The following is a 57531-nucleotide window of genomic DNA, read 5'->3' as shown; positions in this document are numbered from 1 at the left end:
GCTTTTATTTCAAGTTTCAAGTTTCAAATCTAAAATCTACAACAATTAAAAAAGTACTTTTTTCATTTTATAATTTATGATTTCTACTCCTTTTAAAATGTTTTTTTGTTCTGCTTTTACAATATAACCTTTCTTCTCAAAAAACGGTTTTGCAGTTATGCTTACATCAGAAGTTATAAATTTTGAATGATTTTTTTTAGCTTCGAATTCTAATTTGTTTATAATTTTATCTGCAATTGCTTGGCGTTGAAAGTCTTTATGAATAAACAATAGATCAATATAGTTTTCGTTTTTTAGAGTTCCAAACCCAACAATTTTATTGTCAATAATTGCCAATTCGATAAATTGTGTGTTAATTACATCGAGCCAACGTTCTTTGTTTTTTGCACCAGAAACCCAAACCTTAATTTGCTCTGAATTATAATCGCTTTTGCAAACAGATTGAATGGTTTCTGCAAATAATTTTTGCATTTCTTCTAGATCAGAAAGTAGAGCTTTTCTAAAAAACATTTTTTGAAATTTAAATTAATGTGCCGTTGTTTTAGAAAAAACATTGATCACAATAACACCAATTACAATTAATGCAAGACCTATAATTGCTGGCAAATCTGGAATTTCTTTAAAGAAAATAGCGCCAATAATCGTAATTAAAACAATGCCGACTCCAGACCAAATCGCGTAAGCAAAGCCAACAGGAATGGTTCTAATGGCAAAACTCAAACAATAAAATGCACCGCAATAGCCAATTATGGTAATAATACTTGGAAGCAGTTTGGTAAATTCTTCGGATTTTTTTAATGCTGAAGTAGCAATGATTTCGAAGATTATAGCGAGAAATAAAAATAGAAAATTCTTCATAGTTCACTTTTTTACAAAGGTAAATTTTAAAGCTGAAAATTATTTAAGATTATCTGTTTTAGAAGAAACACTTATTAGCTTGTATCCGTTTTCTGTTCTTAAAAATTCAAAATGATCTTGCCCGCGATCGGTTTTGTTTTTTGGATTGATAACAATATCCATTGTTGGATAAATCCAATCTTTAGATTCGTTACAATTATTGAAATAAATGTCGTATTCGTCCGATTCAAAAATAAACTGATTTAATCCGTCAGAAGAAATAAAATAATCTGTTTTTGGATTTTTAAGTTCCTGAAGTTTTAGTTTTAAATAAGTATAATTCTGATTGATAAATTTTGTTTTTGGGGCATGGATCCAGCCGTCTGGTTCTTTCCAATAGGTGATTTTATCGAAAGAATGGTTCTCTAAATTGACTTTAGATAAATCTTTAAGTAAAGTGTTTTCTAGCCAATGTTTAAACTCTTTTTCAAAATTTATAAAAGAATAGTATTGTCCGTCAACTCCAAGAAAGCTTTCTCTTGTTGCATCTTTGCTAGGTTCTTTTGATTTTTCTGCAGAATAGAAATTTAGATTATCATTATAGGCAAAATCTTCAATAAGAATTTTGTTGTTTATATCGATTAAAAACTCTTTCCCACCTTTCCAGAAAAAGTGTTCTCCATCTTGTTGCTTTTCGGCATCTTTTAAAGCACTAATCATTCCGTTTCTTACTTTGGTCAAATTACTGTATTGAGCTGAAATTACAATTTTTCCTTCGCTGTTAAAGACTCCCATTTTATCTGTTTTGCGGTCTTTAAATCTAATATATCCTTCATTTTCACAATCGGGTCCATTGTCAAAAACATACAAGCTGTCTACTCCAACAATTTTTCCCTGTTTGGTTAAATAATAGCTGTTCCATTTGCCGTTTACTTCTTCAGAAACGGCTATTATGTTTTCAAATTTTTGTGCGATTGTAAATCCAGTAAATTTTGGTTCTATTTTGACTACTCCGTTTTTGTCTTTAAATCCAGTAAGCGTGCTGTCTTTATTTGAGAATGCAGTCCAAATGTCATTACTTTGGGCGAATACTGAACAAGTAAAAAGGGCGAATATAAAAAGAGCAATAATCTTTTTCATGTGAAATGAATTTATCTAAGATGAACTTCTGCTTCGTTGTTTTTTGATTCTTCAAAACAGTCGGAGCAAAGCATTTTGAAATCGGCGAGAGATTGAAAAGTTTCTGTCCATTCTTCACCATTATCCAAAAGATATTGCTCGCAGGAACCGCACCAAGCAATTTGTGGAAGATCATCGTCGGCTTCTGAATAGAAAAATCCGACTTGATTTTTTGAATCTATTGCAGTTGCGATATGAATGCAGGTAAAAGACATTTCTTTTGAACCGTGAATGTCACAGGAAATTTTTTCGATCATTTTTTGAATTTAAAAGGCTTTAAGTTCAAATTTAAAGTTATAAACTAAAAAAACTGTAAATGTCTTGTTAATTTAAATGGTTCTTGGTTTACGTGTGCGTGAGGGATAGGAGCAAACTACCGAAGTAGTGCGGATAGCCCGACGGCATTGCGACAAGAGGGCGAATAAGCAGAAAGTATTTTTGCCCTCTTGTCGTGATGATGGCACGCCCAGATAATTTTTTTGTCTGAAGTGTCAGTTTGTTTAAAAAAACAAAACCTAAAGCTATATTTTTTTAAGGATTAAGGGATAAGCCCACGCTAAAAAAGAATCTCACTTTGTCGATGTTGTTGATCCATGAAGTATCAAAGTGGATTGGGCCTAAAATGGATTCGTAAGATATGGCCGCGCCTCCAGATATTACTAGGCTTGGTTCAATATTATCGTCCCAGTTGCCTTTTGGATTAAATGCATGGTTAATATAATTGTCAAAAGTACTGAAACCAACTGTAGCAATATTAAAATGGGGGGTTAGGTAAATTTTTCCGATAAGATTTATTTGAGATCCCAGTTTGAGCCCCATATATTGTGTAACATTGAGCTCGTCTTCGTGCAGGCCAGGCAATTGAAAGCGGTTACTTCCGGAGCTTGGAATTATTCCGCCTAAGAAATATTTTGAAGCATAACCAAATTCTGAAAATGAAATTTGATCTTCTTTAAGTTTATCCTGAAAAATAAAATAAGAATCAAACCCTATAATTCCTGTGATTTTCTTTTTTAAGAGTGCTCTTTTTTCAAAAGTAAAACCAAATTTAGTATAATTATTTGTCGCTCCAGAAATGTTTGTTAAGGCTGGATCGGAGAAAGTAGCGTTAATATCTGCTAGAAATGATCGTGCGAGATTTGATTTTATAATTGTTCCGTTTGTAGCAAAATATACCTTATCCATATCATTATAAGAATAATGCATGTTGAATTCAATGTTGTGAAAATTGTAATCGTTTATTGAAAGGGAATTCGGATTGTATTCTCGATCATATTTTGGTTTAACATGAGTGTAATGATAGTTTAGGCCAAAACCAAAATAGCTTTTCAGAGAGTTTAGATTTCTATTTATTTCATTGTTAAATTCAAAAGTATTATAAAGCATATTGTCTGAAGCCTTGCCATTAATGTAAATCTCTTGTCTTAATAAGGCGCCATAACCTTCAGTCATCCACCACCATTCTCGGTGTCCACCAAAATTTTTCTGATAATTGATTCTAGCTTTTGGTTGTTCTGCAATATCAGCGGTGATTAAAAGGCGAGAAGCGTCTGCTAGAACGTTTCTTCCGGTGTAGTTAAAAATGATTCCAACACCTCTATAAGTATCATAATGGATTGAGGTGTTCAGTTGGTTTTTAGCACGTTCAAATCCAAACAAAGTAATTCCGAGTTTGTCTTCGTCTTTTATAAAATAACTGTATGTTATCTCTTCAAAAAGATTAGTACCCATAGCCCTGTTAAGACCAGCAATCAAATCTTTTGTGGTATATTTTACATGTGTTTTAAGATTTGCTCTTCCAATTACCAAAGGAAGGTTTTCTGGACTTATTTTTTTGTAGACAATAGTGTCAAGAACAAACTCCTTGGGCATATCAGGCAATTTGTGAGTTCGTTGCGGAAATGCTTTTAACTTTTCAGATAAGGCAACTAAAGCAGGAAGGTTTTGATTTGTTGCTATTTTTCCATCCTTATAGATTTCATTGCTATCGGCAAAATCGGCTGTGGAGAAACGCAGATTGGGCAGATGATCAACTAAAATGGTACATAAATCACGGTTTGCAGGGTTTTTAATATTACTCGGAAACATGCTGGTTTGCATTAATACGGTCATAATATTGTTCAGCTTATCAACGGGCTCCATTCCGCCACCTACGTCACTACCAATAATAATGTCAGCACCCATTTGTTTGGCAACGTCAGTTGGGAAATTATTTAGTACTCCACCATCTACCAATACTGATTTTTCGTAAGGCATTGGTTTAAAAATAGCGGGTAAAGACATACTAGCTCTCATGGCATAAGCCAAACTACCTTTGCTTAAAATGACTTCTTTTCCTTCAGCAAGATCAGTGGCCATAGCCCTAAAAGGTATGGAGAGACTGTCGAAATCTTTAACATTATAAACAGGAAAGGTCAATTCAGAAAGATATTCTCTAAGATTTTGATCGTTTAATAAGGAACCAATACTATTAAGTTTTCCGTCTTTAATGCCTATTCCAACTAAATAGCGTTGAAATTCTCTTTTTTCTTCGGCACTTACAGATCGCAACGATTGACCTCCGCCAAGGAGTTTATCCCAGTTAATGTTTTTGGTCATTGTTTCGATGCTATCTCCAGAATAGCCCATTGCATACAAACCGCCAATGATGCTTCCCATACTATTTCCAACAATAAGATCTGGAACGATGTGGAGTGAATCTAATTTTTGCAAAAGAGGAATATGTGCAATTCCTTTTGCGCCGCCACCGCTTAGTACTAACACAACTTTAGGCTTTTTTTCCTGAGAAAAAATAATTTGTGGGAGACTTAGTAAAAATAAGAAGACGAGTAAATAAGATGTTTTTTTCAATTTTTTACTATTTAAGTATTTGATAAATAGATTCTTATTCTGGTTATTAAAAGTAAGCAGATATTTATAAAAGTACAATTTTTTGATAGAAATGTTTTGCCTGAAACATAAAAACAGAAAACCCGACAGGTTTTAAAAACCTGTCGGGTTTGAATATGTAATAAATCTAAGATCTACTCCCGATAACTATCGGGATTAAATCTAAAATAGATTAATATCTGTAGTACTCTGGTTTGAATGGTCCTTGAACTTCAACACCAATGTAAGCAGCTTGATCTTCTCTTAGAACTTCAAGTTCAACACCTAATTTAGCTAAGTGTAAAGCAGCAACTTTTTCATCTAAATGTTTTGGTAACATGTAAACTTCATTTTTGTAAGCTGCACTGTTATTCCATAATTCAATTTGAGCTAAAGTTTGGTTTGTAAATGAGTTACTCATTACAAAACTTGGGTGACCTGTAGCACAACCAAGGTTTACTAAACGACCTTCAGCCAAGATAATGATATCTTTTCCGTTGATGTTGTATTTGTCAACCTGAGGTTTTATTTCGATTTTAGAAGCACCGTGGTTTTTGTTTAACCAAGCCATATCAATTTCGTTGTCGAAGTGACCAATGTTACAAACAACAGTTTTGTCTTTCATTTGTTCGAAGTGCTCTCCAAGAACGATATCTTTGTTTCCTGTAGTTGTAATGATGATATCAGCATTAGCAATTACAGTGTTTAATTTTTTAACTTCATAACCGTCCATTGCAGCTTGTAAAGCACAAATTGGATCGATTTCAGTAACTGTTACAATAGAACCAGCACCTCTGAAAGAAGCAGCAGTTCCTTTTCCAACGTCACCGTATCCACAAACAATAACTCTTTTTCCAGCCAACATTAAGTCAGTTGCACGACGTACAGCATCTACAGCAGATTCTTTACATCCGTATTTGTTATCAAATTTAGATTTAGTAACAGAGTCGTTAATATTGATAGCAGGCATTGGTAAAGTTCCAGCTTTTACTCTTTCGTAAAGTCTGTGAACACCAGTTGTAGTTTCTTCAGAAAGACCTTTAATTCCAGGAACTAATTCTGGGTAACGATCAATAACCATATTAGTTAAATCTCCACCATCATCAAGAATCATGTTCAATGGTTTTCTTTCTTCACCAAAGAATAAAGTTTGCTCAATACACCAATCAAATGACTCTTCGTCAAGACCTTTCCAAGCGTAAACTGAAATTCCAGCAGCAGCAATAGCAGCAGCAGCTTGATCTTGAGTAGAGAAAATGTTACAAGAAGACCAAGTAACTTCTGCACCAAGAGCAATTAAAGTTTCGATCAAAACAGCAGTTTGAATCGTCATGTGTAAACATCCAGCAATACGAGCACCTTTTAATGGTTGTTCGTCTTTGTATTCAGCACGAAGTGCCATTAAACCTGGCATTTCAGCTTCAGCTAGTTCAATTTCTTTTCTCCCCCAAGCCGCTAGAGAAATGTCTTTTACTTTATAAGCCACATAAGGCGTAGTCGTTGTACTCATTTATAGTATATTTGTATTGTAAAATTTTTGCAAATTTAGGGAATAGCTTTTGAATTTTACTAATTTCTGTCAGATTTGTGAAATCTTTAATTTCTTAATCTTTAGAAAGTTAGTTGTAAAGGTTTTTAAAAGCTAATTATGCTATCTCCTGCATCTTTTATGCAGTGTCGATCGAGTAAGTACTTGTATTGCATATATAGAGAAAGAATAATTAATTAGATGAAATTTTTTAAATATATATTAATAGTTGTTTTTGTTTTGTTTTTAACAAAGGTGTGTAATAGACTTATTGAACCAGAGACAGTAATGATTGCAGGGGAAGAGGTGTCTTTGGAAAATCCGTGGAGAAAACCTACGGAGGCAGAGAATTTAATATTTAGTAAATTAGTGTTTAGTAAAGAATTAGATAAGTGTGAGGATCTTTTTTTGAAAGAAATTTATAAAAACACTTATATAGCAGCTTGTAAGAAAGCAAATAAAAAGTGGAATTTTTACTATGTAATGCCTTATGAAAATGATATTACAGGTTTAAGTTCAGAAGTAGAAGATGATATAACTCCTCCAAATTAAAAGTAATGCCATTATATAAAACCATACAATTTAACAAAACAACCAAGATCTTAATTTGGGAAATAACAGAATCTCTTGAAGAATTATTGAGTAAAGTGGTATTGAAAGAGAAAACGCAAAAGAGATTGGAAGGAATGAAGTCTCAAATGCATCAGCGTGCTTTTTTAAGTGTTCGAATGCTGATTCAGGAAATGGGTTTTACTGATAAAGATTTGCATTATGACGAGTTTGGGAAACCATATTTTGATTGTCATAACCATATATCAATTACGCATTCGTACCATTTTTCGGCAATTATTATAAGTGACGAAAAAGTTGGAATTGATATGGAATTGCAACGCGAAAAAATTCAGAGAATTGCAGATAAATTCACTGATTTTGAATGCAGTTATTTAAAACCAGAATTTGTAGAAGAATACATAAAAAAACTTACCGTGATTTGGGGAGCCAAAGAGGCAATCTTTAAAATTAGAAATGAAAAAGGTATCAGTTTTAAAGACCATATCAACGTTAATAATTTTTCTTTAAAGGAAAATCAAACCGTTTCTAGCCTCCATTTTGATGATTTGATAAAAGATTTTGATGTACATTATCAGGAAGTCAGATCGGATAATTTTGAAGGGATATTTACTTTGGTTTATGCCTTTGAAAAATAACTTTTAAGGCGCAGTATCAGGTTTCATAATTTGCGATGAGTTATTTAAACTTCACTTTCTTTTTGGCGATGCTGAAACATACTCATATATAAAAAAGTACTCATTTTTTGAGCGCGTCTTTTTAATGTATCGGCATTTTCACCTTCAAAATGTTCATCAATAGTTTGGAACCAATGATTAAGCCAGATTCCAAATTCGTTTGGTGTAATTTTTTCGTCAAAATGAGCATCAACCTCATTGTGAACCTCATGTGGATTTCCTTTGTATTTGCGAACGCCAAATAGGTTTGTTTCCCAAAAATCAGTCAGCTTTTCAAGATGTGCATCCCAATCAGAAATCATTTCATTAAAATAAAAGCCGATTTCTTGATCGGCTCTTATTTTATCATAAAATTGATGTACTAAAAAAGATACATCAGCTCTATTTTCTATTTGTTTTTTCATAGAATCAAACTATTTAAAAGTATAAAAAACAAGCTTAAAGTTGCGCTTAGCATAATAAGATTGAAAACTACTTTATGTTTCATTTGTGCCAATATAGATGTATTTGCAAAAACACAAGCTAAAACAATAATTCCTAATTGAATCATTTGCGGGATAGAAGTTCCGTTGGCTAAAACATACATAGCAGCAGCGCCTCCTAAACAGCTTTGTCCAATTACTGCCATTGCAGCAGAACCCATATAATTTCTATTGAAAATGTCGAATGTTGTTTGATATAGTGTCATGATATTCAGTTTTTTATATGAACAAAATTACGACGACAATAGTGTTGCATTTTATGACTTTAATCATAAAATGGGATTTTTTTTATCTGTATACTTTTCGGTTAATAATTTTCAATTCTCCTTTTTTCTCCAATGCTTTTATGGTTCTAATAACGGTTTCTACACGTAAACCAGTTAAATCTCCAATTTGCTGTCTGGTAAAATTGATAAGATAACCATTTTTATCTTTTTGAAAGTTGAAGTAAGCAATTCCGTGATCTATAAGTTTCAATACGCGATGTTCTGGCTCGTGTGTTGAGATTTCTGCGGCCATAATCGATTTATAATACAATCGCTGCGCAAGATTCTCAATTACTTTAATGCTTACTTTTGGATTTTCTTCTAAAAGTTTCATGAAGTTCTCTTTCGGAAGAATAAAAATTTCTGCATTTTCTACCGCAATTGCGTTTGCTGGATATTTTTGATTTAAGAATAAAGGAGGTTCGCCAAAAGATTGTCCATTGTAAAATATTCCTTGAATAAATTCACGTCCGTCATCATTGTAATTGCTCATTTTTATTTCGCCAGAAATAACTTGGTAATAATGTAATGGAAGATTTCCTTCTTCAAAAATAATATCATTTTTATCGAAAGATTTTTTAACTACACCGTATTTTTCTAGTAATTCTACTGTAATCATAATGCATTGTTTACGTTATCAAAAGACGTACAACAAATATAATTCATTCAAAATAGTTCTTCTGCACTAAAAATCTTTTACTTTTACACCTTGTATGCAAGAACAAATTCTCACTATAAGACAACAGATTTTAGAAGCTAAAAGCAATGGCCAAAAATTACTGGCAGTGCTTTTGGATCCTGATAAAATTGTATTGGAAAATGTTAATTATTTAATTGAAAAAATTAATGGTTCGCCTGCAACTCATATTTTTGTTGGAGGAAGTATTGTTCAGAATAACATTTTAGAAGAATTGATTTCGGAGTTAAAGCAAAAAACGAATCTTCCTGTTATTTTGTTTCCTGGAAATCCTTCTCAGATTTCGCCAAAAGCAGATGGTATCTTATTTTTATCGTTATTATCTGGTAGAAATCCAGATTATTTGATAGAGTACCAGGTTCAAGCCGCTCCAATTCTTAAAAAAACAAATCTGGAAGTCATTTCTACAGGTTATATTTTAATAGAAAGTGGTAACGAAACTGCTGTGGCGCGTGTAAGTAAAACAAAACCCTTAAGCAGAGAAAATCTTGAGTTGGTTTTGGCAACAGCGCAGGCAGGGGAAATGTTAGGAAACCAAATGATTTATTTAGAAGCGGGAAGCGGTGCAAAAGAGCCTGTTCCGACAGAAATGATTGAGATGATTTCTCAAAATATTGAAATTCCTGTTATTGTTGGTGGAGGAATTGTAGATTTGCAGGGAATTCAGAAAGCCTATAAGGCTGGTGCAGATTTGGTTGTTATTGGAACAGCTTTTGAAAACAACAGTCATTTTTTTGAACAATAAACGCCAAATACCACATCTCTAATGATAGATTTTTTTTTAGACAGTTATAAAAATGCACCGCTATGGCATATTGCTTTAGAGTTTTTAGTATTTGTTTGCGGAATTTTAAGTGTTTGGTTTGCTAAAAAAGAAAACATTTGGGTGTATCCAACAGGATTAATTGCAACTGTTATATCAGTTTATCTGCTTTATATTGCAGGTTATATAGGAGACATGATTATTAATGCTTATTTCTCAATAATGAGCATTTACGGCTGGTATGTGTGGGCAAAAGGCGGAACAGCCGAAGACAATTTGCCAATTACCCGTACAAATTTTAATGAAAAAATAATCGGAATCTTACTGTTTATTGTAACTGTTTTTGTAGTTTTCGGGATTTATAAATATTTTGATTATGAAATTCATAAAGACAATTATGTTGATATGATTTCGTCTGGAATATTTTTTGCTGGAATGTGGTACATGGCCAGAAAAAAAATAGAAAACTGGACACTTTGGATTATTGGTGATATTATTGTTGTGCCTCTTTATGCTTATCGCGGCTTAGGGATGTTGTCACTTCAGTATATAATTTTTACAATTTTGGCTATTTCAGCTTATTTAGAATGGAGAAAGATCTTAGACAGCAAAAAACAACCATCATAAAAATTGCTTTGTTTGGGCCTGAAAGTACAGGCAAAACAACCCTAGCAAAACAGCTTGCAGATTACTACGAAACAGAATGGGTTCCTGAATTTGCACGTGATTATTTGCAAGAAAAATGGGAAGAAAACCAGCATATTTGCGTAGCAGATGATATGATGCCAATTGCATATGGTCAGACTGCATTGGAAAATGAAAGATTAGCAAAAGCAAATAAATACTTGTTTTGTGATACCAATTTGATGGTAACCAAAGTGTTTTCTGAAATGTATTACGGTTTTTGTGATCCGCTTTTGAATGAAGCGGCACTAAAACACGAATACGATTTATTTTTCCTTACAGATATTGATGTTCCTTGGGAAAAAGACGATATTCGTGATACTCCTGAAGGTAGAGAAAGCGTATTTTCTGTTTTTAAACAGACTTTAATAGATACCAATAAACCTTTCATAATTTTATCTGGAGATAAAGAAACGAGATTAGCGAAAGCAATATCAATTATTGATAATTTGACTATTGCAAAAGAGCATAATTTCTTGCCAAGTGATTTTGTACAGATATACAATAGAGGAATTTCTTTTGATGCTATTTTAAAACAATTAGAGTTTTTTGAAAACGGAATTGTAAAGAGCAATTTAGTGAGTCCTGCTAAAATTGGTAATGGAATTCTAAGTTTATCAGAAAAAGATTTTGAAGAAAAAGCTGTTTTTTTTGATGACCAAAAAGAAAAATTAAAGATTAAAAAGTTTGTTCCGGCTTCTGGTGCGGCAACAAGAATGTTTAAGTTTTTGACGGCTTTTTTGAATGATTTTGATATTCAAAAAGAAACAATAAACGGTTATATCAATAGGAAAAAAGATAAAGAATTAGCCATTTTTATTATCGGAATGGATAAGTTTCCTTTTTTCAAGACGGTAGATCAAAAATTAAGAGAAATATATCCTGATTTTGAAACTCTCGAGAGAGATTATAAGAATTATTATTTTATAAAATTATTATTATCTCCAGACTATTTTGATTTTGCTAATAAGCCAAAAGCAGTATTGCCTTTTCATTTATATGAAACTCATATTGCAAATCCAATTGAAGAACATTTAAATGAATGCATACATTATGCAACTTCAAACAAGGTATCCAATTTGCATTTTACAGTTTCAGAAATTCACCAAAACTTATTTTATAAGGGAGTTGATGAGGTTATAGAAAAAATTGAAGAACCATCTGGTGTAAAAATCAATATCGGATACTCATATCAAAATAAAAGCACTGATTCTATTACTATCGACGAAGGAAACAAATTGGTAAAGGATAAAAATGGTAGTTTAATTTTTAGACCAGGCGGGCATGGAGCTTTGATTGAAAATTTAAATGATCTTGATGCTGATGTGATTTTCATTAAAAATATCGACAACGTAATTCAGAACCATATTGATAAAATTACATTGTACAAAAAAGCATTGGCAGGCGTTTTAATTGAAGTGCAGCAAAAGGTTTTTTCTTATTTACAATTAATTGACCAAAATAAGATTGAAGAAAATCATTTAGCAGATATTGTTCTATTTTTAAAAGAAGAGCTAAATGTTGAGATGAGCAATGATTTCAATAAATTTACTTTTGAGAATAAAATAAGTAAGATTAAAGAACTTCTAGATAGACCAATTCGTGTTTGCGGAATGGTAAAAAATGAAGGAGAACCTGGAGGTGGCCCGTTTTGGGTGATGAATGATAAAGGGGTGGCTTCTCTTCAAATTGTAGAAACATCTCAGGTAGATTTGACAAGTAAAAAACAGCAGTCAATTTTAACTGAATCAACGCATTTTAATCCAGTAGATTTAGTTTGCGGTATTAAAAATTATAAAAACGAAAAGTTTGATTTATTGCAGTTTGTAGATCAAAAAGCTGGTTTTATTGTAGAGAAAAGTGTTGACGGGAAAACGGTAAAAAGTTATGAATTGCCTGGTTTATGGAACGGATCAATGGCTAACTGGCTAACTATTTTTGTAGCTGTTCCATTAATTACTTTTAATCCTGTAAAAACAGTAAACGATTTATTGAAAGCGGCGCATCAGCCACAATAATATGGATAGAGAAAAAATCATTTCAGAATTAAACTTTAAAGCCGTTCGAAGCAGTGGAGCAGGAGGACAAAACGTAAATAAAGTTTCGTCTAAAGTAGTTTTGAGTTTTGATCTGAATGCTTCTCAAGCTTTATCTGATGAAGAAAAATTTCTTTTGCTAACTAATATTTCAGGGCGTTTAACTTCTGAAAAGACCCTGATTTTAAATTGCGATGAAGACAGAAGTCAGCTTAAAAATAAAGAAATTGTAACCAAACGATTTTTGGAAATTATCAAAAAGGGATTGTATGTTCCGAAAGTTAGAAAAGCTACAAAAGTTCCCAAAGCTGTAATTAAGAAAAGAATCAAGGATAAAAAGAATATTTCTGATCTAAAACAATCTAGAAGAAAACCGAATATAGAGTAAAATTTCAATTTATAAATTCCAAATTCCAACAACTAAGTTTAATGTCGGAATTTGGAATTTTAATTTCAATCTACTTGAATTTTTGGAATTTGAAATTTTCAATATTGGAATTTAACTTTTTAACATTACATTTGCACTGTCTCAAAGGGGTGCTCCAAATAACGAGCTGAGATCATACCCAAAGAACCTGAGCGAGTAATGTTGCTAAGGGAAAACGACACTATCGAGCGTGCACACTTTATTTTGTCGTGAAACACATTTATTAATTTAACAAAGAATAATTCCCCCTTTTATTCGTAATTCTTTACGAATGAAAACTGTTTTTTTAGGTGCTAAGGCACAGAGGTACAAAGGTTCACAGGCTCAAAATGTAGTCGGAGCCAAATTTGTTTTTTCTTCATTTTCTTTACTCTTTACTCTATTTTCTTTTGCACAACAACAGCAGAAAGATTCTACAAAAGTAAATTCTCTAGATGAGGTTTTGGTTTCTGCAGTTCGTGTTACCTCTAAGACTCCAGTGAGTTTTAGTAATATGGATAAAAAAGAAATTAAGTATAGAAATTTAGGTCAGGATATTCCTGTTCTGATGAATTATATGCCTTCAGTTGTAACGACTTCAGATGCTGGAAACGGTGTGGGTTACACAGGAATTCGCGTTCGTGGAAGTGATGCTACACGTGTAAACGTAACTATAAACGGAATTCCTTACAATGATGCAGAAAGCCAAGGAACATTTTGGGTTAATATGCCCGATTTTGCTTCTTCTGTAGAAAGTCTTCAGTTGCAACGCGGAGTTGGAACTTCTACAAATGGGGCAGGAGCATTTGGAGCAAGTTTAAATTTACTGACCGATAGTTATGCTAGAAAAGCGACAGGTGAAATCTCAAGTTCTGCAGGATCATTCAATACAATTAAAAATACTGTAAAGTTTAGTACAGGTTTATTAAATGATCATTTTGAGATTGCAGGACGTTTGTCTACAATAAAAACGCACGGATATATTGATCGCGGAAGCGCCGATTTAAAATCATATTTTTTGCAAGGAACTTACGTAGGCAAAACGACTTTGATAAAAGCTTTAGTCTTTGGTGGAACTGAAAAAACGTACCAATCTTGGAACGGAATCGATGCAGAGACTCTTAATACAAATCGTACTTTTAATTCTGCAGGAATGTACACAGACGATGCAGGAAATGTTCATTTTTATGATAACGAAACCGATAATTACAATCAGGATCATTATCAATTGCACTGGAGTGAATCTATTTCTGATAAATGGAGTACAAACCTAGCATTTCATTATACAAAAGGAAAAGGATATTACGAAAATTATAAAGAAGATGAACCTGTTGAAGGTTATGGACCAATTCAACCAACAAAAACAGTTGAAGATGATAACGGAAATTTAATTCCAGTAACCGATTTGATTCGTCAAAAATGGTTGGATAATGATTTCTACGGAACGACTTTTTCTGCTAAATATGTAACAGAAAAACTAAATGTTATTTTAGGCGGAGGTTGGAACAAATATGAAGGTGATCATTTTGGAAAAGTAATCTGGGCGCAATACTCAGATCAGTCAGCTTTAGGAGCTCATTATTACGATGATTATTCGTCAAAAACGGATGGTAATGTTTTCGCGAAAGCAAATTATCAATTCACAGAAAAATTAAGTTTCTACGGAGATTTGCAATACAGAAATGTGAAATATAAAGCAAATAGTAAAGAGACTGGTTTGGTAGACGATAATTTTAATTTCTTTAATCCGAAAGCTGGTTTGAATTATGCTTTCAATGAAAAAAACACTTTGTATTTCTCTTACGCACGAGCGAATCGTGAACCAAACAGAACAGATTACGAAGGTGGAAATGTAAAACCAGAAAAACTGAATGATTTTGAGTTAGGATGGAGATTCAATTCAGAGAAATTTCAATTGAATTCGAACCTATATTATATGGGATATAGAGATCAATTGATTTTAACGGGAAGATTAGACGATGTTGGAAACCCGATTCGTGCCAATACAGAGAAAAGCTACCGTTTAGGATTTGAGTTTGATGCGACGATTGCACTTTCTGAGAAATTTACTTTAAGACCAAACTTTACTTTAAGCAGCAACAAAAACGTAGATTTGGCTGTTGATGGAGAATTTTACGGAACTACAAAAATTGCCTATTCTCCAGAAGTAATTGCAGGAAACGTTATTGTGTATAAACCTATGGAGAGATTGTATCTTTCATTACTGCAAAAATATGTTGGAGAACAATACATGAACAATATTGAACTTCCGGCGGCAAAACTGGCAGATTATTTTGTAAACGATTTTAATGCATCATATGAAATAAAACCAAAAACAATTTTTCAATCGATAACAATTACTGCTTTGGTGAATAATATTTTCGATAAAAAATATGTTTCAAACGGAGCTATGTGGGACGTTTACCCATACTATTATCCGCAAGCAGGAACAAATTTCTTAATTGGTTTGAGTTTGAAATTCTAATTAAGCCTAAAAACAAAAAAAGCCTGAAATTATTTTCAGGCTTTTTTGTTTTTAATTGTATACGTGAATTACGGTTCCAGAAGATTCGACACGATATTGTTTCATCGGATATTCTTTTCCGCCAAGTCCTGTATATAAGTTATATTGCGTTTTATCGCAGGAGCAAACAGCGTAAATTCCGTCAATTGTCATAGCTGTGCAAGAAGTTAAAGCTTGGTTTGGGCAGGCCGCATCAAAAGCAGTATAAGTTCCTTCGCCAGTTTTCATGACTATAATCCCTTTTGCGCCATAATTGGCTACATAAACAGGATTACTTGGATATAATAATTTGTTATACGTTGGTAAATTAGTGTCAAGATATGCGTTTATAGAATAATTAGGAATGTAAGGATTGTTGCTACTTCTGTTGTTGTCGCTGCAAGAGAATAAAATAGCAGTAAAAGCGATAAAAAACCAGATTTTTTTCATTATTTGGATAAGAATTAGTTAAAACAAAAATAATTTATTTAGATTTGAAATCTATATGATTAACATATAATTATGTACTATTAAAAATTATAGTATATTTGTGGTAAGAAAATCCCGTCGCGATGGGATTTTTTGTATTTATATAAACGATGAAGTTATGAGTAAAGTATCTTATTATACAGCAGAAGGATTAAAAAAATTAAAAGATGAATTGGAGCATTTAAAAAGTGTAATGCGCCCAAAGGCATCTCAAGATATTGCAGATGCAAGAGATAAAGGTGACTTGTCTGAAAATGCGGAATATGATGCAGCAAAAGAAGCGCAAGGTTTGTTAGAAATGAGAATTTCTAAACTAGAAGAAGTATATGCAAATGCAAGATTAATTGACGAGTCTCAACTAGATGTTTCTAAAGTTTTGGTTTTATCGAATGTAAAAATCAAAAACCAAAGCAACGGAATGGAAATGAAATATACGCTTGTTGCTGAAAGCGAAGCAGATTTAAAAACAGGAAAAATCTCTGTAACTTCTCCTATCGGAAAAGGATTGCTGGGGAAATCTGTTGGAGAAGTAGCTGAAATTACAGTTCCAAATGGAGTTCTTAAATTTGAAATTCTAGAAATCTCAAGAGACTAAATTTAGTTTAACCGTTTAATCGTTAAATCGGTTAAACGATTAACCAAATAAACGAATAAACAATGAGTACAATATTCACTAAAATAGTAAACGGAGAAATTCCAGCTTACAAAATTGCAGAAGACGAAAACTATTTAGCATTTTTAGATGTAAATCCGAATGCTAAAGGACATACGCTTTGTATCCCGAAACAAGAAATCGATAAGATTTTTGATATGGATGAAGAGTTGTATTTAGGTTTAATGAAATTTTCTAAAAAAGTCGCTGCAGCTTTAGAAAAAACAGTTCCATGCAAAAGAATCGGAATAGCGGTTGTAGGACTTGAAGTGCCTCATGCACACGTACATTTGATTCCGTTAAACCACATGGACGAAATGCGTTTTATTGATAAAGTTTCACTTTCAAAAGAAGAATTTGAAGCTTTAGCAAAAGATATTCAATCAAATTTATAAGGTTTCGACTTCGCTCAACCTGACAATAAAGTGAAAGTGCAGTAAAATTTATTACTGCACTTTTTTATTTAATGAAATCTGAAAAGTAGTTCCTTTACCAATTTCAGAATGAAGAACTTTGATTTTACCGTTGTGATACTCCTCGACAATTCTTTTAGTTAAAGAAAGTCCAAGTCCCCAACCGCGTTTTTTGGTTGTAAAACCAGTTTCAAAAATGGTTTTAAATTGTTTTTTTGGAATTCCAGTTCCAGAATCTTTAATATTGATTTTTACCTGATGAGCATCTTGTTCAATTTGAAGATCAAGAGTTCCTTTTCCTTTCATAGCATCAATTGCATTTTTTACTAAATTTTCTATAGTCCAACTGTGTAATGTTGGATTTATCATTCCTAAAATAGGTTCATTTGGGGCCTGAAAAGAAAATGTAACTTGTTTAGAAAAACGAGATTGCAAATATTCATAAGCCGTTTTGGTTTCGTCGACAATATCGTGAAGTTCTAAAACTGGCACTGATCCAATTTTAGAAAAACGATCTGTAATAGTCTGAAGACGTTCTATATCTTTCTCAATTTCGATACTAATAGAAGGATCAATTTCTTCTGTTTTTAAAATTTCAACCCAGCCAATTAATGAAGAAAGCGGAGTGCCAATTTGGTGTGCCGTTTCTTTTGCCATTCCTGCCCAAAGCTTATTTTGAGTTGCCATTTTGGTGCTTTTATAGAAATTATAAATTAATGCAATGCAAAGGAAAATAATAAGAAGCAACGCAATTGGATAATATTTAAGTTTGTTTAGCAACGCAGAATTGCCATAATATAAAGTCTGGTATTTTCCTGGGGCGTATTCAAAAGTGATTGGTTCATTTTCATTTTTAAGCTTATTTAAGAAAGCCGTTCTTTTTTTCTTGTCATTAAGTATTTCATCAGGAACGTTTACAGAACTCACTACATTGTCATAAAGCATTATAATGCCCGGAATAGAAGTATTATTGCTAAAAATCTGAAGAGGCAATTCTACATCAGTGTTTTCATTAGCATTAACCAATGTGATTTGAGCATTTACAAAAAGGTTCATTTTTAAACGCTCCTCATTTTTAAAAATCTGGAAGAAAGTATAAGTATTCCAAAGAATTAGAGAAATGATTATAAAGCAAACCGAAATAATAATCCAGCGCGTAGTATTTGTTCTTTCAGAAAAAGACATATCAGTTATTTTGTGGTATAAATATAACGAAATATACACATTTTATATTTTGCCAATGCTGAAAGATTTTTCGTTTTTATCTGCAAAACTATTTCTTCTAATTAAACCATTTCAATACTTTTGTAGCTACTAAAATGAGATTCTTTCTAAATTTTAAAGTATGATCAGCGTTAACCCAAAAGAGATTCCAACGGCCAAATTGCAAGGCTATCTGCAGAGTTCAATCGGACCTAGACCTATTGCTTTTGCAAGCACAATTAGCGAAACTGGAGTTCCAAATTTATCTCCGTTTAGTTTCTTTAATGTGTTCAGTGCAAATCCTCCGATTTTGGTTTTTTCGCCCTCAAGACGTGTTCGCGATAATACAATTAAACACACTTTGATTAATGCCGAAGCGACTAAAGAAGTAGTAATAAATGTTGTAAATTACGATATCGTACAGCAAACTTCTTTAGCAAGCACAGAATACGGAGATGGCGTAAATGAATTTATCAAAGCAGGATTAACGCAAATTCCATCAGATTTAGTAAAGCCATATCGCGTAAAAGAATCTCCAGTTCAGTTTGAATGCAAGATTACGCAGATTATTCCGTTAGGAACAGAAGGTGGAGCGGGAAATTTGATTTTATGCGAAGTTGTTAAAATTCATATTGACGAATCGATTTTAGATGAAAACGGAGCAATAGACCAGCATAAAATTGACTTGGTTTCAAGACTTGGAAATAATTGGTATTCAAGATCAAATCAAGGACTTTTTGAAGTTGCAAAACCCTTAACAACACTAGGAGTAGGAGTAGATGCAATACCAAATTTTGTAAAAGAAAGCGATGTTTTTGATGGGAATGATTTAGGAAAATTAGGGAATATAGAAGCCTTGCCTACAACAGAAGAAGTTACTATATTTGTGAAAGCAAATTTTGCAGTCAAAGGAGTTTTAAGCTCAGACGATCAGAAAAAAGTGCACTTAGAAGCCAAAAAATATCTGGATAATGGCGATGTAGAATCGGCATGGAAAGTGCTTTTAGCGAAGAAATAAAAGAAATAGAAACAATAATTAAATAGACGAAGATGGAAGTTACAGGAAAAGTAAAAGTGGTTAACCCAGAGCAGCAAGTTAGTGCCTCATTCAAAAAAAGAGAGTTAGTTGTTACTACTGAGGAGCAGTATCCACAACATATTTTAATCGAATTTACACAAGATAAATGCGATTTGTTGAGTAGCTATAAACAAGGAGATGCAGTAAAAGTTTCTATCAATTTAAGAGGAAGAGAATGGGTTAACCCACAAGGAGAAACTAGATATTTCAATAGTATTCAAGGTTGGAGAATCGAAAGATTAGCTCCAGAAGGACCAGCGCAAGGAGCTCCAATGCCAGCTGCCGAAACTTTTGCACCAGCAACAAGTATAAACGAAGACGAACCAGACGATTTACCGTTCTAAGAGTTTAGAAATTACAATATTTTAAATTCCAAATTCCAATTCATTCACGTGAGTTTGGGATTTGGAATTTTGTTTTTGAATTAATACTTCTAAGTAGAATTTTATCATTGAAATTTAAATAATGTATTTCTTATTTGATAATTTATATTTTCCGCCCGTTTCAGAAGCCGATGAAGAAGGTATTCTGGCTGTTGGTGGTGATTTAAGTCCTGAGCGCTTAAAACTGGCATACAACAGAGGAATTTTTCCTTGGTTTAATGAAGGTGAGCCTATTCTTTGGTGGGCGCCAGATCCTCGTATGGTTTTGTTTTTAGACGAATTAGTTATTTCTAAAAGCATGCGGAATATTTTAAACAGAAAACAATTTACAGTTACCTTTAATGCCAACTTTAAAGAAGTAATTTCGAATTGCCAAAAAATACAACGTATTGGTCAGGACGGAACCTGGATTTCAGATGATATAGTAGAATCGTATTGCGAACTTAATCGGCAAGGAATTGCAAAATCGGTTGAGGTTTGGCAAGACGATGTTTTAGTTGGAGGTTTGTATGGCGTCGATTTGGGACATGTTTTTTGCGGAGAAAGTATGTTTTCTAAAGTATCAAATGCTTCAAAAGTGGCTTTTATATCCCTAGTAAAACATTTAGAAGAAGAAAATTATAAATTGCTTGATTGTCAAGTTTATAACCCGCATTTGGATAGTTTGGGTTGTCGCGAAATTGATCGAGAGGAATTTATGGCTATTTTAAAAAGTGAATAAAAATGAGTGCAGTCTATAGTGTAAAAGAAATTTATATTTATCCAATAAAAAGCTTGGCAGGCATTAGTCTAAAAAGTGCCAATGCTGAAGAAATGGGTTTTGAAAATGATCGAAGATGGATGCTGATTAATACAGAAAATGTTCACGTTACGCAAAGAGAATACCCAATAATGAGTCAGTTTTATCCTGAGATTTTGGGAGATAAAATTCAAATTACTTTTGAAGGAGAAACGCATGATTTTTCTATTAATGAACATTTAGAAAATGCAATAGAATCTCAAGTTTGGGACGATAAAAGTGAGGTTTTCGAAGTAAATAAAAACTCTTCAAAATGGTTTAGCGACAAACTAGGATTTGAGTGCAAATTGGTGAAAATCAATAATATTGGGGGTCGTAAACATGAAAGTTCCAGAACAAACGAAACCTATAATGTGAGTTTGGCTGATGGTTATCCTTATTTGCTAATTGGAACTGAAAGTCTTGATTTTTTAAATGAAAAATTAGAAGAAAAAATCACCATTAAAAGATTTCGTCCAAACATTGTTGTAAGTACGAAAAATGCTCATGAAGAAGATGATTTTAAGGATTTTAAAATTGGAGAAGTTCAGTTTAAAAACATAAAACCTTGCGGAAGATGTATTATGGTAAACAACGATCCGCAGAAAGGAATTGTAAAAAAAGAACCTCTAAAAACCTTGAGCAAATACAGAAATGTAGATAATTCAGTTTTATTCGGAACTAATCTTGTGAGTCTGAATTCAGGGATTATCAGTGTAGGCGATGAGGTCATTTTTTAGAAATTTAGCTTTGTAAAATTCCAATCGAGAGTATTAAAAAGTATCAATTCGTTATTTAAAGTTGGTAATTCTAGAATCAATTTCAATGTTTCGTGTGCCATCATATTGCCTATAAGTCCAGGCAATGTTCCTAAAACACCGTTTAAATTACAATTTGGAACATCTTTTGGATCTGGCATTTCTGGAAACAAATCGCGAAGATTTTTACTTCCGTTATGGTTGAAAACAGCAATTTGTCCTTCAAATTTTAAAATACTTCCATATACCAAAGGCTTTTTCAATTCGATGCAAGTATCATTGACTAAATAACGAGTTGAAAAATTATCAGACCCATCTACAACAATATCATATTGTTCAATTATTTTTGATGCATTTTCTGCTGTAATTTTTTCGTTAATTGCCACAGCTTCAATCAACGGATTTAATTTAGAAACCACTTCTTTTGCAACAATTGCTTTTTGTTGGCCAATCTCATTTTCAGTATATAAAATCTGTCTGTGGAGATTATGAATTTCAATAGTATCAAAATCCATAATTCCGATAAAACCAACTCCGGCAGTTGTAATATATTGTAAAATGGGACAGCCTAATCCACCTGCTCCAATTACTAAAACTCGTGCTTTTTTTAGTTTTTCCTGACCTTCGTCACCAATTTCAGGAAGAATAGTTTGTCTGTTATAACGAAGGAATTCTTGAATAATACTCATTTTTTAAGTCTTAAAGTTTTTAAAGTCGAAAGTCGAAAGTCAAAAGTCGAAAGTCAAAAGTCAAGAAAGTATTTATCTAAGTAAAAGACTTTATGACTTTCGGCTTTCCAACTTTATGACTAAATGATTTGTCCCAATCTTTCCAAACTGGTTCATAGCCTGCATTTTTTATGATTTTTGAAATTTCTTCGGCAGAACGTTCATCGCTAATTTCGAATTGTTCCAAAGATTGCGGATCAACTACATAGCCACCAGGATTTGTTTTAGAACCTGCGCTCATACTTGTAACTCCAATTGGAATAATGTTATTTCTAAATTTCTCATTTTCTCTCGTCGAAATCGAAATTTCTAAATCTTCATTCCATAATCTGTAGGCACAAATTAATTGTGTCAAATCTTTATCGTCCATAATGAAATTCGGTTCGATAATACCTTCAGCAGGTCGAAGACGCGGAAAAGAAACGGAATATTTAGTTTGCCAATATTTCTTCTGCAGATAATCTAAATGCAAAGCATTGAAAAAACTATCAGTTCGCCAATCTTCTAGACCTAATAAAACGCCCAAACCAATTTTATGAATTCCTGCAGTTCCAATTCGGTCGGGAGTTTCCAATCGATATTCGAAGTTAGATTTCTTGCCTTTGGTATGATATTTTTTGTAAACTTCCTGATGATATGTTTCCTGATAAACCAAAACCGAATAAACACCAGCTTCATGTAAACGCTCATAATCTTCTGTAGAAAGTGGCTGAACTTCAACAGAAATAATCGAAAAATCTTCTTTAATTAAGTTGATTGCATTTAGAAAATAATTGATGTTTACTGTATAATTCGCTTCGCCGGTAACCAATAAAACATGATCGAAACCAGCGTTTTTTAAAGCTTCGACTTCAAGTTTTATTTCAGCATCAGAAAGTGTTTTTCTTTTGATTTTATTGTCTAAACTAAATCCGCAATAGGTGCAAATGTTTTGGCATTCGTTACTCAAATAAAGTGGCGCATACATTTGAATCGTTTTTCCAAAGCGCTTTTTTGTGATTTCATGGCATTTTTGTGCCATTTGTTCTAAATAGTTTTGAGCAATAGGAGAAATTAAAATCAAAAAATCATCGAGATTGTATTTAGTTTTAGCCAAAGTTCTTTCGACATCTTTTGATGTGGTTTTATATATTCTGGATTGGATTTCATCCCAATTATATTGCTCGAAAATAGATTTGAAAGTATTCATGTGAATGTGTTTTTATTTCACGCAGATTTTGCAGATTTAAGCAGATTAAAAATTGATTTTTAATTTATCGATATGCGGTGTTCTTTATATTTTATTGGCAACTCTTTTAATATCATTTAAAATATTAAGCGTGTTAAAATTTACAAGTAAGCCTAATTTTTTATTAGCTAATCGAAGATAAGTTGCAATTTGTTTGTAATGTATTGGTGCTAATTCTTCAACAGATTTTAATTCAATTATTACTTTATTTTCGACTAGTAAATCCAGTCTAAAAGCTGCATCTAATATTATTTCTTCATAATTGATAATAACTTCTACTTGTTTTTTGACCTCTAGATTTAGTTTTTCTAATTCGTAAAACAAGGCACTCTCATAGACAGATTCGAATAGTCCTGGTCCTAAATTATTATATACTTTAAAAATTGCTCCTCGCACTAGATATGATATTTCATTTTCAGTCATTATTTTTGATTTTAATTAAAATTCAAAAATAAAGAATTTTCTTTCTTTTTTAGACGAATGGTTTTCGCGAAAATTTATAGATTAAGCAATAAATAAAATCAACTTTTAATCTGCTTAAATCTGCAAAATCTGCGTGAAACAAAATTTTTTATTCATAAAGAAAAGAAGTCAACGGACTAGAAGCCGAAGCATAACTCTGCTGATTGGCAACTTTAGCTTCAAAGGCTTTTCTACCTGCAATTACGGCTTCTTTAAAAGCTTCAGCCATTAATTTTGGATTTCCCGCAACGGCAATGGCGGTATTCACCAAAACGGCATCTGCACCAATTTCCATTGCTTTTGCAGCATCAGAAGGCGCTCCAATTCCTGCATCTACAATAACGGGAACAGTACTTTGCTCGATAATAATTTCTAGGAAATCGATCGTTTTTAAACCTTTATTACTTCCAATAGGTGAGCCTAAAGGCATGACAGCCGATGTCCCTACGCTTTCTAAATGTTTACACAAAACAGGATCGGCGTGAATGTACGGAAGTACAATAAAACCGAGTTTAGCCAATTCTTCTGTCGCTTTTAAAGTCTCAATCGGGTCGGGCATTAAATATTTTGGATCAGGATGAATTTCTAGTTTCACCCAATTAGTTTCTAAAGCTTCGCGAGCCAATTGTGCGGCAAAAACAGCTTCTTTGGCATTTCTTGCTCCTGAAGTGTTGGGTAATAAATTGATATTTGGATGTTTTAAATGTGATAAAATGGCATCTGTATCAGTTTCTAGATCAATGCGTTTTAAAGCAACCGTAACCAATTCGCTTTCCGAAGCTAAAATCGCCTGCTCCATTTCTTCATTCGAACCAAATTTTCCCGTTCCAAGAAACAAGCGAGATTTAAAGGCTTTATCTCCTATATTAAACAATGATGTTTGCATATAATTTTTCGTTTAGTTGTTGAATCAATTTTTCTTTTTCATCACTTTCGGTAATGATTCCAGAAATGGCAATTCCATGAATCCCAGTCTCCATTAACGGATTCACATCTCTTAATGTAATACCTCCGATAGCATAAACCGGAATTTCGAGTTTATCTTTTTTCAATTTTTGAAGAATATCAAAATAGCCCGATAATCCTAAAATCGGACTCAGTTTTTCTTTTGTATTCGTAAATCTAAAAGGGCCTAATCCAATATAATCACAACCATTTTTAACGTGATTTTCAATGTCTTCAAAAGTGTTTGCAGTACCTCCAATTACTTTTGAAGTGCCTAAAAAAGCCCTTGCTTCGTCGATTTTGGTATCGGTTAAGCCTAGATGAATACCGTCTGCGTCAATTTCTTTAGTAAGATGTAAATCGTCGTTTACAATAAAAGTGGCTGTGTACTTTTCGCATAAAGGTTTTACCGCTTCCGCTAAAGTGAAAGCATTTTTTTGTGTTTGGTTTTTAAAACGCATTTGCACCCAATTACATCCAGCGTCGAGTGCTTGATGAATATTATACAATTGTTTTTCGATAGTTTCGCCTTGCGAGATATATTGAAGTTTGCTATACATAATGATATCCGATTAAAGTTGATGTTGAACTCAAGTAATTTTCGATATAGATTTTAGCGCTTTCACAGGCTTCTTTTAATGTCTGATTTAAAGCTAAATTCGAAGCAATTGCAGAAGAAAGTACACAGCCTGAACCATGTTTTTTAAAGCATTTTTTTTCTGATGGAAGCAATTCTAATGCTTCCTTTTTTAGAAATAAAAAATCTGTTCCTAAGGCTTTTTCATTATGCCCACCTTTCAATAAAATGTTTGTTGAAAATCTATTTTCATTAGAAGGGAAATCTGGAAATAGAATCTCAGCTTCATGATAATTAGGCGTAATCAAATCGATTTTTGACAATATTTTATTTAAATCTAAACGATCTTCAATATTCATAAACTCAAATTTTGTGGTTGATTTTAAAACGGGATCCCAAACGATTTTTGTTGAAGAAGAAAGCATTTTTATAGTCGAAACAATTCGGTTTAAATCAGGTAAAGAAGACACAATTCCAATTTTCACAACGTTGATTTTATAATTTAAAAACAGCGTTTCGATAGAACGAATAACAAAACTCAAATCAGTCCACTGAATTTCATAAAATTGATTTTCAGTCTGAATTGTATTGGCTGTAGAAATCGCAAAACCAGTCACTTTATGTTGCTCAAATGTTTTGATATCGGCCAAAATTCCAGCTCCTCCAGAAGGATCTAAACCTGCGATTGTGAGTACGAAAGGGCGATTTTCTGACATAATTTAAATTGTTTTAACGGATTCTCATGGTTCCAAATACTTCCTAAAAGCGCAACATCATCAAAACCATTTTCAAGTGTTTTTTGAATGTTTTCAATATCAATTCCGCCTAAAGCAATCACTTTTGTTTTACTGTTTGTTTTTGATTTTAAAGCTTCAAATAGATCGATTTTTGGATGGTAATTTTCTTTAGATATACTTTTAAAAACAGGACTTAAGAATGCGTAATCAAAATCATTTTCTAACGAATTAAAATCTTCGACCGAATGTGTCGATGTTGATTTAGACCTACAAGGTTTTGAAAACCTTGCAGGATCATTAAGATTGCTTTTTCTCTCTTTCTCAGAAAAATGGAGTTTTTCAATACCAAAATCTTCTGCTAAATGATGATGATTGTGCAAAACCAGTTTATTTCTATATTCGGTTTTTATTTGGAGAATAAACTTCACCATTTCTAACTCAGAAAAATCAGGTTTCCGAATATGAAACAAAGACAATCCTTCTTCAAATAAAGATTGAACTATCTTCGTTTCATTTGCAACAACAAAAGGACTAGAAATTACAATCATATCTTTCTTCTTGTTTCTATTATCTTTCCACTTAAATATAAATCTCTTTCCCTTGTTCAATAAACTCTTCTGATTTCTCCTGCATTCCTTTTTCTGCCGCAGCGACATCTCTGATTTCTTGAGATATTTTCATAGAGCAGAATTTTGGCCCGCACATCGAACAAAAATGCGCCACTTTTGCGCCATCCGCAGGAAGTGTTTCGTCGTGGAATTCTCTCGCAGTATCTGGATCTAAGGCCAAATTAAATTGGTCTTCCCAACGAAATTCAAAACGGGCTTTGCTTAATGCGTTATCGCGATATTGTGCTCCGGGATGACCTTTTGCCAAATCGGCAGCATGAGCAGAAATTTTATAAGTAATCACGCCGTCTTTTACATCTTTTTTATTTGGTAAACCTAAATGTTCTTTTGGTGTTACATAACACAACATTGCACAGCCATACCAGCCAATCATTGCTGCCCCAATTGCCGAAGTAATATGATCGTAACCTGGCGCAATATCAGTAGTTAAAGGGCCTAAAGTGTAAAATGGCGCTTCATGACAATGTTCCAATTGTTTGTCCATGTTTTCTTTAATCATGTGCATTGGTACGTGTCCTGGGCCTTCAATAAAAACCTGAACATCATGTTTCCAAGCGATTTTTGTCAATTCGCCTAAAGTTTCTAGTTCCGCAAATTGAGCAGCATCATTCGCATCGGCAATGGAACCTGGACGTAAACCATCTCCAAGAGAAAAAGCAACATCATATTGTTTCATGATTTCGCAGATTTCTTCAAAATGTGTGTATAGGAAGTTTTCTTTATGATGAAATAAACACCATTTTGCCATTATTGATCCACCTCGCGAAACGATTCCTGTAACACGATTTGCTGTTAAATGAATGTAACGAAGCAAAACTCCAGCATGAATCGTGAAATAGGAAACACCTTGTTCTGCTTGTTCAATTAATGTATCGCGGAAAATTTCCCAAGTTAAATCTTCGGCGATTCCTTTTACTTTTTCCAGAGCTTGATAAATAGGAACAGTTCCAATTGGAACAGGAGAATTTCTAATAATCCATTCTCTGGTTTCATGAATATTTTTTCCTGTTGATAAATCCATAATCGTGTCAGCTCCCCAACGACAAGCCCAAACGGCTTTTTCAACTTCCTCTTCAATGCTCGAAGTCACAGCACTGTTTCCAATATTAGCATTGATTTTTACCAAGAAATTACGACCTACAATCATAGGTTCGCTTTCTGGATGATTGATGTTGTTTGGAATAATAGCTCTACCGCAAGCCACCTCAGAGCGAACGAATTCTGCAGTGATTTTGTTTTTTGGAGTGTTTGCACCAAAGCTATTTCCGCCATGCTGACATTGCATTGCTTTGGTTTGTTCGTTTAAAAGTTCTATTCGCTGATTTTCACGAATCGCGATATATTCCATTTCTGGAGTGATAATGCCTTGTTTGGCGTAATACAATTGTGTTACGTTTGCACCTTTTTTAGCTCGTTTTGGCTGATGTAAATATTCAAAACGAAGATGATTTAAACTTTCATCTTTCAATCGGCTTAAGCCATAATCTGAGGTTATTTCTTCTAGAATTTCAACATCATTTCGGTCTAGAATCCAACTTTCGCGTAAGCGTGGCAATCCTTTTCTAATATCAATTTCGATATTCGGATCTGTGTAAGCACCCGAAGTGTCGTAAACCGTTACTGGTGGGTTTTTCTCAATTCCGCCATTTGAAAGTTTGGTGTCGCTCAAAGTAATTTCACGCATTGCTACTTTTATAGGGTGAATTTCACCGTCGATATATACTTTTGTAGAATTCGGAAATGGGGTTCTGGATATTTGTTCTTCTTTCATTTTTGTTGATTTTGTTTCAGGTTTCAGGTTTAAAGTTGATTCTGATTGTGTTTATTTCGTAATGTTATTTGTAGAGACGCACTGCAGTGCGTTTATGTCCAGTATATAATTGGAATTTGTTTTTCTGAATTGGAATTTCAAAAATTAACCTCCTTGAGTTGCAGAAATAATTAAAATTTCGTCGGTTTCTTGTACGAAGAATTCGTTCCATTTGAGTTTTGGAACAACAGTATTGTTGACAGCAACAGCGATTCCGTTTTGTTTATGCGGAATTTCGAGATCGAGCAATGATTGAACGCTTAGCGATTCAGCATTGAATTTTTTAGTTTGTTGATTGATTTTTAGTTCCATTCCTTTTTGAGTTTAGTGTATAGATACACCTTAGGAATGGCTACAAGAACGCATAAAAATGCGCGCAGAAGTCATCTTACTTTTCCCTACGCTAGTATGAACTAGATCAGGTTCAGAGGGTAAAATCTCAGCCTACAATTTTGTAGACACCCCTAAAGTGTGAAGCAAATGTAATAAAATTTTGTTTGAAAGTTTCAAGTTTCAGATTTCAAGTTCAAAAAAAACTGAAAACTGCGACTGCGACTGAAAATTATTTTTTTCTCGTAAAGCAATCTTCCACATGATCATTGACCATTCCGGTGGCTTGCATGTGAGCATAAATAACGGTTGAACCCACAAATTTAAAGCCTCTTTTTTTTAAATCTTTGCTAATTTCATCTGAAAGTGGAGTAGTCGCGGGAGCATCTTTTGAATTTTTCAAATTGTTGACGATCGGTTTTCCGTTAGTATATTTCCAAATATAATCAGAGAAAGTTCCAAATTCTTCCTGGACTTTCATAAATGCTTGAGCGTTAGAAACGGCAGCTTTAATTTTTAATTTGTTTCGAATAATTCCAGTATTCTGCATTAACTCTTCGATTTTATCTTCAGAATAATTGGCCATTTTTTTATAATCGAAATAATCAAAAGCAGCTCTAAAATTTTCTCTTTTGTTTAAAATTGTAATCCAGCTCAAACCAGCTTGGAAAGTTTCCAAAATTAAAAATTCGAATAAAGTAGGGTCGTCATAAACGGGAACGCCCCATTCTTCGTCATGATATTTTTTATATAAATCGCTGGCAGAACACCAGCTGCATCTTATTGGTTCCATTTGATTTGATATTGTGCAATTTTATAAAAATTATTATCTGCCAATTTGCCAACTATATCCTTTTACACTCGGAATGTAAGCAGAACGTCCAACAATTACCAAATTAGTATAAATTTTTCTATTGTATTTAATGCCAATTGCATTTCCAGAAGTATACATTTTATTGGCTTTAAAAACCACTTTCATTTTGCCATCTTCAAGTTCGGCATCAGAAACTCTTTCAACAAGCCAAGTAGATTGCCATTTTACCGCCAATTCATTTTCAGCTGTTTTGGTTACACTTTTTACTAGTTTGACAGCTTCTTCAGGAATTTCAAAATGCTCTGTTAGCTGTTTTTGAGTTATAGTCTGGCCCATTTTGCATTTGGCTAAGATTTTGCGAACATTAACAAAATTTAATAATTCCTCATTGGCTTCTTTTTTTATAGAAACTGGCGGATTCACAAGATTATTTTCGGTTTGAGAACTTACCGTTTTAATTTCTATCGGATTTTTGATTGCAAAAGGATTTTTTTGGACAATAGTTTTTTTTGAGTCAAATTCTTTTGGTGCAGTAATACTTTTTGGAGCAACTTTAGGACTCACTTTCGTGCCAACTGGTTTCAATTTATTGACAGCTTGAATGACTTTTTTAGGTTGTTTTTTTTCGCCATTTCCACAGCTTAAAAATAGATAGGTAACAGAGAATAAAATAAGTAGATAATTTTTTTTCATGACCTAAATGTTTTTTTTATTTTTTATGTGCAGGGTCTCCATCTAGATATTTTTTAATTAGATGGTGGCCTAGATAAATTGCAGGCGTTAGTAAAATAGCTATTGCAAGTTTAAAAGTATAACCTATTAATCCGGAAGATATAAAGGTGTCAAAATCGATCTTTCCGGGAAGCCAAAAAGCAATCCCTAATACAATAAACGAATCAAATAATTGCGAAATTACGGTAGAGCCTGTTGCTCGGAGCCATATTTTCTTTTCGCCAGTTCTATTTTTGAAAAACCAAAATATCCAAACGTCAATGAGCTGAGAAGCCATAAAAGCAATTAAACTTCCAACAATAATCCACATACTCTGTCCAAATACTGCCTGAAACTGATCATCATTTACAGGACTGATTCCTTTTGCGGCTGGAATAGTGATTGCCATAAAAAGTATCAAGAAAGCGTAAGCGATTAAGCAAGCAGTTATGAACGAAAGTTTTTTTACGCCTTTTTCTCCAAAATAATCATTAATCAAATCGGTAGTTAGAAATACAACTGGCCAAGGCAAGATTCCGATACTCATAACAAAGGGGCCAATTTGAATTAGCTTTCCTCCAATTAACTCAGCCACAACGGCATTGGTTATAAATATTCCTGCTAAAATTACAAAAACAATTTCTCTTCTGGTCTTAAACATTTGATTTTTGATATTGATATTTCAAAAATAAACTATTTCTTTTAAATCTTTGAAACCTATTTTTATAATCCTTTAAAATATGAAGTTTGCTTCCGATTGACTAATTTTGAGATACTGTTGCATTTTTTATGAGTTAGATTTTGCACAGAATTAATTAATGTATTTGTTTATGAAAACACCAGAAGAATTAGATAATTCGTTGTTAAGAGATTGGTCAGGGCCTTATGGAGGCGTTCCAGATTTTACAGCTTATAAAGTTTCGGATTTTAGGCCAGCAATAGAATTTGCTATAAAAGAAAAGTTAGAAGAAATTGATGCCATCACAAATAATCCAGAGAAGCCAACATTTGAAAATACAATCAAGGCTTTAGAACTTTCTGGTGATAAATTAGATCGAATTCATGCAGTTTACGGCATTTATAGATCTAATCTGAGTACTCCTGAATTTAATATTGTTGACACTGAAATGTCGCCGAAATTGGCTGAGATTAGTGATAGATTGTATCAAAATGAGAAATTGTTTTCTAGAATTGAAGCCCTATACAAATCGGATGAAAAACAGAATTTAACTAAAGAACAGCAGCGTTTACTTTGGTTATATTATACCGATTTTGTTAGAGAAGGAGCAGAGTTGAACGAACAAGACAAAGATAAAGTTGCTAAAATAAATCAGGAATTGGCAGGACTTTTTACTGCTTTTAGTCAAAAATTACTAGCAGAAGAAAATGATCAGTATATAGAATTAAAAACAGAACTTGATTTTGATGGTTTGCCTGAAGAAGTTAAAAATGCCGCTATTGCTGAAGCTAAAGAAAGAAATCTAAATGTTTTAGGATGCATTGGAAATACAAGATCTTCAATCGAACCGTTTCTTACGTTTTCCAACAAAAGAAGTTTGAGAGAACAAGCTTTTGATGTTTTTGTAAAGAGAGGCGATAATAAAAACGAAAATGACACCAATGAAATACTTGTTTCTATTTTGAAATTGAGGGCTGAAAAAGCTAAGATTTTAGGTTTTGCTAATTTTGCTGAATGGAGTTTGTCTAATAAAATGGCCAAAGATCCGCAGAAGACACTCGATTTAATGAATTCGGTATGGAAACCCGCTGTAGACAAAGTAAAAAATGATGTTTCTGCGATGCAGGAAATGGTAGATAATGATGGGGATAATTTTAAAATTCAGCCTTGGGATTATCGCTATTATGCTGAGAAAGTACGAAAAGCTAAATATGATCTAGATCAGAATGAAATTAAGCAATATTTGCAGTTAGAAAATTTGCGAGAAGGAATGTTTTGGACTGCGGGCGAATTATTCGATTTAGGTTTCAAGCAATTATTTGATGTCCCCGTTTATCATTCTGATGTTCGTGTTTGGGAAGTGAATAATAAAAATACTAGAGAACCAATTGGATTATGGTATTTTGACCCGTATGCGCGAGTTGGTAAGCGTTCAGGCGCATGGATGAATTCGCATAGAGATCAGCAGAAGATAAAAGGAAATGTGCTTCCTATTGTGTCAAATAATTGCAATTTTATTAAAGGAAATAGTGATGAACCTGTTTTAATTTCATGGGATGATGCAACAACTTTGTTTCATGAATTTGGGCATGCTTTACATGGGCTGTGTTCAAATGTCACTTATCCAAGTCTTTCGGGAACTTCGGTTGCAAGAGATTATGTAGAGTTTCCGTCGCAGTTATTAGAACATTGGTTGGCAACTCCAGAGGTTTTAAACAAGTTCGCGCTTCATTATAAAACAAACGAGCCTTTGTCTCAATCGCTGGTAGAGAGAATCGGAAAAGCTGCTAATTTTAATGAAGGTTTTGCAACAGTAGAAACGATTTCAAGTTCATTTGTCGATATGAAATTGCATTTGACAACCGAAATAATTGATCCGCATGCGTTTGAAAAGAAAGTTTTGAATGAAATTAATATGCCGTCAGAAATTGTAATGAGGCACAGAATTCCGCAGTTTGCTCATATTTTTTCGAGCGATGGGTATGCAGCGGGATATTACAGTTATTTATGGGCAGATGTAATAAATGCAGATGCTTATGAAGCTTTTTTAGAAGCTGGAGGGCCATTTGATAAGAAGATTTCTGAACGTCTTTATAAAACAGTTTTGAGTGTTGGAAATACGATTGATAATGAAGAAATGTACAAGAATTTCAGAGGACATGCTCCACAATCAGATGCGTTGATGCGAGCTAGAAACTTTCCAATTGAAAGCTAAAATGAAATAAAAAAGCCCGAATAACTAAATATTCGGGCTTTTTAATATTGAAAAAATAATATATTAACCTAAAGTAACTCTTTTGAAACCTGTAATTTCAACATTGAATCCTTTAACGTAATCACCTACTTTTTTACTGTCATCTTTGATGAAGTTTTGATCTAATAAAGCTTTCTCTTGATCTAAAGTAGTGTTATCAGAAATGAAACGTTGAACTTTTCCTGGAAGAATTTTATCCCAGATTTGCTCTGGTTTTCCTTCAGCTTTTAATTCAGCTTTTGCATCTTCTTCAGCTTGTTTGATAACTTCAGGAGTTAATTGAGAGAAAGAGATGTATTTAGGAACATTTTTCAAAGTTTTTCCTAAACGAGCAGCCTCTTCATTGTCTTTTTCGATTACAGCAATACGAGCAGCAAGTTCAGATTCAACGAAAGCAGGATCAAAATCTTTGTAAGATAACGTATCAGCTCCCATAGAAGCAACTTGCATAGAAACGTCTTTTGTTAAAGTCTCAGCATTAGCGATCGGAGCAGAAATTGCAGTTAAAGCAGCGATTTTGTTAACGTGAACATAAGATCCAACGAAAGCACCTTCTAAAATTTCGAAACCACCGATTTCGATTTTCTCACCAATAACTCCAGTTTGCTCGATTAATTTTTCAGCAACAGTGATTCCGTTGAAATCAGAAGCTAAAAATTCTTCTTTAGAAGAGAAGTTGATAGCTCTTTCAACTAAATCTTTAGCTAAAGTAACGAAAGCCTCATTTTTACCTACGAAGTCAGTTTCGCAGTTTAAAGTAAGGATAGCTCCTTTAGTGTTGTCAGCATTGATAAAAGAAACAGCAGCTCCTTCAGAAGACTCACGGTCAGAACGGTTAGCAGCAACTTTTTGTCCTTTTTCTCTAAGGATTTGTATAGCTTTATCGAAATCTCCATCAGCTTCAACTAAAGCTTTTTTACAGTCCATCATTCCGGCACCTGTAGATTGTCTTAATTTATTTACGTCTGCAGCAGTAATTGTTGCCATAATATTTTGAATTTTAATGTTAAAAGTAAAAATTCCATCTTCTAAATCCCAAACTCCAATTTTATTAAATTATCAACATAACGTTTTTAATTTTGTATTTGGAATTTGGAATTTAAAATTTGGAATTTAAAATTTGATTTATTCTTCAGTTTCAGTTGCAGGAGCAGCTTCAGCCTCAGCAGCAGGAGCTTCTTCAGCAGCTTCAACTTCTTTCTCAGCACCTCTGTCTGAAAGACCTTCGATTACTGCAGTAGTCACTAAAGATAAAATTTTGTCAATTGATTTAGAAGCATCATCATTTGCAGGAATTACGTAATCAACCTCTCTTGGGTCAGAATTCGTATCAACCATTGCGAAAACTGGAATGTTTAATTTTTGAGCTTCTTTTATTGCGATGTGTTCAGCTTTGATATCTACTACGAACAATGCTGCAGGCAGTCTAGACATATCAGCAATTGAACCTAAGTTTTTCTCCAATTTAGCACGTAGACGATCAACTTGCAAACGCTCTTTTTTAGATAGAGTGTTGAATGTACCATCTTTCTTCATTTTATCGATAGAAGACATTTTTTTAACTGCCTTTCTGATAGTTACGAAGTTAGTTAACATTCCACCTGGCCATCTTTCAGTGATGTAAGGCATGTTTGCAGCTTTTGCTTTATCAGCAACGATGTCTTTAGCTTGTTTTTTGGTAGCTACGAATAAGATTTTTCTACCTGATGCAGCGATTTTTTTCAAAGCTTCGTTAGCTTCTTCAATTTTAGCTGCAGTTTTATATAGATTGATAATGTGAATACCATTACGCTCCATATAAATGTAAGGAGCCATATTTGGATCCCATTTTCTAGTCATGTGTCCGAAGTGAACACCTGCTTCTAGTAATTCTTTTACTTCTATTTTGTTTGCCATTTTTGTACTAGTTTACGTTCTGTTGATTAGCAATGTATAAATGGCGATTTCTCTGGCTTTATACATTTAGATGCTAAACTATATCCTACCTCGATAGGAGAGCAACAATAACTGTGTTTTTTAATTTCAATAAATAATTGATAATGTCTTGTTTCATTTGAACAAGACAGGTAATATTAACGTTTAGAGAATTGGAATCTCTTACGAGCTTTCTTCTGACCGAATTTCTTACGTTCAACCATTCTTGGGTCTCTTGTTAATAAACCTTCTGGTTTAAGGATTCCTCTGTTTTCAGCGTTAACTTCACACATTACGCGTGCTAATGCCATTCTTACAGCTTCTGCTTGACCAGTTGTACCACCTCCGTAAACGTTTACTTTTACGTCAAAGTTATCAGCGTTTTCTGTCATAGAAAGCGGTTGTAAAACTTTGTACTGTAAAGTTGCAGTTGGAAAGTAAGTTGCGAATTCTTTTTTGTTTACAGTGATGTTTCCAGTTCCTTCAGAAACGTAAACACGTGCAACAGCGGTTTTTCTTCTACCGATTTTGTGAATAACTCCCATTACTTAAGATCATTTAGGTTAACAGTTCTAGGTTTTTGAGCTCCGTGAGTGTGCTCAGATCCTACAACAACATTTAGATTTCTAAAAAGTTCAGCTCCTAATTTGTTTTTAGGTAACATACCTTTTACAGCTTTTTCTACTAATAATGCAGGGTTTTTAGCTTGCAATACTTTAGCAGTTAAAGTTCTTTGTCCTCCTGGGTAACCTGTATGACGCATGTAAATTTTGTCATTCAATTTTGTACCTGTAAGGTTAATTTTTTCTGAGTTGATAACAATTACGTTATCTCCACAGTCAACGTGTGGTGTATAACTTGGTTTGTACTTACCTCTTAAGATCATTGCAACCTTTGAAGCAAGACGTCCTAAGTTATGACCTTCAGCGTCAACAACAATCCACTCTTTAGTTACAGTGGCTTTACTTGCTGAAACTGTTTTGTAGCTTAATGCGTCCATAATATTATTTTAATTAAACATTCCATCCCCAATAAAGGGGATGCAAAAGTACAATTAATTATTTTAAAACCAAATACCTGAAAGAATATTTTATCTGCTGAAAATCAGGGCTTCAGTTTTTTGATTATTTAGTGAATAAAAAAACCGTCTCCACAATAAAGTAAAGACGGTTAAATATTTTGAAAAAAAAGATTATACAATAAATATGTTGGCAATATCAACCACTTGTTGGGTTGTAAGTGGCTCATCATAAGCTTCTGAGCCCGCTGCAGCTCCAAATGCTGTTGCTGTATTAAATCCTGCCTGCATAGTTACGCCTTCGCCATCATATACAGCTTGCGTTGCAGCTGGCATTCCAGCACCTCGTTCGGCGTTTGATATCCATCCTTTTAAACCTCGTAATCTTCTAACTTCAGAAGCATGGCGTGCTTCAACAGAATGAATTTGTAATGCTGCAGTCAATAAATCTGGTGTTGTAATTAAATTTGCTGCTTGTCCTTTATATGCTCTAACTCCAGTATCTTCAAAAGCTTGTGCCAAAGCTAAAAAGGTTGGATAATCATGAAAAGGGTCAAAAGCGCCTCCAACAGTGAAGTCAAAAGTAGGTTTTGGAACGAAGTTAGCGCTAGCTGTGCCACCCAATCCGGCAATTAAAAATTTCACATGATCAGATTCGTGCGCCGCTATTTGCTGAAATACTTTTAAATCGCGCCCGCTATTTTCAGAAGCTGGTATTACTCCAGAATCTAATGCCATAGCATAAAATTCGTTTTCAAGATATTCTAAGGTTAAAGCAAATTGTAAAGCTCCGATTGGAGTTGCAGGCGTTGCTGTAATGTCTTGTGCAAAAACTTTATTGGTTAGAGCTGATAATCCGAAAGGAATTGAGGCTAAAGCTAAATTTTTACCAATATTTCCAAAATGTGTAAAACTGTCTCTTCTTGAACCCGTACTATTCATTAAATTGTCATCAGTAAAGGATTCTATAAATTTTAAAATGTTCATAATTTCTAAGTTTTAGCGGTTAAGATTAAGGCAAATAATTAGCTGTAAATTTCGTAGTGATAAAACCAGCAGCAATCGGCAGAATTTTAGAAGGATCTTTGGCATCATCTAAACCTGTAGACATATTTACAATATCATCTCCGGCAAAATCTTTAGAATTCGGATTAATCAAACTTCTTATTGCTGAGGCATGTCTCGCTTCTACAGAAACAATTTTTCCAGCTAATAATAAGTAGTCCGCAGTTTTAATTAATTTTCCTGCTCCATTATAGGCGGCAACTCCTGTGTCTTCTAATGCTTTTGCAGTCGCCAAAACTTCGGTACGGCTATTAAAATTTAAGGAGCCATAATTAAAAGCCAGAGTTGGAAGTAATTGAGTACTCGGATTTGGAAGTAATGCGTTTAAAGTAGCTTTAAAAAAATCTCTATGAACTACTTCGTGGTGATATAAGTCTGTTAGTACTTCGCGTTCAACGCTGCTGAAGACAGAATTAAAACCACTTCCATTAACTACTTTAGTATAAAAGTCGGCTTCTAATTGTTCTAGAGCATACGCATAGGTTAGTACTCCAAAATCTCCAGAGCCTAAATCGAAAACACCATTTCTTATTCCTGGCAAAGAATTGTCTGGCATATCATTGTCGTTGTCATTATCGCTGCAGCCAGCTAGAATTAAACCCGTGGTTGCCAGGGTTAATCCACTGAGCTTAAGAAAGCTCCTTCTACTATTCAATGAAGGATCTACTTCATGAATTTTAACTTCGTTTTTCATAATCAAGTTTTTTAATAGTTAACAACAGTTGGTCTCTAGTTATCTGGTATTTAATTATTAACGAAATTTTTGTAAGTACGGTTTTGAGAAATAGCTTTATTTAATTATTATTTCGAAAAGACTTATGTTTTTAAATACTAATAGCTTCTTTTTGTTTTATTTTCGGTAATTCTACTATATTTGTATTAATTACATAAAATTCAATAGGATGAAAGCTAAAGCAACTCTAAAACAAATTGCCAAGGAACTAGGTGTTTCTGTTTCGACTGTATCTAAAGCATTGAATGACAGTCCTGAAATTAGTGAACAAACGAAGGTTAAGATTAAGGAGTATGCCAAACTCAAAAATTATAAGCCGAATGTTATTGGTTTGAATCTTAAGAATCGTAAGACAAAAACGATTGGAGTAATTATTCCTAATATTTTAAATTCTTTCTTTGCGAAAGTTTTTAGTGGTATTGAGAAAGTTGCCGATAAAAAAGGATATAATGTAATTACCTGTATCTCTAATGAGTCTTTAGAAAAGGAAATTCATACGCTTGAAATGTTGAGTAACGGAACTATTGACGGATTTATCCTTTCGGTTTCTCAAGAAGCCCAAAAACTTCAAGATTACAATCATTTTTCTGAAATAATTAACGACGGAACGCCAATCGTAATGTTTGATCGTATTGCAGATGAAGTAGACTGCGATAAAGTTGTCGTAGACGATTTTGATTCGGCATTAAACTCAACACAGCATTTAATAAATTTAGGATGCAAAAACATTGCTTTAATTTCTTCTGTAGACAATTTAAGTGTTGGAAAATTAAGAGCTGACGGATACTTAAAAGCTTTAAAAGACAATAATATTCCAGTTAACGAAAAAATTATTCTTCGTACAGATTCTGAAGATGATATGAAAGCTAAAATTGATTCTATTTTTGATCATAAGATCGACGGAATTTTTGCTTTGGACGAAAATGATTCGGTTGCAGCTTTAAGAGTAAGTTTGAAAAAAGGCTACAGAGTTCCAGAAGATATTTCGATTATTGGTTTTGCTGATGGTATTTTGGCTTCAAGACGTTTATCGCCAAGTTTGACAACAGTAAGTCAGCATGGTGTTGAAATTGGAGAAGTTGCAGCAAAAAGATTAATTGAAAGATTGGAAGAACCTGAAGGAACAGTTTCTGAATATGAAACGATCGTCATCAAGACAAAATTAAAAGAAAGAGAATCTACTAGAAAAGTATAAAGAAAACCCATCAGCAAAAACTGATGGGTTTTTTATTTTATAATGAATATGGGAATTTAGGATTTTTGTACTTTCTTAATCTCTCAAAAGGAACTAAAAAAGATTCTTCGCAATTTCTGGCTGCTCTGTAGAAACTTGGAGTAAATTCTATTCCTTTTTCTGTATAATTCCAAGCTGCATAACGCCAGTATTCTGCGTTGGTGTAATCACAATAATCGTCTTCATTTTTTGGTTTTTCAAAATGTTCCTGAGAATTAATTACAGCAAGTAATTTCGGTGCAAAATAATCATTTCGATATTTTGAAAAAGCATCAAAATTGTTTTCACTGTCACCAGTCACACTTTTGTCAAAAGCTAGAATATCATCAATTCCATATTGTTTTCCGTTATTTAAATCAATTAGATAGCCACTGCTTCCGAAATCTGGATGAGCGCCTCCGCAATCCCAAAACATCGAAATTTGAAAACCTAATAAATCATGGTTCAGAAAGTTAATTGTTGAATTTCCTTCAATTCCTTTTCCTTGGCTGTATTCAAAACTAGATGTGCAATTAAGCTGTGCTAATGTATTTTCAATATGTATGCGTTCTAAAATCGGATTGATCAAAGCTTTGTTTTTCTCTGTGAAGTTATTTCCTAATCTAAAAAAATCAGAATTGCAATGTTTTTCAGAATACCAAACAAATTCTTTATTGTTATACAGTGTGGTTTTCTGTTTTTTAAATTCAAGGAATTTGTATTTTACTAGATTTAAACGTTCGTCCTCAAATCTAATTTTTAGATTCGATTTGTAGTTGTCAAAATTTACAGGTTCAAGATGAACAGCCAATTGTTTTTCTTTGGCATCATACCAAAATCCGTCAAAATTATTACCCGATTTTTTCAGGTAAAACTTCTCGGTAATAACATTGCTAGGTTTAAAATAAAATGAGTAATTATTGTCTTTTAATTTTGCTTCGAGTTTAATGTCTTTTAGCGAATTCTTATAGAAATAAACCGCAGTTAGGTTAGTTTCATTGTCAGATTTATAAACCTGAAGCGTCATAAAGATTGTACTTTTGCCTAAAGTTCCTTCTAGATAATAAATCTTGTCCTGACAAAACGAAATTGTTGAATAAAGTAAAAAAAATAGAATATAAAGCTTTTTCATTTTTTGATTATAAGATTTAGCAAAGAAAGAAGATATTTACAATATAGAAAAATGTGTTTTTTAGTAAATATCCTTTTCAAACTAGTTAGAATTAAACAGCTGTAAAGAATTTATTGTTGCATTACTATATAGTCTTCCAATTGGTAGAATCTTGTTTTTAATAGTTACAGAACGACTATTAAATTGAGAAACCTTTTTTAACGGAATCAAAAAAGAACGATGTATTCTGAAAAAAAAACCTTCGGGTAATTTTTCAATCATTTCGGTAATAGACTGATGCGTTTTAAAAGAATCTTTTTCTGTATGAATAATTAAATAATTGCCTTGTGACTCAAAATAATCTATTTCGTTCAGATATATTTTTAATGTTTTTCTTTCGCACTTGATAAATATAAAAGGCTGTTCAATTTCAGCTTGTGCCAGCTTTTCAAACTGCTGATTCGTTTTTTGGATTTTACTATATTTTTGTATTGCTTTTGAAAATCGTTCCAAAGAAATAGGTTTTAATAAATAATCAATAGCTTCTAGGTCAAATCCTTCGACAGCATATTGTGAATTGGCAGTTGTAAAAATAATTCCGATATCTTTTGGCAGTGATTTAGCAAATTCAATCCCTGATTTGCCTGGCAGATTAATATCTAAAAAAAGCAAGTCTATATTGTTGGTTTTCAGATATCCCAAGGCATTATTGGTGCTCATGAATTTTCCTTTCAAATCTAAAAAATCAAATTTGGCAATATGCATTTCAAGCAATATAGATGCAGGAAGTTCATCTTCTATAATAATACAGCTTATTCTAGTTGGTGTCATTAATTTTAATTTTTAAAGAGACAAAAAAGGATTCAACTTCATTTTTGATATTTAAAATATGCTTTTGAGGATAAAGAAGTTCTAAACGCCTTTTAACATTAGAAATTCCAATACCGCTATATGGATTTTTAGTTTTTTTGTTTTCGAAAAAATCTTGCGGGAGGCTATTCTCGATTTTAATTATTAGCCATTCTTCAGAAAATGTAATTGAAATTGTAATCCATGCTTTTAGACTGACATCATCTAGACAGTATTTAAAACTGTTTTCTATAAAAGGAAGAATTAAGAAAGGCTCAATAACTTGATTTTCTGTAATTCCGCTTGTGCTGAAACTTAGTTCGAGTCTGTTATCAAATCTTAACTGCTGAAGTGAAATATAATTTTGTAGATATTCAATTTCTTTCTCCAAAGGAATATGTTTGGTATTTACCTCATAAACAGAATACCGGAGAAAATCTGAGATTCTAAGGACTATATCTGCAGAATCGTTAGATTTACTTAAAATTTTTGAATACAGACTATTGAGAACATTAAATAAAAAGTGGGGATGAAACTGATTTCGAAGAGAAAACAATTCGGCTTGGAGTTTTTCGGAAATAATCAGCTGCACTTTGTTTTTGGCTTCGGCAATGTAATAAACAAGTTTAATGATTAAAGGAACCGTGACAACAAATTGCAGTTTAATTACATTATATAAATATACAGGAGCAGAAAAAAGCGGTTCCGATTTCCACTCGGTCAAATAGAATGCAATAATGATATAATTGTCAATTAACCGCTGAAGGAATGCAAAGAAGAGGATCGAAATCAAATAAACAAAAATAAATAGCGTCTTTTTTTTTCTGAAAAACAATTTTGGCATTGCTACTTCTACAATCAGTAGAACAAATATAATTTTAGGGAAAACACTATAACATTCATTATAAAAAGCCCTCCAAAAATCATTTGTTGGCAAACCTTGCACTAAGCTGAATAATAAAATATATCCCAACCAGTAGCTGATATAAAGTCTTATTTTTTGAAATGTATTTTCAGGATAAATAGCCAGTTCGTTCATTATCGAGTTTGTTTCTTTAATTGTAAAGCTAGTGGTTTTGCTTTAGAATTAAAATCGTAATGTGGTAGAAAACAGTTTTCTTGTTTAAATAACATAGCAGTTTTTGTATTGTTGTTTGCAACACAAAGCATGTTGTTTAAATAAGTGTCTTTTTGATGGTAGAAAAGCATAATATCTTTCGCTGACTAATGTAATTTAAAAAAACTATCATGAAGAAAACCGCTTTAACTTTAATGTTGCTATTTTGTTTTTCTTGGGTAATAAATGCCAAGAATACTGAAGTTTACCCGACAAATTGGTGGGTAGGAATGAAAACCAATTCTATACAGTTATTAATTCGAAGTATTGATGATTCTTTTACAACAGATAAAGTAGGCATTAATTATCCCGGAATAACGATTAACAAAACATATTCTTTTCCAAATACAAAATATATTGCTATTGATATAACTATTGCGCCAGAAACTGTTGCTGGTGATGTAATTATTGAATTGAATCAAAAGTCAGGAAAACAGAAAATTAAATGGCCTCTTTATAATCGAAAATCGGGTAATGGAACACAATATGCGCAAGGTGTTACTTCCAGTGATTTTATCGAATTAATTATGGTGGACCGTTTTAGTAATGGAGATATTGCAAATGACAAAGTAAAAGGAATGAGAGACCAATCTCTTGACCGAAAAGAAATGTATGATCGCCATGGCGGAGATTTACAAGGTGTGATTAATAATCTGGACTATATTCAGGGGCTTGGAGTTACAGCATTGTGGTTTACTCCAGTTATGGAAAATGATATGGAGAAAAGAACAGAGCATGGTTACGCAATTACAAATCATTACAAAATTGATCAAAGATATGGTGGAGATGCGATGTATGAAAAATTGAGTAATCAGCTTCACTCAAGGGGAATGAAGCTTATTTTTGATGCTGTTTATAATCATATTGGATCATTTCATTTTCTAGAACTAGATCCTCCAGCAAATGATTGGGTTCATCGCTGGCCAGAATATACTCAAACCAATTATAGAGAAATCCCGCTTTTTGATCCTTATGGAACAAAATCAGATAAAAAGAAAATGAGTGATGGATGGTTTGATAAAATAATGCCAGACATTAATCAAGATAATCCGTTTATGGCCAATTTCATTATCCAAAATTGCATTTGGCATATTGAAAAGTTTGGTATTGATGGCGTGCGTCTTGATACTTATACTTATAATGATCTTAATTTTGCCAATCGCTGCAACAAAGCAATTATGGATGAGTTTCCTAAGATTTCCATTTTTGGCGAAATCATGGTGCACGGAGTAGCAAATCAGGCTTATTTTGAGGAAAATAATATAGATACACCGTTCAAAAGCAATTTGCCTTCAGTTGTAGATTTTCAGAGTTTGTATTACGGAATCATTCCAGCTTTGACAGAACCTTTTGGATGGAAAGGCGGAGTTAATCAATTGTATTATACTTTGAGCAGTGATTTTTTGAGTAAAAATCCAATGCAGAAAGTATTGCTTTTGGACAATCATGACGAGGCTCGATTTTTTTCATTAATGGGAGAAAATGTAGAAAAGCAAAAAATGGGCTTTCAGTGGTTGCTAACTTGCAGAGGAATTCCACAGCTATATTATGGTTCTGAAGTTTTGATGAAGGGATTTAAAAATCCAGATGGCTTACTAAGGGCTGATTTTCCAGGAGGATGGAAAGAAGATGAAAAAAATGCTTTTACAGGAAAAGGAATGACGGATGACGAAAAATCGACACAAGAGTTGGTTCGTAAACTGGCTAATTTTAGAAAAAATGCATCAGCAATAAAAACAGGAAAAATGATGCATTATACACCTGTTGATGGCTTATATGTTTATTTTAGATATGATGACAGCCAAACAATAATGTGTGTGATGAATACAAGTAGTTCTGAAAAAGAAATTGACTTTCAAAAATATGATGAAAGAACTGCTGGTTTTACTTCTGCTAAAAATGTGATTACCGAAGAAAGTTTTTCAACTTCCAAAAAGACAATTATTCCAGCAACAAAAATGTGGGTTTTAGAATTAAATAAATAAAAAGATGTTTAAAAAAAGTATAGTTTTTCTTTCGATTCTTTTTCCTCTCTGTATCTTTTGTCAGTCTGATGAAATGGAGAATTCAGTTCAATATTTGTCAAATAATTACAAAAGCCCTGAAGAATATATTGCTTCAAAATTTGCAGAAAAAGATATAATCCTACTGGCCGAGGAACATCGAGTTAAAGAAAATCTCTTATTAGTAAAGAATTTGATTCCTGTTCTGTATAAAAACAACGTCTATAATTTGGGAATGGAATTTGGGGCAAATGAGGATCAGATAAAATTAGATTCTTTAGTCTCTGCTCCTGAGTATAATGAAGATCTAGCTAGAAAATTAATGTTTAACTATAATTCAGGCTGGGTTTTTAAAGGATATACTGATTTGTACAAGGCTGCTTGGGAGTTAAATAAATCACTGCCTAAATCTGCAAAGAAATTCAGAATCTTAAATTTAAGTTATCGTTACGATTGGTCCTCGTTTTTAGGACAGCGAACTCCTGAGAAAATGAAAAAGGTATTTTATAGAGGAAATACAGAAACATTTCGATTTGGAATTACAGAGAAAGAAATTATTGCCAAGCAAGAGAAAATTTTGATTCTTACAGGAGATATCCATGCATTTACAAAATATAAATTTCCTGTGTATGATTTTCTGGGACAGGATTTTGTGAGGTTGGAGGATGGTTATTTTGGAAATCAGTTGTATGCAAAATATCCGCAGTTAGTATATTCTATTTTATTGCATAAACCTTTTGCTAATCGACCTGAAATTAGACCAAATTTGGTTTCGCCAGCAAATGGAAAAATAGAAATTATAATGCAAAAACTGCAAAATAAACCAATCGGATTCGATTTGATTAATACGCCTCTTGGAAAATTACTAGATGATAGTTACTATTCTCTCGGTCATAGTAATTTTACATTAGAAAATTTTTATGATGGTTATGTATTTCTAAAACCAATTAAAGAGCTTTCAGGATGCGATATTGATCCAAATTTTTTAACGGCTAATAATTGGAATGAAGCTCAAAAAAACATGGCAGATCCAGACTGGAGACCTCGACCAAAGAACTTAAAAGATTATTGGAAACAAATTAAAGACTATGGAGATATTCCAAAAAAATATGCAGAAGCAGATAAATACTAGCCTGAAACTGTTATAAATTAAAAATCCGCTAAAAGCATTCACTTTTGGCGGATTTATTTTTTACCGAAATTTTACTGAAATATTAATGTGCCTCTAACCAATCTTTACCCATTCCGAGTTCAACTTCTAAAGGAACCGACATTTTAAAAGCATTTTCCATTTCGTGTTTAATCATTGGCTGGATTTTTTCGAGTTCGTCGTTGTGAACATCAAACACAAGCTCATCATGTACTTGCAGTAACATTTTAGATTTCCAGTTTTCGTCACGAAGTTTTTTATGAATATTGATCATTGCGATTTTAATCACATCGGCAGCGCTTCCTTGAATTGGGGCGTTTACAGCATTTCGTTCTGCCGCACTTCTTACAACAGCATTAGCAGAATTAATATCTTTTAAATATCTGCGACGGCCTAAAATAGTTTGTACATAACCTTTTTCGCGTGCAAATTCGATTTGTTCTGAAATGTAAGATTTAAGACGAGGATATGTTTTATAATAAGCATCAATCAATGCAGCACTTTCGCTTCTAGAAAGTGAAGTTTGGTTGCTCAAACCAAAAGCAGAAACACCATATATAATTCCAAAGTTTACTGTTTTTGCATTACTTCTTTGTTCGCGGGAAACTTCTTCTAAAGGAACATCAAAAACTTTTGCTGCGGTTGCTTTGTGAATGTCTTCTCCATTTTGGAAAGCTGCAATCATATTTTCTTCACCACTCAAAGCAGCGATAATTCTTAATTCAATTTGCGAGTAATCGGCAGAGATTAAAGTGTAATTTTCATCGCGTGCCACGAAAGCTTTACGAATCTGACGGCCTCTTTCGGTACGAATCGGAATATTTTGCAAGTTCGGATTATTAGAGCTCAAACGCCCAGTTGCCGCAACAGTCTGCATATAATCGGTATGAACGCGTAACGTTTTTTTATCAACTTGTTCTGGTAAAGCCAAAATATAAGTGCTTTGCAGTTTTACCATCTGGCGCCAATCTAAAATCTGTTTTACAATTGGGTTGTCATTGGCCAAATAAGTCAAAACTTCTTCGCCAGTTGCATATTGTCCCGTTTTGGTTTTCTTTTGTTTTGCGCCGCCAATTTTTAGTTTATCAAACAAAATATCTCCTAATTGTTTTGGAGAAGCCAAATTGAATTTTTCGCCAGCAGTTTCATATATTTTTTCTTCTAAAGCTTTGATTTCAACTTCCATTTCAGAAGACATTGCTTTTAAGAAATCTACATCCAAACGAATTCCTTCAGTTTCCATGTCTGCCAATACGCTTACTAACGGAATTTCGATTTCGTCAAATAACTTTTTAGTTTCTGTTTTGTCTAATTCGGTTGTGAATATTTCTTTTAATTGTAAAGTAATATCGGCATCTTCAGCAGCATATTCTTTAATATCTTCCAAAGAAACATCGCGCATATTAAGCTGATTTTTTCCTTTTTTACCAATTAAACTTTCAATAGATTTTGGAGAATATTTCAAGTACGTTTCTGCCAAAATATCCATATTATGACGCATATCTGGATTAATTAGATAATGCGCAATCATCGTATCAAAAAGTTTTCCTTTTACGGTTACACCATAATTAGAAAGAATTTTTAGATCGTATTTTAAATTCTGTCCGATTTTCTCAATGTTTTCATTTTCAAAAAACGGAACAAATTTGTCTACTAAAGCTTTTGCTTCTTCATGGCTTTCTGGAAACGGCACATAAAATGCTTTTCCTTTTTCGTAAGAGAAAGACATTCCGACCAATTCTGCGTGCAAAGCATCGATTCCTGTGGTTTCAGTATCAAAACAAACCGAAGTCTGTTTTTGTAAATTCTGCAAAAGCATTTTAATGCCTAAATCGCCTTGAATGGTTTGGTAAAAATGCTCTGTGTTTTCTAAAGTACTATAAAACGAAGTTCTTTCGATTTCAGCGTTTTCTCCATTCGTATTTCCGCCTCCAAAAAGATCAAATTGGTCTTCATTTTTAGGCTGTGCTTTTTTGTATAATTTGGCATCAGGAGCTGGAGCAGCAGTTTGTGTACCATCAGTTTTAAATAAATTGTCAAACTGTTCTGCCATTCTTCTAAATTCTAATTCTTGAAAAATAGCATCAGTTTTTTCAATATCTGGGCGAGAAAGTTCGTAGTCTTCTTCATTAAAAGTAACATCACAATCGGTAATAATTGCTGCTAATTTTTTAGAAAGAATCCCTTTTTCTTTATTAGCTTCGATGTTCTCTTTCATTTTGCCTTTTAGTAAATGCGTGTTTTCTAAAAGGTTTTCCATGGTTCCAAATTCTTTCAGGAACTTTTTAGCTGTAACTTCACCAACACCTGGCAATCCAGGAATATTATCTACAGCGTCGCCCATCATTCCAAGGAAATCAATTACTTGTTCTGGTCTTTCGATTTCAAATTTTGCCAAAACCTCAGGAACACCCCATATTTCGATTCCGTTACCCATTCGGGCAGGTTTATACATAAAAATATTTTCAGAAACTAGTTGCGCAAAATCCTTATCAGGCGTTACCATGAAGACTTTGTAATTTTGTTTTTCTGCTTGTTTAGCGATTGTTCCAATTAAGTCATCGGCTTCACAGCCTTCGATTTCGATAATCGGAATATGCATGGCTTTTAATAATTCTTGAATATAAGGAACAGCAATTTTAATTGCTTCTGGTGTAGCATCACGATTGGCTTTGTATTCAACAAACATTTCTGTTCTTACATGGCTTCCGCCTTTATCGAAAGCAACGGCCAAGTGGTCTGGTTTTTCTCTTTTAATAACATCCAAAAGTGAGTTCATAAAACCCATAATTGCAGATGTATCCATTCCTTTTGAGTTGATTCTCGGGTTTTTTATAAAGGCATAATAACCACGAAAAATTAATGCGTAAGCATCTAGAAGAAAAAGGCGTTTTTGAGTTGACATATTAAAAATATTAGTCTGTAAAAATAAACAATTGGGTTTTAAAAAACGATTTGGTTTTCGAAAATTAATTTTTTAAACCATATAAGTCGTATAAGTTCATTTTAGTAGAAATGCAATACATTGCATCTTCTCAATGTTGTAAAGAATAGTAGGCAATTAAATGAATTTATGCAACTTATTAGCCAGAAAATAAGCAAAGAGTTAATATCAAGTTAAAATTTTTTATTCAGTGATTTCTTCATTTTGGCTTCATTTTCTGAGGGTAATTTTGATCTGTAAAATAAAAATTATTAATTCATAAATATTAGAAATCATGAGAAATTTATTAATGTTATTAGTAGCAGTTTTAGGAACAAGTGCAATGGTTCACGCATTTCCTGCAAAAGATGGAAAAGAAGCTCCGGCTAAAGAAGTAAAAGCAACTAAACATCCTAAACACAAATCTGATAAAAAAGCAAAATCAGCAAAAACTGAAGCTCCAAAAACAGAAGCTGCTAAGCCAGAACCTGCAAAAGCTAAATAAAAATTGCTCTCGTTTTGTTTTCGAAGCGTTGTAACGAAGGCAAAACAGGAATAATGATTATGAGAACGCGATTGAAGAAGCTGATGAAGAAATTTGTCAGCTTTTTTCGTTCGTTAATTTTTTTAATAATACACTACTCAATTTTTGATAATTGATTAATTTTAATTTCGCTTAAATAGTGGGCTTATGAATGTTTTAATTGTAGAAGATAATAAAGAACTTGCTGTAGAGGTCTACGATTTTTTATGCAACTCAGGATACATCTGTAAAATTGCCAATAATTGTGCCGAGGCTCTTGAAGAATTCGGTAGCAATGATTACGATGTTATGCTTTTGGATCTTGGACTGCCTGATGGAGATGGTTTTGAGGTTTTGCAGGCAATCAGAAAAACAAAATCAAAAATTGCGGTCATTGTACTTACTGCTCGCGGAGAATTGGATGATAGAATAAACGGACTTCATCTTGGAGCTGATGATTATTTGACAAAGCCTTTTGCTCTGACAGAATTGGCAGCAAGAATATTTGCAGTAGTTCGCAGAATTCATGGATTTACTCTTAATAATTTAAGCATTCATGGTTTTTTATTGCAACTTCAGGATTATAGAGTGAGTTTTAACGACCAGCTAATTAATCTGACTAAAAAAGAATTTGATATTTTTCAGTATTTGGTTCTAAACAAAAACCGTGTTATTACACGATTGCAATTAACAGAGCATATTTGGGGCGATATTTTGGAGGTTAACTCAGACTCTAATTTTATAGATGTGCACGTTCGTAATCTCCGAAAAAAATTGGATAAACACACTTCTATTGATTGGTTCGAAACTGTTCGAAATGTAGGTTATCGTATAAACGAATAAATCGATTCTTGTGAAAATAAAACACCAATTAGCTATTTTTAACGCATTGAGCAGATTGCTGGTCATTTTGATTTTATGGCTGATGCTTCCTATTTTAGTAAAAAATGTAGTGTATCATCATATTAATAATACGCTAGTTGAAAAGAAGAAAAAATTTATTCAGCACTTAAATAAAGAAGAGATCAATGAGTTTATTGAAAACCCAGAGGATTCAACCGATACTTTCTCCGAGTTTTCGACGCTTCATAGTGAGTTTTTGGTGCTATCCCGAGTTTCGATAAAACCACATCAGAAAAAAACAACTTTCAGTAATGAATACCGAAAAATAGAAGGAGAGGAAAGTGAGTATAGAATCTTGCAGCATCATTTTACATATGATGGCGAAGATTATCAGCTTGAAATAGGAAGCAGTTTGAGCGAGGTTAACGATTTAACTTTTGTAATCAAGCTTTTTATTATAATTGTTTTTGTGATAATTCTATTTATTACTTTTTTGGCAGATACTTTTTACATCGAATATCTTTTAAAGCCATTTTATAAAATTATTGATACCAAAATCAGGCGTGTAAACGAACCGGAAACATTTGACCATACTCCAATAAAAGCAACTTCAAGAGATTTTAGAGAATTGGATTTTGTTTTAAACCAAATGATGGATCGAATTACTGAAGTTTTTAAAAAGGAAAAACAATTTATTTCGAACGTTTCGCATGAACTTCTTACGCCAATTGCACTGCTTAAAAACAAACTTGAAAATTTGTTGCAGAATCAATCTTTAGACGATAATGCAGTTGATAAAATTGCAGGTTCGTTGAAAACATTAGATATGCTGAAAAAAATCATTAATAATCTCCTGCTGATTTCGAGAATAGATAATAATCAATATATAGCAGATGAAGAAATCAATCTCAGAGAAATTGTTTCTGATTTGCAGGAAGATCTTCAAGATCGAATTGAGGATAAAGATATTCAGTTCATGAACGAAATAGAAAACGATTTTGTTTTTACAGGAAATAAAACCTTGGTTCATATTCTTATATATAATCTCGTAACTAATGCCATCAAATATAATAAGCCTAAAGGAGGAATAATTATAGAGGATGGTTTTGCCGATGAACATTACTTTATCTCAGTAAAAGACTCTGGAATAGGAATGGATGAATCGCAGCTTGAAAAAATATTCAGCCGTTTTGCCAGAATCAGTTCAGATCAGGAAGGGCAGGGGTTAGGGCTTGCAATTGCACAGAGTATTGCTACTTTTCATCATATTCAAATCAAAGTAAAATCGGTTTTAAACCAAGGAACTACTTTTACATTGTTGTTCGAAAAAGCCAAATAAAAGTTAAAATTTATTGTAAGAGTTTATCTTCATTTTGTCTTCATTTTACGATTATATCTTTGGCTTATAAATAATGAATTAACAATCAATAAAAATTTAAAATCATGAAAAAATTAGCAATTTTAGCAGTAGCAGTTTTAGGAACATTTGCAATGGCAAACGCACAAACAACGCCAGCACCAGCAAAAAAAGAAGCAAAAACTGAAAAACACGATAAAAAAGCAGACAAAAAAGCTAAAGGTGAGAAAAAAGCAGAAGCTGCAAAACCAGAAGCTCCAAAAGCAAAATAAAACGAGATTTTAAGTCTTAAGATTAAATAGTTTTAAAGGTTGGTAGGTTAAAGCTGAAAGAGCCATCTTTCAGCTTTTTTATTTTTACAGCGTTAAATTTTTTATAATAAAAAGAAATAGAATTCTCATTCTTTGTTACTTTGTTTAAAACTATAAATTAAATGATCTTTCGTTTTATAATTCTATGCGCTCTCTTATTATTTATTGAGTTCTATTCATATCAGGCTTTTCGAACATTAATCAAAACACGTTGGGTTTTGATTAGTTACCAAGCTATAAGCTTACTGATTTTAATCTTTATTATATATTCTTTTTCGCAAGTAGACCGATCAGTTGGTCAGACTAGACAATTTATGTTTACTACAGGCTTAATGCTGACGGTATATGTGCCTAAAATTGTGCTTACGCTGATCATGTTTGGTGAAGATATTTTTAGGATAGGAGCAAGCATCTTAAATTATTTTGTTTACAATACTCCTCGAAAAGAAATGATGCCCGATAGAAGGAAATTTGTTAGCCAGATAGCTTTAGGGTTGGCTGCAATTCCGTTTCTTTCTATTATTTATGGAATTTTTGAAGGAAAATATAATTTCAAAGTAATCAAACAAACTGTATTCTTTCCAGATCTTCCAGATGCTTTTGATGGGTTTAAAATCACACAGATTTCAGATGTCCATAGTGGCAGTTTTGATAATCCTGAGAAGATTAACTACGCAATTGATTTAATTAATGCACAGGAAGCAGATTTGATTTTGTTTACGGGAGATATTGTAAATACACATGCTAAAGAAATGCATCCTTGGTTGGAAACTTTTAATCGTATTAAAGATTATAAATACGGAAAGTTTGCAGTTTTAGGAAATCACGATTATGGCGAATATGTAACGTGGCCGTCTGAGAAGGAAAAAGATGAGAACTTTCATCAAATTAAAAATTTATACGGTCAAATTGGCTTTAATCTTATGTTGAATGAGCATACTTACATTCAAAAAGGAGATGATAAAATCGCTTTAATTGGTGTTGAAAATTGGGGAGTGAATTTTAAGAAAGCAGGCGATTTGAACAAAGCATCTGAAAATGTGCACCAAGACGATTTTAAAATTTTAATGAGCCATGATCCAAGTCATTGGGAAGCTGAAATTAAAGATCATCCAAAGAATTTCCATCTTACATTTGCAGGCCATACACATGGTATGCAGTTCGGAATTGAAATTCCAGGGTACTTTAAATGGAGTTTAGCGCAGTATATTTATAAACAGTGGGCAGGATTGTACGAAAACGTCGGAAGATACGTTTATGTTAACCGTGGCTTTGGTTTTCATGCCTATCCAGGACGAGTTGGTATTATGCCTGAAATAACAGTCATTGAACTAAAAAAGGGCCGTAATGTCGCTTAATTCGTTAAAAATGCTAAATTTGTATTATATTTATTTCTTTTTAAAGATTTAAAAAACTTAATTTTTTGGTTTTATGTCAAAATTTGGAGAACTAATAAATGCTCAAGTTCCAGTGTTAATTGATTTTTACACAGATTGGAATGAATCTTCAGTTTCTATGCATCCTGTTATTAAGGATGTAGCTGCTGCGCTTGGTGATAAAGCCAAAGTAATCAAAATAGACGTAGATAAAAATCAGGAACTTGCAGAAGCACTTCGTATTAAAGGACTTCCGACTTTAATGATTTATAAAGAGGGACAAATGATCTGGAGACAATCTGGAGAGCTTGATGCGAATACTATAATCGGAATTGTTCAGGAACAATTTAACGTCTAAATAACTACTTTTTATTGATGTTATTTAGTGAATAATATCAAACTTATATCCGTTTTCTTTTAAAAAATGCAGTGTTCTAGGCAAGGCAAATCTTAAATTTGGAGAAGCCTTAATACTGTCATGAAAAACAATCACACTACCTGATTTTACATTTTTTGTTACGTTTTCAAGACATTTTTCGGGCGTAATGCTTTGATCAAAATCAGCACTTAAAACATCCCACATTACAATTTTATAGCCTAAACTTCTAAGGATTTTAGATTGCGCTTTTTTGATTTTTCCGTAAGGAGGACGAAATAATAAATGGTGAGGCGCTTTTTCTTGCTCATCCAAAATAGCAGCACAGTTTTTTACATTTTCGATATATTCATTTGTGTGGCTTTTCCATCCATTTACGTGATTCATTGTGTGATTGCCAATAGAATGCCCATCAGTAATTAACTTTTCAAATAAAGTCAGATTTGCTTTAATATTCTTTCCGATGCAGAAAAAAGTAGCTTTCGCATCAAATTTTTTTAATTCAGACAATACCCAGTCTGTAATTTCTGGAGTAGGGCCATCATCAAAGGTGAGGTATATTTTCTTTTCGTTGTTAGGAATGTCCCAGCAATATTTAGAAAATACCTTTTTGATAAATGCGTTAGTTTTGACCCAATAGAAGCTCATTTTGAATTAAAGTTGTATTATATCTATAAAATTAAAAAATGCAGCGCTATTTATCAAATAGCGCTGCATTTTTTTAATAAGTAAAATTTACGTATATTATTTATTCTTTTTCACGTCCAAAGCGTTCAAAAACATTTACGTAAGTATTAAATGTAGTCTTGTGCTGGTTGTAAAAAGCATTGTCTTTATTGTCATCCATTACGTGCAGCAAGCTTCTGTAGCGTTCAATATCTGTAATAATATCTACTGCTAAAGTAGTTTGATCAGAAGGAGGCAATGTGCTATAATAGTTTAAGTTCTCTTTGTATTTCTGAACTAATTTGTTTAAAAGATCTTGCGCTTTAGCTTTTTCGCCTACTTTATAGTAACCATCAGCAAAAGCTTCAACTAAAGAATAATAGCCATATTTATCTAAAGGCATTTTAGTCATCGCTAAATTGATGATATTTTTAGCTTTGTCAATTTTGCCTTCTGCAATAAGCTGATTCATTAATCTTGAAAGATTTGTACGGTATGTAATACTGTTTCTTCTAGTCTCAGGATCGTGATAGATTTTTTCGCTTTCACTATTTCCCCAATCCCATTTCATTACAATATCATACATTTTATCAGCATCGATTTGTCCCATATCTAATGGTCCTCCATCTTTAGAACGAGCATTTTTTATTGGAACCAATTTGTAAACCATTCCGTCTAATTGCAAATAATCTTTTAACCATAGATAATCTTCATCATCAAAAGCACCACCACTAAAGTAAATTGGTCTTTTCCAGTTGTTATTTGCTAAGATATCAAGCATCATTAAACGGTTTTTGTATAGTGCGTTTCCTTTGATGTCAATATCCAAATAAGGAACAATAGAATCGTAATATTTAGGATTAACTACTTTATTTTGAATAATTGTATTTTTGTCCACATTAACTCTAATCTTGTTTGTTGGATAGAAATGAATGGTTTGTCCATTTTGTAAACCAACAGTCGATTTAGGGTTTTTGATGAAATCGATAAAATCTTTAATATTCCAACGAGTATCAATTTTTTGAATGTAAGCTGTATAGTCCAAATTATCTCCGACATACTGGCTATGTTCGAATGAAATAGGCAACGGGTTAGATTCATAAGACTTCGCTTTCATTTGATCGATGTACCAATCTGTCATAAATAAACTTGTATTTACAATTTTTACATCGGTTCTGAAATGCTCAATCTCTTGTGCATACCAAAGAGGGAATGTGTCATTATCTCCAATGGTGAATAAGATGGCATTTTTGTCGCAAGAACTTAAATAAGCTTTTGCCATTGCCACTGCAGTATATCTTCCAGATCTGTCGTGATCGTCCCAGTTTTGAGAAGCCATTAAAACAGGTGCCGCCAATAAACTTCCGGCAATAATTACTGGTCCTGCAATTTTTGGAGCAATATATTTTTGCAAGCTTTCGTAGAGTGAATAAACGCCGAATCCAATCCAGATGGCAAAAACATAGAAGGAACCAACCAGAGCATAATCTCTTTCACGAGGCTCAAAAGGTCTTTCGTTTAAGTATATTTTTAATGCAATTCCTGTGAATAAAAATAAAGCTAAGAGAACATAAAAGCTCTTTAAATCCTTGTTGGCGTGGTACATTATACCAATTAAACCTAAAATAAAAGGAAGGAAATAATAAGCATTACGTCCTTTGTTGTTTAATACATCAGAAGGTAAATTATCTTGAGAACCTAAATGAACAGAATCTAAAGCTTTAATACCGCTAATCCAGTTTCCATCCAAATTATCATATTTACCTTGAACATCATTTTGACGTCCAACAAAATTCCACATTAAATATCTCCAGTACATGTATCCGAATTGATATTCAAACATAAAACTGAAGTTGTCTACTGTAGATGGTTTTTCAATGATCAGATAATCTTTGTAACTGTTTAAGAATTTAACATACCCTTCATTGTCAATTTGTTTTTGAGCATAAGCTTTTCTGAATTCAGAAACTGTTTTCTCAACTTCATTACGCAATTGAGCAGTAGCTTTATTGTATTCATCTTCACTTAATTGACTAGCGTCAATTCCGTATTTTGCTAGTTCTTCATCGTAATCATAATTAGGATTGATTCGGAACTTCGGAGGATTGGTAAAGTTGATATAGTTTTGAATATGAGCTGTTTCTGTACTCCACATTCTTGGTAGAACTGCTTTCTGGTTGTCATCAGAATTTTGTTCTGCATTCTTATAATTGTTGGTAATAATGTATTTACCAGTTTTATAATCTCTCTCGTAGTTTGGTTTTTTGTCTAAATAAGGTGTTTTAGCATCAAGACCAGCAAAAAGTTCAGTGTATTGAGGACCATAAAACAAAGGATTAACTCCATATTGTTCACGGTTATAGTAAGCTAAAACTTCAGTAGCATCTGATGGCTTGTTTTCGTTAATAACTGTATTAGCATTTGCGCGAACAGGAAGCATTAACCAAGTTGAGAAACCAATAAGAATGAATAAGATACATAATATAATAGTGTTGTAGAATATTAAGCCTTTTTGTCTAGTATATTTTAATCCAAAATAGAAAAACGCAATAAATAATAATGCTACAAAGATAGTTCCCGAGTTGAATGGAAGTCCCATACTGTTTACCATGAAGATTTCGGTTTTTCCGAAAAATGCCATTGTAAGAGGAAGAAGTAATTTGAAGATAAATAATAAAATTCCAATAACTACAATATTAGCAACAATGAAATTTTTGATTGTAACTTTTTCGTAGTGTTTGAAATAGTATAAAAAACCAATTGATGGGATAGTTAAAAGAGCCATAAAGTGAACTCCAAACGAAAGACCAACAACCAAAGATATAATTAAAAGCCATTTGTTTCCTTTTGGTTTGTCCATGTCTTGCTCCCAGCGTAGTCCAAGCCAAAAAAGCAATGCAATTAATAAAGAAGCCATTGCATAAACTTCGGCTTCTACTGCGTTAAACCAAAAACTATCAGAAAATGTATAAGCTAAAGCTCCAACAAAAGAGCTTCCTAAAATTACTATCGAATTGTTTTGATTAATTTCTGCAAAACGAGCTACAATTTTCTTCAAAATCATAGACGATGACCAAAACATAAATAATATGGTAAATGCGCTAGAGAAGACAGACATCATATTAACCATTACAGCTACATGTTGAGCATCTATTGCAAACATTGCAAAAAATGCACCCATCATCTGGAAAAGCGGAGCTCCCGGTGGGTGACCTACTTCAAGTTTGGCTGCGGTAGCAATATATTCTCCGCAATCCCAAAAGCTCATTGTAGGTTCTACTGTTAATGTATAAGTTATTAAAGCGATTGCAAATGCAAACCAACCAATAATTGTATTCCATTTATTGAAATTGAATTGTGCCATATTTAGGTGTTAAAAATTTGAACGTTTTATATCCTACAAAGAAAATGTTTTTTTATGTAAAGAAACGAGCATTAACAAAAAATTCTATAAAACTATAAGTTAAAAGTAACGTGTTGTTTATGAGATGTTTTTGGTGCGCGATCAGATTTTGTCGAGAAAAAAAACAAAAAAAATGATTTTTTTTGCTCAAAAAGTTTGCACAAACTAAATAAAGACTTAAATTTGCACTCGCTTAACCGCACTGCTGGTCTATGGTGTAATGGTAACACTACGGTTTTTGGTGCCGTCTTTCTAGGTTCGAGTCCTAGTAGACCAACAGAAAAGTCTCTCAGAAATGAGAGACTTTTTTTTATTTAAAAAAGTTTCATTTAAAATTTGCATAAATTAAATAAAGTTTTAATTTTGCACCCGCTTAACCGCACTGCTGGTCTATGGTGTAATGGTAACACTACGGTTTTTGGTGCC

The 57531-nt window shown here is 32.9% G+C and carries 58 protein-coding genes, 1 tRNA gene and 1 riboswitch; of the genes, 24 read left to right on the top strand and 35 right to left on the bottom strand.

Features of this window, described 5'->3' with window-relative positions:
* Positions 1–45 precede the first annotated feature (45 nt).
* The 6 genes from JC605_RS01525 to ahcY all read right to left on the bottom strand — a co-directional run bounded on the left by JC605_RS01525 (position 46) and on the right by ahcY (position 6394).
* Positions 46–510 carry a GNAT family N-acetyltransferase gene (locus JC605_RS01525; protein ID WP_198854560.1) on the bottom strand — a complete coding sequence of 155 codons (465 nt, stop codon included), beginning with the start codon at positions 508–510 and terminating at the stop codon, positions 46–48.
* A 15-nt stretch (positions 511–525) separates the two neighbouring features.
* Positions 526–858, bottom strand: coding sequence for a multidrug efflux SMR transporter (locus JC605_RS01520; RefSeq protein ID WP_198854559.1), 333 nt, complete (start codon positions 856–858; stop codon positions 526–528).
* A 39-nt stretch (positions 859–897) separates the two neighbouring features.
* Positions 898–1977 (bottom strand): WG repeat-containing protein, encoded by a 1080-nt coding sequence (locus JC605_RS01515; protein WP_198854558.1) that lies wholly within the window; start codon positions 1975–1977, stop codon positions 898–900.
* 11 nt (positions 1978–1988) lie between these two features.
* A complete protein-coding gene (locus JC605_RS01510) occupies positions 1989–2273 on the bottom strand; it encodes a hypothetical protein (protein WP_198854557.1) in 285 nt (94 codons plus the stop codon).
* Positions 2274–2547: 274 nt separating this feature from the next.
* Entirely contained in the window at positions 2548–4779 is a 2232-nt protein-coding gene (locus JC605_RS01505; protein ID WP_370569042.1) for a patatin-like phospholipase family protein, read from the bottom strand.
* A 298-nt stretch (positions 4780–5077) separates the two neighbouring features.
* Entirely contained in the window at positions 5078–6394 is a 1317-nt protein-coding gene (gene ahcY, locus JC605_RS01500) for an adenosylhomocysteinase (RefSeq protein WP_198854555.1), read from the bottom strand.
* Positions 6395–6613: 219 nt separating this feature from the next.
* Here ahcY and JC605_RS01495 point away from each other — a divergent pair, with 219 nt between their 5' ends.
* Together JC605_RS01495 and JC605_RS01490 are read left to right on the top strand one after the other, a co-directional pair.
* Positions 6614–6964 (top strand): hypothetical protein, encoded by a 351-nt coding sequence (locus JC605_RS01495; RefSeq protein ID WP_198854554.1) that lies wholly within the window; start codon positions 6614–6616, stop codon positions 6962–6964.
* Positions 6965–6969: 5 nt separating this feature from the next.
* Complete coding sequence (locus JC605_RS01490) at positions 6970–7620, top strand: 4'-phosphopantetheinyl transferase superfamily protein (RefSeq protein WP_198854553.1); 651 nt, start codon at positions 6970–6972, stop codon at positions 7618–7620.
* A gap of 44 nt (positions 7621–7664) precedes the next feature.
* Here the strand turns inward: JC605_RS01490 and JC605_RS01485 are convergent, their stop codons facing one another.
* The 3 genes from JC605_RS01485 to JC605_RS01475 form a co-directional block, all read right to left on the bottom strand.
* Complete coding sequence (locus tag JC605_RS01485; RefSeq protein WP_198854552.1) at positions 7665–8063, bottom strand: group III truncated hemoglobin; 399 nt, start codon at positions 8061–8063, stop codon at positions 7665–7667.
* Positions 8060–8347 carry a hypothetical protein gene (locus tag JC605_RS01480; protein ID WP_198854551.1) on the bottom strand — a complete coding sequence of 96 codons (288 nt, stop codon included), beginning with the start codon at positions 8345–8347 and terminating at the stop codon, positions 8060–8062. The genes JC605_RS01485 and JC605_RS01480 overlap by 4 nt, the downstream gene beginning before the upstream one ends.
* An 82-nt stretch (positions 8348–8429) precedes the next feature.
* A complete protein-coding gene (locus tag JC605_RS01475) occupies positions 8430–9026 on the bottom strand; it encodes a Crp/Fnr family transcriptional regulator (RefSeq protein WP_198854550.1) in 597 nt (198 codons plus the stop codon).
* Between the two features lie 94 nt (positions 9027–9120).
* Here JC605_RS01475 and JC605_RS01470 point away from each other — a divergent pair, with 94 nt between their 5' ends.
* From JC605_RS01470 to JC605_RS01450, 5 genes are all read left to right on the top strand, one after another.
* A complete protein-coding gene (locus JC605_RS01470; RefSeq protein WP_198854549.1) occupies positions 9121–9849 on the top strand; it encodes a geranylgeranylglyceryl/heptaprenylglyceryl phosphate synthase in 729 nt (242 codons plus the stop codon).
* A 21-nt stretch (positions 9850–9870) separates the two neighbouring features.
* On the top strand, positions 9871–10494 hold the full coding sequence (pnuC, locus tag JC605_RS01465) for a nicotinamide riboside transporter PnuC (RefSeq protein ID WP_198854548.1): 624 nt from the start codon (positions 9871–9873) through the stop codon (positions 10492–10494).
* A complete protein-coding gene (locus tag JC605_RS01460) occupies positions 10455–12569 on the top strand; it encodes a DUF4301 family protein (protein ID WP_198854547.1) in 2115 nt (704 codons plus the stop codon). The genes pnuC and JC605_RS01460 overlap by 40 nt, the downstream gene beginning before the upstream one ends.
* 1 nt (position 12570) lies before the next feature.
* On the top strand, positions 12571–12975 hold the full coding sequence (gene arfB / locus JC605_RS01455; protein ID WP_198854546.1) for an alternative ribosome rescue aminoacyl-tRNA hydrolase ArfB: 405 nt from the start codon (positions 12571–12573) through the stop codon (positions 12973–12975).
* Positions 12976–13285: 310 nt separating this feature from the next.
* Positions 13286–15478: a TonB-dependent receptor gene (locus JC605_RS01450; protein WP_198854545.1), complete on the top strand. Its 2193-nt coding sequence runs from the start codon at positions 13286–13288 to the stop codon at positions 15476–15478.
* Between the two features lie 51 nt (positions 15479–15529).
* On the opposite strand, the gene JC605_RS01445 is transcribed toward JC605_RS01450, so the two are convergent.
* The gene (locus tag JC605_RS01445; protein ID WP_198854544.1) at positions 15530–15946 is read right to left on the bottom strand and encodes a hypothetical protein; all 417 of its coding nucleotides are present in this window, start codon (positions 15944–15946) and stop codon (positions 15530–15532) included.
* A 157-nt stretch (positions 15947–16103) separates the two neighbouring features.
* On the opposite strand from JC605_RS01445, the gene greA reads away from it, so the two are divergent.
* Together greA and JC605_RS01435 are read left to right on the top strand one after the other, a co-directional pair.
* Positions 16104–16580, top strand: coding sequence for a transcription elongation factor GreA (greA, locus tag JC605_RS01440; RefSeq protein WP_111288069.1), 477 nt, complete (start codon positions 16104–16106; stop codon positions 16578–16580).
* A 62-nt stretch (positions 16581–16642) separates the two neighbouring features.
* Positions 16643–17032, top strand: a complete 390-nt coding sequence (locus tag JC605_RS01435; protein ID WP_198854543.1) for an HIT family protein — start codon at positions 16643–16645, stop codon at positions 17030–17032.
* Positions 17033–17083: 51 nt separating this feature from the next.
* On the opposite strand, the gene JC605_RS01430 is transcribed toward JC605_RS01435, so the two are convergent.
* Positions 17084–18235, bottom strand: coding sequence for a PAS domain-containing sensor histidine kinase (locus JC605_RS01430; protein WP_198854542.1), 1152 nt, complete (start codon positions 18233–18235; stop codon positions 17084–17086).
* A 160-nt stretch (positions 18236–18395) separates the two neighbouring features.
* Between JC605_RS01430 and JC605_RS01425 the strand changes: the two genes are divergently transcribed.
* From JC605_RS01425 to JC605_RS01410, 4 genes are all read left to right on the top strand, one after another.
* On the top strand, positions 18396–19271 hold the full coding sequence (locus JC605_RS01425; protein WP_198854541.1) for a flavin reductase family protein: 876 nt from the start codon (positions 18396–18398) through the stop codon (positions 19269–19271).
* A gap of 32 nt (positions 19272–19303) precedes the next feature.
* Positions 19304–19675, top strand: coding sequence for a DUF3127 domain-containing protein (locus JC605_RS01420; RefSeq protein WP_095927972.1), 372 nt, complete (start codon positions 19304–19306; stop codon positions 19673–19675).
* A 121-nt stretch (positions 19676–19796) separates the two neighbouring features.
* A complete protein-coding gene (gene aat, locus JC605_RS01415; protein ID WP_198854540.1) occupies positions 19797–20435 on the top strand; it encodes a leucyl/phenylalanyl-tRNA--protein transferase in 639 nt (212 codons plus the stop codon).
* A gap of 2 nt (positions 20436–20437) precedes the next feature.
* Complete coding sequence (locus JC605_RS01410) at positions 20438–21232, top strand: MOSC domain-containing protein (protein ID WP_198854539.1); 795 nt, start codon at positions 20438–20440, stop codon at positions 21230–21232.
* On the opposite strand, the gene JC605_RS01405 is transcribed toward JC605_RS01410, so the two are convergent.
* From JC605_RS01405 to JC605_RS01350, 12 genes are all read right to left on the bottom strand, one after another.
* Positions 21229–21939 carry a HesA/MoeB/ThiF family protein gene (locus JC605_RS01405; RefSeq protein WP_198854538.1) on the bottom strand — a complete coding sequence of 237 codons (711 nt, stop codon included), beginning with the start codon at positions 21937–21939 and terminating at the stop codon, positions 21229–21231. The two genes, JC605_RS01410 and JC605_RS01405, sit on opposite strands and share 4 nt — an antisense overlap.
* A 76-nt stretch (positions 21940–22015) precedes the next feature.
* Positions 22016–23167: a 2-iminoacetate synthase ThiH gene (thiH, locus tag JC605_RS01400; RefSeq protein WP_198854537.1), complete on the bottom strand. Its 1152-nt coding sequence runs from the start codon at positions 23165–23167 to the stop codon at positions 22016–22018.
* A gap of 84 nt (positions 23168–23251) precedes the next feature.
* Entirely contained in the window at positions 23252–23629 is a 378-nt protein-coding gene (locus tag JC605_RS01395) for a GxxExxY protein (protein ID WP_198854536.1), read from the bottom strand.
* Between the two features lie 148 nt (positions 23630–23777).
* Entirely contained in the window at positions 23778–24554 is a 777-nt protein-coding gene (locus JC605_RS01390; protein ID WP_278019593.1) for a thiazole synthase, read from the bottom strand.
* Complete coding sequence (locus JC605_RS01385) at positions 24535–25173, bottom strand: thiamine phosphate synthase (protein WP_198854535.1); 639 nt, start codon at positions 25171–25173, stop codon at positions 24535–24537. Before JC605_RS01385 ends, JC605_RS01390 begins: the two co-directional genes overlap by 20 nt.
* Positions 25166–25906 (bottom strand): hydroxymethylpyrimidine/phosphomethylpyrimidine kinase, encoded by a 741-nt coding sequence (locus JC605_RS01380; RefSeq protein ID WP_198854534.1) that lies wholly within the window; start codon positions 25904–25906, stop codon positions 25166–25168. Before JC605_RS01380 ends, JC605_RS01385 begins: the two co-directional genes overlap by 8 nt.
* The gene (locus JC605_RS01375) at positions 25864–26475 is read right to left on the bottom strand and encodes a thiamine phosphate synthase (RefSeq protein WP_198854533.1); all 612 of its coding nucleotides are present in this window, start codon (positions 26473–26475) and stop codon (positions 25864–25866) included. Before JC605_RS01375 ends, JC605_RS01380 begins: the two co-directional genes overlap by 43 nt.
* 31 nt (positions 26476–26506) lie before the next feature.
* On the bottom strand, positions 26507–28327 hold the full coding sequence (gene thiC, locus JC605_RS01370; protein ID WP_198854532.1) for a phosphomethylpyrimidine synthase ThiC: 1821 nt from the start codon (positions 28325–28327) through the stop codon (positions 26507–26509).
* A 144-nt stretch (positions 28328–28471) separates the two neighbouring features.
* Complete coding sequence (gene thiS, locus JC605_RS01365) at positions 28472–28678, bottom strand: sulfur carrier protein ThiS (RefSeq protein ID WP_111426250.1); 207 nt, start codon at positions 28676–28678, stop codon at positions 28472–28474.
* Between the two features lie 66 nt (positions 28679–28744).
* Positions 28745–28842, bottom strand: a riboswitch (TPP riboswitch).
* Between the two features lie 86 nt (positions 28843–28928).
* Positions 28929–29489, bottom strand: coding sequence for a DNA-3-methyladenine glycosylase I (locus JC605_RS01360; protein ID WP_198854531.1), 561 nt, complete (start codon positions 29487–29489; stop codon positions 28929–28931).
* A gap of 33 nt (positions 29490–29522) precedes the next feature.
* Entirely contained in the window at positions 29523–30203 is a 681-nt protein-coding gene (locus JC605_RS01355) for a hypothetical protein (RefSeq protein WP_198854530.1), read from the bottom strand.
* 16 nt (positions 30204–30219) lie between these two features.
* Positions 30220–30882 (bottom strand): queuosine precursor transporter, encoded by a 663-nt coding sequence (locus tag JC605_RS01350; RefSeq protein WP_198854529.1) that lies wholly within the window; start codon positions 30880–30882, stop codon positions 30220–30222.
* 169 nt (positions 30883–31051) lie between these two features.
* Here JC605_RS01350 and JC605_RS01345 point away from each other — a divergent pair, with 169 nt between their 5' ends.
* Positions 31052–33115, top strand: a complete 2064-nt coding sequence (locus tag JC605_RS01345) for a M3 family metallopeptidase (RefSeq protein WP_198854528.1) — start codon at positions 31052–31054, stop codon at positions 33113–33115.
* Positions 33116–33178: 63 nt separating this feature from the next.
* Here JC605_RS01345 and tsf read toward each other — a convergent pair whose 3' ends face one another.
* The 6 genes from tsf to JC605_RS01315 form a co-directional block, all read right to left on the bottom strand.
* The gene (gene tsf / locus JC605_RS01340) at positions 33179–34141 is read right to left on the bottom strand and encodes a translation elongation factor Ts (protein WP_198854527.1); all 963 of its coding nucleotides are present in this window, start codon (positions 34139–34141) and stop codon (positions 33179–33181) included.
* Positions 34142–34279: 138 nt separating this feature from the next.
* Positions 34280–35050: a 30S ribosomal protein S2 gene (rpsB, locus tag JC605_RS01335; RefSeq protein ID WP_198854526.1), complete on the bottom strand. Its 771-nt coding sequence runs from the start codon at positions 35048–35050 to the stop codon at positions 34280–34282.
* 176 nt (positions 35051–35226) lie between these two features.
* On the bottom strand, positions 35227–35613 hold the full coding sequence (gene rpsI / locus JC605_RS01330) for a 30S ribosomal protein S9 (RefSeq protein WP_198854525.1): 387 nt from the start codon (positions 35611–35613) through the stop codon (positions 35227–35229).
* Positions 35613–36068 carry a 50S ribosomal protein L13 gene (rplM, locus tag JC605_RS01325; protein WP_095927953.1) on the bottom strand — a complete coding sequence of 152 codons (456 nt, stop codon included), beginning with the start codon at positions 36066–36068 and terminating at the stop codon, positions 35613–35615. Before rplM ends, rpsI begins: the two co-directional genes overlap by 1 nt.
* A gap of 192 nt (positions 36069–36260) precedes the next feature.
* Positions 36261–37073 (bottom strand): ferritin-like domain-containing protein, encoded by an 813-nt coding sequence (locus JC605_RS01320; protein ID WP_198854524.1) that lies wholly within the window; start codon positions 37071–37073, stop codon positions 36261–36263.
* Positions 37074–37098: 25 nt separating this feature from the next.
* Positions 37099–37845: a ferritin-like domain-containing protein gene (locus tag JC605_RS01315; RefSeq protein WP_198854523.1), complete on the bottom strand. Its 747-nt coding sequence runs from the start codon at positions 37843–37845 to the stop codon at positions 37099–37101.
* A 208-nt stretch (positions 37846–38053) separates the two neighbouring features.
* Between JC605_RS01315 and JC605_RS01310 the strand changes: the two genes are divergently transcribed.
* Positions 38054–39079, top strand: coding sequence for a LacI family DNA-binding transcriptional regulator (locus tag JC605_RS01310; protein WP_198854522.1), 1026 nt, complete (start codon positions 38054–38056; stop codon positions 39077–39079).
* A gap of 37 nt (positions 39080–39116) precedes the next feature.
* Here the strand turns inward: JC605_RS01310 and JC605_RS01305 are convergent, their stop codons facing one another.
* From JC605_RS01305 to JC605_RS01295, 3 genes are all read right to left on the bottom strand, one after another.
* Entirely contained in the window at positions 39117–40229 is a 1113-nt protein-coding gene (locus JC605_RS01305; RefSeq protein ID WP_198854521.1) for a hypothetical protein, read from the bottom strand.
* A gap of 81 nt (positions 40230–40310) precedes the next feature.
* Positions 40311–41039, bottom strand: coding sequence for a LytTR family DNA-binding domain-containing protein (locus JC605_RS01300; RefSeq protein WP_198854520.1), 729 nt, complete (start codon positions 41037–41039; stop codon positions 40311–40313).
* On the bottom strand, positions 41026–42096 hold the full coding sequence (locus JC605_RS01295) for a sensor histidine kinase (RefSeq protein WP_198854519.1): 1071 nt from the start codon (positions 42094–42096) through the stop codon (positions 41026–41028). The genes JC605_RS01300 and JC605_RS01295 overlap by 14 nt, the downstream gene beginning before the upstream one ends.
* A gap of 209 nt (positions 42097–42305) precedes the next feature.
* On the opposite strand from JC605_RS01295, the gene JC605_RS01290 reads away from it, so the two are divergent.
* Positions 42306–44159, top strand: coding sequence for an alpha-amylase family glycosyl hydrolase (locus JC605_RS01290; protein ID WP_198854518.1), 1854 nt, complete (start codon positions 42306–42308; stop codon positions 44157–44159).
* A gap of 73 nt (positions 44160–44232) precedes the next feature.
* Positions 44233–45309 (top strand): hypothetical protein, encoded by a 1077-nt coding sequence (locus JC605_RS01285; protein WP_198854517.1) that lies wholly within the window; start codon positions 44233–44235, stop codon positions 45307–45309.
* A gap of 82 nt (positions 45310–45391) precedes the next feature.
* Here JC605_RS01285 and polA read toward each other — a convergent pair whose 3' ends face one another.
* Positions 45392–48232 carry a DNA polymerase I gene (gene polA, locus JC605_RS01280; protein WP_198854516.1) on the bottom strand — a complete coding sequence of 947 codons (2841 nt, stop codon included), beginning with the start codon at positions 48230–48232 and terminating at the stop codon, positions 45392–45394.
* Positions 48233–48545: 313 nt separating this feature from the next.
* Here polA and JC605_RS01275 point away from each other — a divergent pair, with 313 nt between their 5' ends.
* The 6 genes from JC605_RS01275 to JC605_RS01250 all read left to right on the top strand — a co-directional run bounded on the left by JC605_RS01275 (position 48546) and on the right by JC605_RS01250 (position 53018).
* Positions 48546–48755, top strand: coding sequence for a hypothetical protein (locus JC605_RS01275; RefSeq protein WP_198854515.1), 210 nt, complete (start codon positions 48546–48548; stop codon positions 48753–48755).
* 186 nt (positions 48756–48941) lie between these two features.
* Positions 48942–49616: a response regulator transcription factor gene (locus tag JC605_RS01270; RefSeq protein ID WP_198854514.1), complete on the top strand. Its 675-nt coding sequence runs from the start codon at positions 48942–48944 to the stop codon at positions 49614–49616.
* Positions 49617–49626: 10 nt separating this feature from the next.
* Positions 49627–50955 carry a HAMP domain-containing sensor histidine kinase gene (locus JC605_RS01265; protein ID WP_286969682.1) on the top strand — a complete coding sequence of 443 codons (1329 nt, stop codon included), beginning with the start codon at positions 49627–49629 and terminating at the stop codon, positions 50953–50955.
* A gap of 104 nt (positions 50956–51059) precedes the next feature.
* Positions 51060–51245: a hypothetical protein gene (locus tag JC605_RS01260; RefSeq protein ID WP_198854513.1), complete on the top strand. Its 186-nt coding sequence runs from the start codon at positions 51060–51062 to the stop codon at positions 51243–51245.
* Between the two features lie 161 nt (positions 51246–51406).
* Complete coding sequence (locus tag JC605_RS01255; RefSeq protein WP_198854512.1) at positions 51407–52642, top strand: metallophosphoesterase; 1236 nt, start codon at positions 51407–51409, stop codon at positions 52640–52642.
* A 73-nt stretch (positions 52643–52715) separates the two neighbouring features.
* On the top strand, positions 52716–53018 hold the full coding sequence (locus tag JC605_RS01250) for a co-chaperone YbbN (protein WP_008466807.1): 303 nt from the start codon (positions 52716–52718) through the stop codon (positions 53016–53018).
* Positions 53019–53042: 24 nt separating this feature from the next.
* Here the strand turns inward: JC605_RS01250 and JC605_RS01245 are convergent, their stop codons facing one another.
* Both JC605_RS01245 and JC605_RS01240 read right to left on the bottom strand, forming a co-directional pair.
* The gene (locus JC605_RS01245) at positions 53043–53684 is read right to left on the bottom strand and encodes a polysaccharide deacetylase family protein (protein ID WP_198854511.1); all 642 of its coding nucleotides are present in this window, start codon (positions 53682–53684) and stop codon (positions 53043–53045) included.
* A gap of 100 nt (positions 53685–53784) precedes the next feature.
* Positions 53785–57066, bottom strand: coding sequence for a DUF2723 domain-containing protein (locus JC605_RS01240; RefSeq protein WP_198854510.1), 3282 nt, complete (start codon positions 57064–57066; stop codon positions 53785–53787).
* Positions 57067–57311: 245 nt separating this feature from the next.
* On the opposite strand from JC605_RS01240, the gene JC605_RS01235 reads away from it, so the two are divergent.
* Positions 57312–57382, top strand: a tRNA-Gln gene (locus tag JC605_RS01235).
* Positions 57383–57531 lie beyond the last annotated feature (149 nt).

The sequence above is a fragment of the Flavobacterium sp. IB48 genome, from assembly GCF_016405855.1.
Taxonomy (GTDB): domain Bacteria; phylum Bacteroidota; class Bacteroidia; order Flavobacteriales; family Flavobacteriaceae; genus Flavobacterium; species Flavobacterium ginsengisoli.
The sequence above is the reverse complement of the archived record's forward strand: the minus strand, read 5'-3'. Positions and strand labels throughout refer to the sequence as shown.

Bases quoted from the DNA above. Each gene is read 5' to 3' on its own strand.
- JC605_RS01405 (WP_198854538.1), bottom strand. From the start codon at position 21,939: ATGAGTATTATTCAAGAATTCCTTCGTTATAACAGACAAACTATTCTT.
- JC605_RS01515 (WP_198854558.1), bottom strand. From the start codon at position 1,977: ATGAAAAAGATTATTGCTCTTTTTATATTCGCCCTTTTTACTTGTTCA.
- JC605_RS01470 (WP_198854549.1), top strand. From the start codon at position 9,121: ATGCAAGAACAAATTCTCACTATAAGACAACAGATTTTAGAAGCTAAA.
- JC605_RS01300 (WP_198854520.1), bottom strand. From the start codon at position 41,039: ATGACACCAACTAGAATAAGCTGTATTATTATAGAAGATGAACTTCCT.
- JC605_RS01435 (WP_198854543.1), top strand. From the start codon at position 16,643: ATGAGTACAATATTCACTAAAATAGTAAACGGAGAAATTCCAGCTTAC.
- JC605_RS01460 (WP_198854547.1), top strand. From the start codon at position 10,455: ATGGAGAAAGATCTTAGACAGCAAAAAACAACCATCATAAAAATTGCT.
- arfB (WP_198854546.1), top strand. From the start codon at position 12,571: ATGGATAGAGAAAAAATCATTTCAGAATTAAACTTTAAAGCCGTTCGA.
- JC605_RS01315 (WP_198854523.1), bottom strand. From the start codon at position 37,845: ATGAAAAACGAAGTTAAAATTCATGAAGTAGATCCTTCATTGAATAGT.
- JC605_RS01420 (WP_095927972.1), top strand. From the start codon at position 19,304: ATGGAAGTTACAGGAAAAGTAAAAGTGGTTAACCCAGAGCAGCAAGTT.
- JC605_RS01490 (WP_198854553.1), top strand. From the start codon at position 6,970: ATGCCATTATATAAAACCATACAATTTAACAAAACAACCAAGATCTTA.
- polA (WP_198854516.1), bottom strand. From the start codon at position 48,232: ATGTCAACTCAAAAACGCCTTTTTCTTCTAGATGCTTACGCATTAATT.
- JC605_RS01390 (WP_278019593.1), bottom strand. From the start codon at position 24,554: ATGCAAACATCATTGTTTAATATAGGAGATAAAGCCTTTAAATCTCGC.
- aat (WP_198854540.1), top strand. From the start codon at position 19,797: ATGTATTTCTTATTTGATAATTTATATTTTCCGCCCGTTTCAGAAGCC.
- thiC (WP_198854532.1), bottom strand. From the start codon at position 28,327: ATGAAAGAAGAACAAATATCCAGAACCCCATTTCCGAATTCTACAAAA.
- JC605_RS01320 (WP_198854524.1), bottom strand. From the start codon at position 37,073: ATGAACATTTTAAAATTTATAGAATCCTTTACTGATGACAATTTAATG.
- JC605_RS01275 (WP_198854515.1), top strand. From the start codon at position 48,546: ATGAGAAATTTATTAATGTTATTAGTAGCAGTTTTAGGAACAAGTGCA.
- JC605_RS01445 (WP_198854544.1), bottom strand. From the start codon at position 15,946: ATGAAAAAAATCTGGTTTTTTATCGCTTTTACTGCTATTTTATTCTCT.
- JC605_RS01385 (WP_198854535.1), bottom strand. From the start codon at position 25,173: ATGTATAGCAAACTTCAATATATCTCGCAAGGCGAAACTATCGAAAAA.
- JC605_RS01290 (WP_198854518.1), top strand. From the start codon at position 42,306: ATGAAGAAAACCGCTTTAACTTTAATGTTGCTATTTTGTTTTTCTTGG.
- JC605_RS01245 (WP_198854511.1), bottom strand. From the start codon at position 53,684: ATGAGCTTCTATTGGGTCAAAACTAACGCATTTATCAAAAAGGTATTT.
- JC605_RS01450 (WP_198854545.1), top strand. From the start codon at position 13,286: ATGAAAACTGTTTTTTTAGGTGCTAAGGCACAGAGGTACAAAGGTTCA.
- JC605_RS01525 (WP_198854560.1), bottom strand. From the start codon at position 510: ATGTTTTTTAGAAAAGCTCTACTTTCTGATCTAGAAGAAATGCAAAAA.
- JC605_RS01410 (WP_198854539.1), top strand. From the start codon at position 20,438: ATGAGTGCAGTCTATAGTGTAAAAGAAATTTATATTTATCCAATAAAA.
- JC605_RS01395 (WP_198854536.1), bottom strand. From the start codon at position 23,629: ATGACTGAAAATGAAATATCATATCTAGTGCGAGGAGCAATTTTTAAA.
- JC605_RS01240 (WP_198854510.1), bottom strand. From the start codon at position 57,066: ATGGCACAATTCAATTTCAATAAATGGAATACAATTATTGGTTGGTTT.
- JC605_RS01345 (WP_198854528.1), top strand. From the start codon at position 31,052: ATGAAAACACCAGAAGAATTAGATAATTCGTTGTTAAGAGATTGGTCA.
- JC605_RS01310 (WP_198854522.1), top strand. From the start codon at position 38,054: ATGAAAGCTAAAGCAACTCTAAAACAAATTGCCAAGGAACTAGGTGTT.
- rpsI (WP_198854525.1), bottom strand. From the start codon at position 35,613: ATGGGAGTTATTCACAAAATCGGTAGAAGAAAAACCGCTGTTGCACGT.
- JC605_RS01520 (WP_198854559.1), bottom strand. From the start codon at position 858: ATGAAGAATTTTCTATTTTTATTTCTCGCTATAATCTTCGAAATCATT.
- JC605_RS01485 (WP_198854552.1), bottom strand. From the start codon at position 8,063: ATGAAAAAACAAATAGAAAATAGAGCTGATGTATCTTTTTTAGTACAT.
- JC605_RS01285 (WP_198854517.1), top strand. From the start codon at position 44,233: ATGGAGAATTCAGTTCAATATTTGTCAAATAATTACAAAAGCCCTGAA.
- JC605_RS01380 (WP_198854534.1), bottom strand. From the start codon at position 25,906: ATGTCAGAAAATCGCCCTTTCGTACTCACAATCGCAGGTTTAGATCCT.
- rplM (WP_095927953.1), bottom strand. From the start codon at position 36,068: ATGGACGCATTAAGCTACAAAACAGTTTCAGCAAGTAAAGCCACTGTA.
- JC605_RS01355 (WP_198854530.1), bottom strand. From the start codon at position 30,203: ATGAAAAAAAATTATCTACTTATTTTATTCTCTGTTACCTATCTATTT.
- JC605_RS01430 (WP_198854542.1), bottom strand. From the start codon at position 18,235: ATGTCTTTTTCTGAAAGAACAAATACTACGCGCTGGATTATTATTTCG.
- JC605_RS01360 (WP_198854531.1), bottom strand. From the start codon at position 29,489: ATGGAACCAATAAGATGCAGCTGGTGTTCTGCCAGCGATTTATATAAA.
- JC605_RS01425 (WP_198854541.1), top strand. From the start codon at position 18,396: ATGATCAGCGTTAACCCAAAAGAGATTCCAACGGCCAAATTGCAAGGC.
- JC605_RS01510 (WP_198854557.1), bottom strand. From the start codon at position 2,273: ATGATCGAAAAAATTTCCTGTGACATTCACGGTTCAAAAGAAATGTCT.
- JC605_RS01250 (WP_008466807.1), top strand. From the start codon at position 52,716: ATGTCAAAATTTGGAGAACTAATAAATGCTCAAGTTCCAGTGTTAATT.
- JC605_RS01375 (WP_198854533.1), bottom strand. From the start codon at position 26,475: ATGATTGTAATTTCTAGTCCTTTTGTTGTTGCAAATGAAACGAAGATA.
- thiS (WP_111426250.1), bottom strand. From the start codon at position 28,678: ATGGAACTAAAAATCAATCAACAAACTAAAAAATTCAATGCTGAATCG.
- rpsB (WP_198854526.1), bottom strand. From the start codon at position 35,050: ATGGCAAACAAAATAGAAGTAAAAGAATTACTAGAAGCAGGTGTTCAC.
- JC605_RS01350 (WP_198854529.1), bottom strand. From the start codon at position 30,882: ATGTTTAAGACCAGAAGAGAAATTGTTTTTGTAATTTTAGCAGGAATA.
- JC605_RS01495 (WP_198854554.1), top strand. From the start codon at position 6,614: ATGAAATTTTTTAAATATATATTAATAGTTGTTTTTGTTTTGTTTTTA.
- ahcY (WP_198854555.1), bottom strand. From the start codon at position 6,394: ATGAGTACAACGACTACGCCTTATGTGGCTTATAAAGTAAAAGACATT.
- JC605_RS01480 (WP_198854551.1), bottom strand. From the start codon at position 8,347: ATGACACTATATCAAACAACATTCGACATTTTCAATAGAAATTATATG.
- JC605_RS01260 (WP_198854513.1), top strand. From the start codon at position 51,060: ATGAAAAAATTAGCAATTTTAGCAGTAGCAGTTTTAGGAACATTTGCA.
- greA (WP_111288069.1), top strand. From the start codon at position 16,104: ATGAGTAAAGTATCTTATTATACAGCAGAAGGATTAAAAAAATTAAAA.
- JC605_RS01255 (WP_198854512.1), top strand. From the start codon at position 51,407: ATGATCTTTCGTTTTATAATTCTATGCGCTCTCTTATTATTTATTGAG.
- JC605_RS01305 (WP_198854521.1), bottom strand. From the start codon at position 40,229: ATGAAAAAGCTTTATATTCTATTTTTTTTACTTTATTCAACAATTTCG.
- JC605_RS01270 (WP_198854514.1), top strand. From the start codon at position 48,942: ATGAATGTTTTAATTGTAGAAGATAATAAAGAACTTGCTGTAGAGGTC.
- tsf (WP_198854527.1), bottom strand. From the start codon at position 34,141: ATGGCAACAATTACTGCTGCAGACGTAAATAAATTAAGACAATCTACA.
- thiH (WP_198854537.1), bottom strand. From the start codon at position 23,167: ATGAATACTTTCAAATCTATTTTCGAGCAATATAATTGGGATGAAATC.
- JC605_RS01475 (WP_198854550.1), bottom strand. From the start codon at position 9,026: ATGATTACAGTAGAATTACTAGAAAAATACGGTGTAGTTAAAAAATCT.
- pnuC (WP_198854548.1), top strand. From the start codon at position 9,871: ATGATAGATTTTTTTTTAGACAGTTATAAAAATGCACCGCTATGGCAT.
- JC605_RS01295 (WP_198854519.1), bottom strand. From the start codon at position 42,096: ATGAACGAACTGGCTATTTATCCTGAAAATACATTTCAAAAAATAAGA.